The following is a 57,671-nucleotide window of genomic DNA, read 5'->3' as shown; positions in this document are numbered from 1 at the left end:
GATCATCGCCCCGGTTGTATATAACGGAGGCTACTGGAAATTGCGCCAGGTATCATTAGGTTATGACCTCACCAGGCATATTCCTGCAAAATGGCCTATCAAAGGAATGAAGCTCGATTTTGTAGCCAACAATGTATTGATATTGAAAAAGTGGGTTGACAATATCGACCCTGAAACATTTGGCTTTGGTTCCGACAACCAGATCGGGCTTGAATCACCGGGGCTACCTACTACCCGCAGTCTGGGCGTGAATTTGAATATCAAACTTTAACTAATTCCGTTATGAAAAAGATCTTATTAGCTATCATTATATCGTGTTCGTTTGTTGCCTGTGATAAGGGTTTGAGTGACCTGAACGTCAACGGGACCAATTCTACCTCGCTCGACCCTGTATTGTTGCTTAACCAGGCAATTATTAATACTTCCTTCCCGGTAAAATCACTGGTATTCGATGTGGGCATTGTACAGCAGATGATATCGCCCAACGGTGGGGTAGTGGCCGGCGCAAATTTTAACCAGGATAGTCGTGATGTAACGACGCAACCCCTGTGGGCAGCTTACTACCAAAGCGTGATCAAAAACACTTATGATGCCCGTACACGAGCAAAGGATCTGCCCAACCGGAGCAACATATATAATATGGCACGTATCTACCAGTCATACGTCTTTATGATATTGACAGACGAATATGGAGACATCCCCTACCAGGAAGGGGGGGCTGGTTTGAGTACAGGCATGCTGTTCCCGAAATACGATCGCCAGCAGGATATCTACCCGGCGATTATACAGGAACTTACAGAAGCGGCAGCGGCACTCAGTACGACAGCCGTGATCGAAAGCGGGGACCTCTTATACGGTGGCAATGTTGCCAAATGGAAAAAATTCGCCTATTCTCTTCTACTGCGGGCGGGCATGCGATTGAGTAAAGTAGATCCGGCCCAGGCACAAAATACTGTGCAGGCAGCGGTAGCAGGTGGAGTGATTACTACGAATGCAGACAATGCATATATAAGACATGACGCCAACTATACCCAGCCTATTGGCGCCACTCTGAATGGCGGTGAGGCGGCTAATTTTTACCTCGCCAAACCATTTGCAGACCAGCTGAAAAATACCAGCGACCCGCGGTTATCAGCCATTGCTGTCAGGTATGTAGGCGCTACCAGCGGTGCCGGACAAACCGTCGCTGCCAGCACGACCGATCCCTCCAAACAGATTGGAATGCCAATTGGCCGCGACAATGGTACCATTGGCGCTGCCGCCGCCGCAGATGGCCTGGTTAGTTTTTATGAGTATAGCCAGGTGGATCGCCGCAGATTGCTCAAAACATTTGCCCCTGTTTTCCTGGTGACGGCTGCCCAGACCAACCTATTGCTTGCTGAAGCCCGTTTCAGGGGATGGATCACTACCGGCACCGTTGCCCAGTACTATGCAGATGGTATTGCGGCACACATGGATCAGATGGGCGTTTATGATCCTAATAGCGCGATTGCTGCCAGTGCGCGCGACACCTACATCGCCGCCAATCCCATTACTGCCGGCAATGAACTGAATCAGATCAACACCCAATACTGGATTGCTTCCTTCTTGAATGGCCCCGAAGCCTTTGCCAACTTCAGAAGAAGTGGATTTCCTGCGCTGACCCCTAATCCTTACGGTCAGCCAGGCAATCCCGATGTACCGCAGGGTACATTTATCAGGCGACTGACCTATCCAACCTCAGAGCTGAGTGTAAATAGTGAAAATGTAAACGAGGCAATCGCCAGGCAGGGCGCAGATAAGCTGAGCACCAGGATCTGGTGGGATAAGTAAACAATAAAAACGGCCATGAGTACACAGAAAAAGTTAAGAAGCGCTGACTGGTTCGGCAAACAGGATAAAATGAGTTTTGTACACCGGTCCTGGTTCCGCAATCAGGGGTATCCGGATGATTACTTCATGAACAGGCCCGTTATCGGAATTTGTAATACCTGGAGCGAACTTACTCCCTGCAACGGTCACCTTCGTGATATAGCTGAAGTCGTAAAACGCGGTGTGCTGGAAGCCGGCGGTGTTCCATTTGAGTTCCCGGTCACATCACTGGGAGAAACGGTTATGCGACCCACCACGATGTTGTTTCGAAACCTGGCCAGCATGGATGTAGAAGAGACCATCCGTGCAAATCCCATTGACGGTGTCGTGTTACTCACCGGTTGCGATAAAACAACGCCCAGTACAATAATGGGTGCCTGTAGTGTAGATCTCCCGACGATTGTCGTACCAGGTGGCGCAATGCTGAATGGACAGTTTCGTGGAGAATGTATCGGGAGCGGCACTTTCAACTGGATGATAAAGGAAAAACAAGGAGTGGAGCATTACACGATGCAGGACATCCTGGAGGTAGAAAAGGGGGTGGCCAGGAGCCAGGGGCATTGTATGACGATGGGTACGGCCAGTACGATGGCATGTATGTCGGAAGCCCTTGGACTGACACTTCCCGGGGCGGCCGCTATTCCTGCGGTAGATGCACGTAAGAAACTGCTGGCGCAGTTGAGTGGTCGTCGTATTGTAGAAATGGTAAGAGAAGATCTTACCCTTTCACGTATACTCACCCGGCATGCATTTGAGAATGCCATTGTAATAAATTCAGCGATTGGAGGCTCTTCTAATTTTATCATCCATCTATTAGCGATTGCCGGTCGTATCGGTGTGCCGCTTTCATTGGAGGACTTTGATGCAATTGGTAGCAGGGTGCCCCTGTTGGTGAACCTGAAGCCATCGGGGAAGTTCCTGATGGAAGATTTCTATTATGCAGGTGGGCTGCCGGTGGTGGTCCGGGAAATGCAATCCTATCTGAAGTCGGATGTCATGACGGTAAATGGGAGAGGACTTTGCGACAATTGTACGGTCTCTCCCTGTTACAACCCTGCGGTCATAGCCACGTTGGAGGCTCCTTTGCAACCGGCTGCCGGTATGGTGGTGCTGAAGGGTAATTTATGCGAGCAGGGAGCTGTTATAAAACCGGCAGCTGCATCTGCTCATTTACTGAGGCATCGTGGCCGGGCCGTTGTTTTTGAATCTATGGAAGACTATATCGCACGTATCGATGATCCGGACCTGGATATAGATGAAAACTGTGTGATCGTCCTGAAGGGTGCCGGCCCGGTGGGGTATCCGGGAATGCCGGAAGTGGGCAACGTGGATCTGCCGATGAAATTGCTGCAGAAAGGGGTGAAAGATATGGTGCGCATTTCAGATGGGCGCATGAGTGGAACGGCCGGAGGTACAGTGGTATTGCATATATCCCCCGAATCAGCGGTAGGGGGTACGCTGGCTGTAGTATATGATGGAGACATGATAGAACTGGATGTTGCTGCCAGGAAGTTGCATCTGGATATTACTGATGAGGAGCTGGCGGCCCGCAAAGCGAAGTGGCAGGCGCCTTCTCCCATGGCTGATCGTGGGTATGTGAAGTTTTATATAGATCATGTGCAGCAGGCGCATCTGGGTGCGGACCTGGATGTGTTACGTGGTGGTTCGGGCGCAGAAGTGCTGAGGGATCTTCATTGAGTGGTTGGTGTGTAATACGTAGCAGGCGCATTTAGGTACGGACCTGGATGTGGTATGTGGCGGTTCAGGCGCAGAAGTGTTGAGGCTTCATTGAGTGGTTGGTGTGTAATGCGTAGCAGGCGCATTTAGGTGCGGACCTGGTTTGTTACGCCGTGGCGCTGAACGTTCTTCATGAAGGCGGTCTCCCCGAGAAATTTATTATATGATGAATGTTTTTTTGTAAATTAATCCTGCGCAGAATGACACCGGCTATTGCAGATACTTTATAATCCCGGGATACGACCCATTATTGATGACACCACTGAAATTGTAGCGGATTTGATATCAATCCTTCAATAAAAACGAATGATACACGATGAAGACCCGGACGTGCGCCACATAACATTATTACTTTCCAAAACCACGTATATGAAGAACATTCAAACCAATAAGTTATTCTGGGCAAGCTGTCTTGCATTATTAGTGACCTCCCTTTCATTCGGCATCCGCGCAGGGATGATGAATCAATTAGGAATAGAATTTCAGTTAAATGCCACACAGCTGGGTACGATCACAGCTACAGCTTTCTGGGGTTTCCCGCTGGCAATGGTCATAGGCGGCTTTATCGTCGACATCATCGGCATGAAACGGCTGCTTGTTATCGCATTTCTTTTTCACCTGGCTGGGATAGCACTTACCATTTTTGCGCAGGGTTACTGGACATTGTTTTTCTCAACATTGCTGATTGGCATTGCTAATGGCACCGTAGAGGCAGCCTGTAATCCGCTGGTCGCAGCACTGTATCCAACGGAAAAGACAACCCGCCTGAATTATTTTCATCTTTGGTTTCCGGGAGGTATTGTGATCGGTACCCTGGTGGTGACTTTGTTTGTGAACCTGCACCTGGGGTGGCAGTTGCAGGTAGCGACGATGCTGATTCCTACCCTGATTTATGGTTTCTTATTTGCAAGGCTTGATTTCCCGCTTACAGAAAGGGTATCATCAGGTTATTCAAGTCGTGACATGTACGCTGCCGTATTTACACCACTGTTCATTTTCATGTTTATCTGCATGCTGATGACTGCTATCACTGAATTGTTCACCGGGCAGTGGATAGGGTTATTGCTAAAGAATGTGACAGACAATGCGCTATTGTTGCTGACACTGACCACGGGAGTGATGGTGGTGGGCCGCGCCTTCGCCAAACCCATTGTTAAAAAGCTGGAACCGCAGGGAGTGCTCTTGTTTTCGGCAATTTTTGCAGCCGCAGGGCTCTATATGCTCAGTACTTTTACAGGTAGTGCGGTGTTCTTTGCGGCACTGGTATTTGGTATTGGTGTATGTTATTTCTGGCCGACCATGATTGGTTTTGTAGCTGAGAATATCCCACAATCCGGCGCGCTTGGGTTGAACCTGCTGGGTGGTGCGGGCATGTTCGCCGTATCTATCTACACCATGTTCATGGGGGGATTTTATGATAGTTTGATCGTTAAGCATCTTCCTGCTGGCACTAACCTGGGCACGTACCTGACAGCAGCGGAAGGTACGGCTGAGGCGGTGACACTTAACGAGGCGAAGCGGCTTGCGGGCCCTGAAGTATTGCAGATTACACTGGTGTTGCCGATTGTATTGATTGTCGCATTTACGGGGCTGGTTTTATATATGAGGTCGCGAAAGGTTGCGGCACCCAAAGCTGGTTTTAATTAATTGAATAGTAGAAAGAATTATAAATAAAACGCTTCAGTTTTTCCGAAACTGAAGCGTTTTTGTTTGCTGGAACCACGTGTATAAAAACTCAAACCTGTCCTTCTTTGATCTCAGAATTGGCTGAAGTAAGCTGATCTGATGACACTTGTATTACTACGTCAATTGCAGTAAAGGATGCTCCTTCCTGTTGAGATCGCCCTTTCGGTTACATTTGATTATTCGGCCGCTGCTGCGATCTCTGGCATAGTTATGACCCTCGGTCCTACAAATTATCCACCAACACATTTGACTACCTAAACATTTGTGCTGGAAGAAATGATTAAAGATCAGTACCATGTCCTTGCCCGAAGTAAAAGAATTGGTCAGATGTAGCTGCTGAGATGTGTCATGGCTGCACTATATGTAAAGAAATATGTCCATAAACAGTGAATGAACATTTGTGCGCTAAATTTAGCGATTATTGCCATTGTTCCATTTTGAATTAGACTTTCTTTACTTCTCCAACAAAATAACCACGAAATGAAAAAACAAAACTCACCTACAAGAGTAACCAGGAAGGTGACTCTTGGTACTGCAGCAATCATTGTACTTGCAGGCACTACAATTTTAACAAGCTGTACAAAAGAGGCAAAGCCCCAGCCTGAGCTAATTGCTAATGAGCGTCTTGCCAAAACTGAAGTCACCACCCAATCCTACCAATCCGGTACAAATAACGGCTTCTTCTGGTCTCTTTGGAAAAGTGATGGTGCTACCGGTACCGTTAATTATGCAAATGGTGCTGCCGGAAATTACACAGTTAACTGGACCGGTTTTAATGGCAATTTCACCTGTGGTAAAGGCTATTCAGCAGGTAGTACATCCTATAAAATAGGATATAATCTGGGCGCTTATTCAAATTCGGGTGGCGGTACTTTCGGCTGGTATGGCTGGAGCAGAAATCCTTATTACGAGTATTATGTAAATGAAACATGGGGGGCAGTATCTCCTCATACGGGCACTTATTTAGGAACTTTTGAAAGCGATGGTGCAGGTTATAACGTATGGACCCGTTGGATGACAGGTAAGAATATCGATGGAGGAGATGGCTTCAGGCAGATTTATAGCTCCAGAGTTACAAAAGTTACGACCGGGCAAAATCGCGTCATTACTTTTGCGAACCACTATAATAAGTGGAGTAGTTTAGGCTATACGCTTGGGCAGTTAAATATTCCGGCTATTATGGTTTCAGAGACCTGGGGCACTAATACTAATGGAAATATTAACTGTACGATCTGGATGCAATAAACCCCCGTTTAAATTAAAACCATACAAATACTGCCTGGCTTATACCGGGCAGTATTTGGTGTGTGTATTTCCTATTACTTACCCAATATTATTTAACGACAGGTTATGATGAGATCAATACCTTATTTTCTTACATTTTTCATCTTTGCACTTGCTGCCTGCGATTCACCGGATCGTAAGAACATGGAAGGAAATAAAAACTTTCTGATCGGAAAATGGCATCGGTTTTCAATAGAAAATGGATATAGCGAATTTGATATCGATTCGCAATACATTGTTTTTTACAATCAGAAAGCTGGCCGGTTCGGGCTTCCTTACAAAATAGAAAATGACTCTTTGAAATACCTGACCAATCATTACGCGGCTAAGATTACCGACTATGGTGACTCAGTACTTCTCAAAGGCAACGATAGTACGGAAGCTACCTTATATAGATTTAAAGAATCGAATATTCCTTTTAAGGAAATTCCGGAAGAAAAAGATTCTTTGTCATTTGCATCATACATTGCAGGTTTCGATCAGCGATTAATCCGGGAATTTGAGAAAGCCGGAATAAAAATTTCTGATGGTACGGAAAGGCGGGAGGAACCAGGGTATGAAGAACTGCTCAGAAAGGCAGCAATAAATAAAAACGACGGGAGTGCAAATTGACGAATAGCAATTCAACCTGATACATAGCAAGTAGTGTGAATTTCTCTATCATAAAAGCAGAGAAGCCGCTTAAATCATGAGATTTAAGCGGCTTCAATTTTCTTTGATAATCTTTTGTGATCCCGTTGGGACTCGAACCCAAGACCCATACATTAAAAGTGTATTGCTCTACCAACTGAGCTACGGAATCATACCCCGTTTGTGATTTGGAGTGCAAAGATAGTAATTATTTAATATCTCCCAACTTTTTGACAACTTTTTTTAAAACATACGCACAATTTTACTCATCCCTTCCAAACAAATTCTAATATTATCCAATATCCCGCCTATTTTTGTGCCTGCAAAAAAATGTTCATGCAACAACCTTTCGACAACAAAGTAGCCGTTATTACCGGTGGCACCTCCGGTATCGGCAAAGCCATCGCTATAGATCTGCTCCGCTCCGGCGCCAAAGTAGCCGTATGCGGCCGCAAGCAGGACGCTCTCCAGGCCCTGAGCGACGAGCTGAATACAAATGCCCTGTTCACCTATGTGGCTGACGTCAGTAAAGAGGATGATTGTAAAGCTTTTATCGGACAAACAATTGCGCACTTCGGTAAAATAGATATCCTAATCAATAATGCCGGGATCTCTATGCGCGCCCTATTCAATGGTGTCAATTTGTCTGTTTTAAAACAACTGATGGATATCAATTTCTGGGGAACGGTATATTGTACTAATTATGCATTACCTTCCATCCTTGAAAACAAAGGAACGGTGGTAGGGGTGTCTTCTATTGCCGGTTATCGTGGTCTGCCCGGCAGAACCGGTTACTCTGCCAGCAAGTTTGCCATGCAGGGTTTCCTGGAATCTCTCCGCACTGAACTCCTGCATACAGGCGTAAACGTAATGTGGGTATGCCCCGGTTTCACCGCTTCGAATATCCGCAACACCGCGCTGAATGAAAAAGGAAATGTACAGGGTGAAACACCACTCGATGAAGGTAAACTCATGACCGCCGAAGCAGTGGCAAGGGCTATCAATAAATCGATTGCTAAACGTAAACGTACCCTGGTATTGACAGGACAGGGCAAACTGACCGTTTTACTGAGTAAACTACTGCCCGGATTCCTTGACGGAATGGTGTACAACCACTTCAGAAAAGAACCTAATTCTCCTTTAAAATAATTGACTTCCAATCCGGAACTGCCGTTCACGCAGTTCCGGATCATATGCTTACTGCCCCCCAAACCCTTACCAATTACACATCACAGAGTTATGCACATCTGAACAAGTATTTTTGTTTTGGCACTCTTCCGCATCTAAATATTATCTTACTTTGCAGTAAAATCAACGCCAGTCTTCAATGGCATTAAATTTGAAGATAAAGCGGAATCTAATAATCACGAATGTCCATTATAACACTAACATCAGATATCGGTTTACAGGATTACCTCGTCGGTGCCATCAAAGGGCAGCTGTCGCAGGACTGTCCCGGTGCTCAGTTAGTGGACGTTACTCACCAGATTTCTCCGTTCAACCTGCCGCAGGCTACGTATATCTGTAAAGGTGCTTTCGCGCATTTTGCAGCAGGTACATTTCATATAGTACTCATTAACCTGTTCGATAGAAAAGCAGACCATGTGTTGCTTGCTCAACACAATGGTCAGTATATTGCATGTGCAGATAACGGGCTGATTACCATGATTGCAGAGGGGTTACCTGGAGTAGTTGTCAAACTTCCGCTCGACAAAGATCAACCTAAAGATACCTTTGGCATACTAAAACGTTTTGCACTGGCCTTCAACGATCTTAAAAGTGGCAGGAAATTAACTGACCTGGGAGAACAGGCAAACGAATACGTCATTAAGAATAATTTACAGCCCATGACCGGGCAGGATTATATCGATGGTCAGATTATCCATATCGATAATTTCGAAAACGTAGTGGTGAATATCACCCGCAAACAATTTGAAGAGCAACGCCAGGAGCGAAACTTTTCTATTTTCTTCCGCAGGGATGAAGTCATCACCTCCCTTAGCGACAATTATTCTGACGTACCCGAAGGCCATAAACTGGCCATGTTCAATGCAGCCGGGTACCTGGAGATCGCTATTAATAAAGGGAACGCAGCGGGCCTGTTTGGCTTACAGGGCTTCCGCAGAGATCAGCTGACGAGCCAGCAGAACACCGGGTACCAGAAACTGTCGTTCTACCAGACGGTCAGGGTGATCTTTAATTAAAAGACGTATCTATCTCAAATAATTATATGCCGGCTCCAGGGCCGGCATAATTGTTTTATAAACAATTCCAATGACCAAATGCTAACTCCTATTAAAATAGTATTAAAAAATTCCATGTTCAACCCCATAAATCACTGGAAATCTTCATTTTTTTTCACTTATTAAAGAAAAAGTTAAAACTGTTATCGCTAATTATCATAATTTGCCACTTTTTATATTTTTGTCGGACCTAAAACATCTCTATGAATTTTAAAAGGACCAACAACATTGTGGGTTGGGTTATTTGTATCATTGCCTGCACTGTCTACATTATGACTATGGAGGCGACCGGCAGCTTATGGGACTGCGGCGAGTTTATTAGCACCGCCGCTAAGGTGCAGATACCTCACCCCCCTGGTGCGCCACTTTTTGTGCTGTTGGGTAGGCTCTTTATTATTTTCTTCGGCCAAAAGCATGCCGCCATTGGTGTTAACACGATGTCAGCCCTCGCAAGTGGTTTCACTATCCTGTTCCTCTTTTGGACCATTACCCACTTCGCACGCCGCCTGATGGTAAAACCAGGCGAATCGATCTCCGGCGAAAAAATGATTGCTATCATGGGCGCTGGTATCGTAGGTGCTCTTGCCTATACTTTCTCCGACTCATTCTGGTTCTCTGCTGTGGAAGGTGAAGTGTACGCTATGTCGTCTTTCTTTACTGCCATCGTATTCTGGGCCATCCTGAAATGGGAACATGAATCAGAAGAGGCTTATGCCGATCGCTGGATCGTGTTTATCGCATTCATGATGGGTCTCTCCATCGGTGTCCACCTGCTGAACCTCCTCACCATCCCTGCTATTGTGATGGTATATTACTTTAAACGTTACAAAGTGACCCCAATGGGTACCTTCTGGGCGTTTATTATCGGTTGTGCTATCACCGGCCTTATTCAGAAATTCATTATCCAGGATACAATCAAGGCTTCCGGTTACATGGACGTATTCTTCGTGAACTCCCTGAACCTACCTTTCTTCTCTGGTTTCGCCTTCTATTTCATCGCTATTATTGCAGCACTGGTTTATGGCCTCCGCAAACCGAAATTCGGTATCTACGGTCCATTGATCCTGATCGCTTCTGTAATCATCATCCCTTCTTTTGTAGATGCTGATGGCGGTGGAATGATATTCATGAAGATCCTCGTGGCTGCTGCAGTTCTTGCTATCCCATACCTGGTAAAACAGTTTGGTGGCAACCTGCTGTCTGCGCCTGCTGTACACGCTACCAAACTGACTATCTACTGTACCCTGTTCCTGTTACTGGGTTACTCCACTTATATTACCACCATGGTAAGATCTACTGCCAATCCTGCAGTGGATATGTATAACGTAGATAACCCGATCTCCCTGGTAGGTTACCTCGGTCGTGAACAGTACGGTGATTTCCCGCTGATCTATGGTCAGGTATTTACCGCCCGCCCTACCGAATACAAAGAAACCAGCAATATCTATGCACGTGGTTTCGACGAGAATGGTAAAGCTAAATATGTAGTTGCCGGCAAAAGACAGGAACCTGTTTATGCTGCAGAAGATAAGATGCTGTTCCCACGTGTTTGGGACGCTTCTAACGATCAGGGGCATGCCGATTACTATCGCAGCTTCCTGAATTTAGACCAGGGACAGAAGCCAACCTTTGGCGACAACGTAAAGTTCTTCCTGGGCTACCAGGTTAACTTCATGTACTTCCGCTACTTCATGTGGAACTTTGCCGGTAAACAGAACGATACACAGGGTTATGGCAACGTGAGAGATGGTAACTGGATCTCCGGTATCCCATTCCTCGACAATTTCCTGTATGGTGATCAATCTGCTATGCCAGATTCTCTGAAGAACAACAAGGGCCACAATACCCTGTTCCTCCTGCCTTTCCTCTTAGGTATCTTCGGTCTGCTGTATCATTATAAATACCACCGCCGCGATACCCTGGTAGTAGGTCTGCTGTTCTTCTTCACTGGTTTCGCTATCGTATTATACCTGAACCAGGCTGGTAACCAGCCTCGTGAGCGTGATTACGCTTATGTAGGTTCCTTCTATGCATACGCCGTATGGATCGGTCTGGGCGTACTCGCCGTATATCAGTTCCTGAAAGACAAAGCCAAACTGGCTGTTGCTGCCCCGGTGGCGACCGTTGTATGTCTCCTGGCGGTACCTGTACTGATGGGTGCGCAGGAGTGGGATGACCACGACCGTTCTACCAAAACCATCGCTAAAGACGTTGCTGCTGACTACCTTGAGTCCTGCGCACCGAATGCGATCCTCTTTACCGTAGGTGATAACGATACTTACCCACTGTGGTTCGCACAGGAAGTAGAAGGTATCCGTACCGATGTACGCGTGATCAACCTGAGCTTACTTGGTGTTGACTGGTATATCGATCAGGCCCGCCAGGCTGTCAACCAGAGTCCTGCCATTCAAATGACATGGACTGCCGACAAGTACCGTGGCGAAAACCACAACTACGTTCAGTTCTATGATGGAGGTAACTTCCCGCAGGATAAGTTCTATAACCTGAAAGAAGTACTGACATTCATGGGCTCTACTGATCCCCGTGCGATGGTAACCACCCAGTCTAATGACCAGATGAACTACCTGCCTGTGAAAAGACTGTTCATCCCGGTTGATAAGGCTGAAGTGTTGGCTTCCAATACGGTAAGTCCATTAGACAGCAGCCGTATCCTGCCACAGCTGCCATTCCAGATCAACAAGAGTTATCTGCTGAAGAATGACCTCGCTGCGCTGGATATCATCGCGACCAATGCCTGGAAACGTCCGATCTACTTCACCAGCCCAACCGACCTGGGTCTGAACGACTATCTCCGTATGGATGGTCTGACTTACCGCCTGGTTCCGCTGAAAAAAGAAGAAAGCGAAGATCCGATGGGCGCTGAAAAGAATGTAAACATTCCGGTGATGTACGATGTAATGATGAATAAATTCACCTTTGGTGGTGCAAATATTCCAACCACTTACTTCGATGAGCCTAACCGTAAACTGCTCCAGTATATCAGGAATGCTTACACCCGCCTGGGTACTGCACTCGCGCTGGACAATAAAAAGGAACAGGCATTGCTGGCACTGAATAAAGCTGACAGCAACCTGCTGCAGAGCACTTTCCCTTACGCAATGACTACTCCGGGCCAGATGCATAACTACAGCTCTATGCAGACTGTATATGCTTACTACCTGGCTGGTGACAAGAAGAAAGCGGAAGAGATCGCGAGCATGATCAAGAAGGATTGTAACCAGCAGATACAATATTATCGCAGTCTGCCTTCCAGCAGAATGACCAGTGACCTGCAGCGTGACGGCCAGATGGCACAACAGTTCATTTCATTGCTGGATCGTATGAAATCTGACTTTAGTGATTCTACTCACCGTCCGCAGCTGGATGTACCAGGTGGAAATTCACTGAATACAGAAGATACTTCTAACCAGTAAACGCATATTATTAATAGTAAGTACAATCCCCGGCTCGTAGTTGAGCCGGGGATTTTTTATTAAAGTAATGCCCTATCTTAGCGACCTATTAAACCCCTGAACATGCCCGCGCAAACTATTGACGAAGTGATCCTCCGCCTGGAGCAGATCATTTCAGATGCAATCACCACAGAAAACAGAGCCGGCTATTTCGCCGCCTTATACCACAAAGTCACCTGCCGTGTAAAAGAAGGAATCGCCACAGGTGAATTCCAGGATGGCCCCCGTATGGAAAGACTCGATGTTGTCTTTGCGAATCGATACATCGCTGCCTACGACGAGTGGACCGCAAAGAACAAAGCAGGCGTATCCCTGTCATGGCAAATGGCATTCACTCAATTACAAAAGCGATCCGTACTGGTTTTGCAACACCTGCTCTTAGGGATGAATGCCCATATCAACCTCGACCTGGGCATTGCAGTGGTAGAAATAGCCCGGGAATTCAATACTCCGTTGCAACAGCTTCACCATGATTTTAATAGCATCAATACGATCCTTGCGGCACTGAGTTATGAAGTGATCAGTGACCTGAACCGCATTTCTCCATTATTGTCACTGTTGGGCATGCATGCAGGTAACAGTTCCCTGTTAATTCAATTTGCACTCACCAACGCCCGTGATGGCGCCTGGTGTTTTGCAGAAGACTTATATATAAATGGTAACACCATTGCCTCCCGCGATCAGGATATTCATAAACTGGGAGGAAGTATCGTTACTGCCAAAGGATTTATCCGGCTCACGGTATTTATCATTCACCTGTTTGAAATGAAGCATCCGGCAAAGATCACCCGTATTTTAAGAGATTACCAGAAGACCTACATAAAAGTGCATTAGGCAGCAGCCCATGCTGTCACCCTGTCGCATTTTACCTGTTATTTGTCTTTTTCACCCCCTGTGAACTGTTTCCAATGATCGTATGTTTACTGTATGGAAACAACCACCTTACAAAACGATCTACTTGTTCACTGCATTACCGCCACCTCATTTCCAGAAGGCGTAAAGCAGGCCCATGAGCAGTTGCATGGGCTTGTACCGTTTGATGAAAACAGGAAGTATTTCGGCCTGTCCTGGCCGGCAGAGGATGGTCGTATTATTTATAAGGCGGCTGCAGCAGAACTGCATCCCGGCGAGTTTTCAACCCACCATCTGGAAACAAAAATAATCTCGAAAGGAGACTACCTGTTGATCGATGTCCATGATTTTATGAAGGACATTCCCGCCATCGGGAACGCATTTCAGCAGTTGATCTACGACAGCAGGATCGACCCGCAGGGATTTTGTATTGAATGGTATATGAGAACAGACCTCTGCCGCTGCATGATAAAGATGAAAACGCATTAAACAAAACGATATCTTAACTCGCACATCGACTATCAGAACGACCTAAACTATATTATCATGAACAATTCCATCTATCCTTGCCTCACCATCAGGGGCAAAATTGCGGAGGCGGCTGACTTTTATTTAGACACTTTCGGTGACGGACAAATCAATTCCTCCAACCCAATTGTTATCACAATCTCCCTGAGCGGCCAGCTATTCATGTTACTCGGCGATGGGCCGACTTCTACCCCAAACCCCTCCATCTCATTCATGGTATTGAGTGAAGATGAAAAAGATACTGAAGCCTACTATAAGAGATTGTCTGAAGGTGGCAGTACGCTCATGCCCCTGGATAAATACCCCTGGAGCCCGAAGTACGCCTGGGTACAGGATAAATTCGGTGTTTCCTGGCAACTCTATACGGGTGCCAAAAACGACGCCAACCAGAAATTCTGCCCTACATTAATGTTCACCGGCGATAAAGCCGGCAAAGCAGCTGAGGCGGTACATTTCTATACTGACCTGTTCCATGATTCCGAACAACAAGGCATCCTGAAATACAGCGAGGGAGAAGACAATACCAACTATGTAAAGCATGCCCAGTTCAAAATCAAGCAGTTCGTCACCATGGCCATGGATAGCAGTGCGGACCACGGATTTGGCTTTGTTGATGCCATCTCATTGGTCGTGAATTGCAAAGACCAGGCAGAAATAGATAGATACTGGGAGGGGCTGATTGCTGGCGGTGGCCACGAGGTAGCCTGCGGCTGGCTGGTGGATAAATACGGTGTGAGCTGGCAGATCGTGCCTGACAAATTGGGCCGTTGGATGTCCGATCCTGAAAAATTTCAACGGGTGCTGCATGCATTGATGAAAATGAAAAAGCTCATTTACAGTGAGTTAGAAAATGCCTGACACAAAATAACATCGACGGGGATAGTGGCAGACGATAGGATAGCTATAAGCTGGCTATAGCATTATCATATCATCAAAGCATCACTAAAAGGGCACTAAGAGTACACCTGTATATCCCTTGGATATTGAAGTGCCCTTTTAGTGCCCTTATAGTGAACCTTTAGTGTAGTATTCGTATACTATTTTCACTATTACCAGGTTAAATCAGAATGCATACTTCCGCCTGATAAATCCCATAACCCCGCGAAACTTCGCGGGGTTTTCCTATAAAATTGTTTGTTAATATTTATGAGTTATTTGTTTGTTTTTCCCGGCTGTAATAGATTGTGCTCCGATGAGTATTTCAATTCTACACAAAACATTCATATTATTTATTTTGTTAATTGCACTGCGATCGCTCACCTACGCGCAGGTAGTGCAGATCCGGGGTACCGTATACGAACGTACCGAAAGGTATGGAATGGCCGGTGTGAGCGTCATGAGTACTTCAGGAGGAGGCGCTGTAACTGATTCCATGGGGCATTATGCCATTCGCCTTAATGTAAAGGACTCTCTGAGTTTCTCATACCAGGGAAAGGCCACTATGAAATTCCCGGTGAGCGAGATCAATGTGAACCGCCCCTTTGACATCGGACTGCATGTAGATATCAAAGTCCTGCCCACTGTAGAAGTACAACAGAAAAGCTATAAGCAGGATTCGATCGAATTCAGGCAGGAGTACAGGAAGGTGTTTGATTACTCCCAGGATTATATCGCCACCGGTATGGGAGGGGTAGGAGTAAACCTGGACCTGCTGCTGAGTATGCGGAAGGCAAAGCGAATGGAACACTTCCGTCAACAGCTCGTTGGCATAGAGCAGGACAGGTACGTCACCCACCGGTTCAATATGCCGCTGGTAAAGAAATTGACAGGTTTGCAATCACCCGCACTGGATAGTTTTATGGTCGAATACAGACCTTCTTATGATATGCTGATGGATTTTGAAAATGAATACCAATTCTATGAGTATATTAAAAGCTGGGGAAAATACTTTGCCAATAAATGGCAGAACGAACACCCACAGCAATAACCGGGGCTTCAGATATTTACGTCCGGGACCGAACATGTGCATATGACCGGCTATATCACATGCGTATTCTCAAAATCAAATGAAACAACCTGCAACTCAACCTGAAATAAAACGAAATTCCTGCAACTACTATCACTCTATAGACTGACGACGAACACTATTTCCCCACTTCCCGCAGGCTAACTTTGTATCATTATCTAGAGAATAAATAAAATTCAAGGATATGATAAAAGATGTGACCGCTGTTCCTTTCAAATCAGGTGATTGGAATACTACAATGAACGTATATGATTTCGTTGTAAAAAACATCAGACCTTACCAGGGTGATGCTTCATTCCTGTCCGGCATTTCTGCAAAAACTAACCGCCTGTGGGATGTCGTTAAAAAAGAATTGCTCAAAGAAAGAGCGAACAATGGCGTTCTGGCCATTGACACGGAAACCATCTCCAATATGACCGCTTTTGCGCCCGGTTATATTAAAAAGGACGATGAAGTGATTGTTGGCCTGCAGACAGATCAACTGTTAAAACGTGCGATGAAACCTTTCGGAGGTATCAAACTGGTTGAATCTGCTGTGAAAGAAAAAGGACTGTCCGTTTCCGACAGGGTAATTGACATTTTCAATTATGCTAAAAATCATAATGAAGGTGTATTCAATGCTTACGACAGCGAAATCAGGGCTTTCCGCTCTAAACATGTACTGACTGGTTTACCTGATAACTATGCGCGTGGCCGTATCATTGGTGACTTCCGCCGCCTGGCCCTGTATGGTGCTGACCAGCTGATCAGGTTTAAAAAAGCGGACCTGAATCGTGTGAACGGTGAAATGACCGAACACAAAGTACGCCTGCGTGAAGAGATCAATGCCCAGATCAGTGCACTGAAAGACATGATTACCATGGCCGCCGGTTATGGTTGTGATGTAGCCCGCCCTGCTGAAAATGCACGGGAAGCAGTACAGTGGGTATACTTTGCTTACCTGGCTGCTGTGAAAGAACAGGATGGCGCTGCTATGTCACTGGGTAATGTATCTTCCTTCCTGGATATCTTTATTGAGAGAGATCTGCAGGCTGGACTGATCACTGAAGAAGAAGCACAGGAAATCATCGACCAGTTTGTTATGAAACTGAGACTGGTTCGTCACCTGCGCCCAGGCAGTTACGACGAGATCTTTGGTGGCGACCCTACCTGGGTAACAGAAGCCATCGGTGGTACCCTGCATGATGGCCGTACCAAAGTGACCAAGACCTCCTTCCGCTTCCTGCAAACCCTGTACAACCTGGGTTCTTCACCAGAGCCAAATCTGACTGTGCTGTGGGCCGACGGTTTACCTGAAGGGTTCAAACGCTTCTGTGCACAGGTGTCTATCGATACTTCTTCTATCCAGTACGAAAACGATGACCTGATGAGAGGTACCCGTGGTTCTGACGACTATGGTATTGCCTGCTGCGTATCCTACCAGGAAATTGGTAAGTCTATCCAGCACTTCGGTGCCAGGGCTAACCTGCCTAAGGCATTGCTGATTGCCCTGAATGGTGGTAAAGAAGAGATTGACGGGGTAGAAGTGATCAAAAATATTCCTGTGCTGCCAGAGGGCCCACTGGAATACAGCCAGGTAATGGGTGTGTTCAAACAAACTTTGAGTGAACTCGCGAGAGTATATGCCAAAGCCATGTTCATCATCCACTACATGCACGACAAATATTATTATGAAAGAGCCCAGATGGCACTGGTTGATACAGATCCACGTATCGATATTGCTTATGGGGCTGCCGGTATCTCTATTATTGCAGACTCCCTCTCTGCTATTAAATACGCCCGGGTAACACCTGTGAGAGATGAACGTGGCCTGACAGTAGACTATAAGATCGAAGGTGAATTCCCTAAATACGGCAATGATGATGACAGGGTAGATAGTATTGCTAAGGAAATCACGCATTTCTTCATCACAGAACTCCGCAAGCATAACACCTACAAGGGGTCTAAACCAACCCTGTCATTGCTCACCATTACTTCGAATGTGATGTATGGTAGTAACACAGGTGCGACTCCAGATGGCCGTAAAAAAGGCGAAGCTTTTGCTCCCGGTGCCAATCCAATGCACGGCAGAGACTGTAGCGGTGCGATCGCCTCTCTCAACTCTGTTTGTAAACTGGACTACAGGGATGCACAGGATGGTATCTCCAACACTTTCTCTATGATCCCTAAATCACTGGGCGATACGAGAGAAGAACAGATTAATAATCTGGTGACTACCATGAATGGCTACTTTAACAAAATGGCGCATCACCTGAACGTAAATGTGCTGAACCGCGAAACACTGATGGATGCCTACGAGCACCCTGAGAATTACCCTCAGCTCACCATTCGTGTATCCGGCTATGCTGTAAACTTCGTGCGCTTATCCAGGGCGCATCAGCTTGAAGTGATAACACGTACTTTTCACGAGAGTATGTGATCAATTGGGACTAAGTAAGACAACAGCGGATCGCTTCTGCGGTCCGCTGTTATGTCTCTTTTTTTATTGTTGTACACGACTTCGGGGCTCCGCGCTACACCCCGATGATCCGGACCACCTTCGCAGTTAAGATTATGTTGTACTTTCCTTTACAGGACCTGGAGGCCGCCGCGCTTAACCTCGACGATCCTGAACACCTTCGCATTCATTCCCTTGAGACATTTGGCACACACGACGGACCAGGTGTCCGGATGGTCGTTTTCGTACAGGGCTGCCAGTTCCGCTGCGTTTATTGTCAGAACCCCGATACCCTCGATGTAAAAGGAGGAATGCTGGTCGGTATTGACGAATTGGTAAAAAGAGCTGACCGGCAACGCAGCTACTTTGGAAAAGACGGCGGGGTAACAGTTTCCGGCGGCGAGCCACTGTTGCAACGTAATAAACTGACTTCCTTTTTTAAATCCCTGCACGCAATAGGTATCAATACCTGCCTGGATTCCAATGGCCGTGTAAACGATGCCGCTACCCACGAACTACTGGAACATACGGACCTGTTATTGCTGGACGTAAAGCATATCAATGATGAGTGGCACCACCAACTCACAGGGCTGACTAATAAAAATACCCTGGACCTGGCGGCTTACCGGGAATCTACCGGCAAGCGGATGTGGTTAAGGTACGTATTGGTGCCCGGATGGACTGACCAGATAGTATACCTGGAAGAATGGGCCAGGCATTTTACAAAGTATAAAACTGTAGACAGGGTTGAGATCATACCATTTCATCAGTTAGGCAGTCATAAATGGGAGTTACTGAATATGACTTATCCTTTGAAGAACCTGGAATCACCTACGCTGGAAGTTAAGAAGACCGCCCTCCATATATTTAATAAGTACTTTAACAATGTAGTGCTGAAATGATTGTTTTGCATGCTGTTAAAATGAGCAATTGCATCAAGGGACACGAATTATTTTCTGTTGCTGCTGAATGGATCCCGGTACATCGTTGAGCCATCATCTCCCTGTAAGCCATCAGTCACTGGGTTAAAAAGCAACAATTGGATCAGATTGTAAAGCACCCCTTGATTGGATGCCAGGGTACTGCATCTGTTATCATCTGTAAGTTAAAATATTCAATCCATCCACTGAAACCCATTTTCCGTCCAATATATTACGCGATCGTCAGATTTATTATCACTTTTACAGCGCTTAACAGACAAACTTATATGCGTAAACTCCTGTATCTGGTCAGCATGCTCCTGCTGACGCTGGGCCTTCAGGCTGCAACCCCTGTAGATGATTCGACTGTCATGGATGAAAAACAATACCTTAATTATGTTGACTCCATTAAGAGCGCTGAAAAGTATGAAACCGGTCTTATTCACCTTCCCGGTGGTAAGATTGAAATGAATGTACCGGCAGGATTCAAGTTCCTGAATGCTGAACAAAGTAAATATGTGCTGACTACCCTCTGGGGCAACCCCGCCTCGGCGTCCGACGACATCCTGGGTATGCTCTTTCCTGCTCACAGCGATCCGTTTGATTCTTCCAGTTATGCATTCATCATCCGTTTTGACTCCATCGGTTATGTAAAGGATTATGATGCAGCCAAGATCGATTATAATGAACTGCTGAAGAATATGCAAAAAGATGAAGACGAGGAAAATCCGGAAAGGATAAAAAATGGTTACCAGCCTATTCACATGATCGGCTGGGCACAAACCCCATTTTATGATAAAGAGAATAAAGTACTGCACTGGGCGAAAGAACTCAAATTCGGAGAAGCCACCCCACATACCCTGAACTATGAAATCCGTGTATTAGGACGCTATGGAGTGCTTGATATGAATGCAGTATGTACCATGAATGAACTGCCACTGGTGGAAGCTGACATCAATAAAGTACTGGCAATGGCCAGGTTCACAAAAGGGAACAGCTACGCTGACTTCGATCCAAAGATCGATAAGATCGCCGCCTGGACAATTGGTGGTCTGGTGGCTGGCAAGGTACTGGCGAAAGTAGGCTTCTTTGCTATCCTGGCTAAATACGCGGCTGCATGCTGGAAGTTTATCATTTTAGGTTTTGCCGCATTAGCTGGGTTCTTCCGCAAACTGTTTACAGGGAAAAAAGAGAAGGAAGCGGTGTATGAACCAGCCATTAACAGAGAGCAGGAAAAGCAGGAAGAAGAACAGCACCGCGAAGAGCAGAAAGAAGACTAACGTGTGCTACATCACAACCAGGGTCCCAATCAATACAAATACCAAAAAAGTGCTGGCCGAAAGGCCGGCATTTTTATTAGAGTACTAGTACTCTCTTTATAAAAAATAACCCAATCCCCTCAAATAAAAAAAACGAAAACCCTTTAAAATTTCGTAATCTGCTGCATTAATCCGATAGATGAGTAATAATCCCCTGCAGCCCCTGATTCAGTGTTGAAAACCTTATAGCAGGAAGCACCGCATTCTTTAACAACCAAAATTATAAAGAACGACTGTATTACGGTAACCACTCAAAATTTCCACTCATAAACTAAACCCTTCAAGCTATGCATTTGCAAAAATTCAGCTTGCTGCTACTGTTTTGCCTATTCAGTACTTATGCATTAATCGCGCAGCAAATTGTGACCGGACAAATAAGAGATGCGAAAACCGGGCAGGCAGTGCCCGGGGTGACCGTCAGAGTTCCCAACACCAGCAGGGGAACCTTATCCGACGCCAGCGGTAAATATTCCATCACCGTTCCCGCCGGCACCTCCACGTTAGTGATCAGCTATACCGGGTACAGAACCCAAACGATCCGGCTGACCGGTGATCAGACTGTTCTCAATCTTACCCTGGAAGAAGACCTTGCTCATCTTGATGAAGTCGTCATCACAGGTGCTGCTACCAGTGTTAAAAGAAGTAACCTGGCCAATGCCGTTGCCACCATCTCTGCCAACCAGCTGAGTGGTGTGGCCCCGGCCCAGACATTCGATGCCGCATTAAGCGGCAAGGTTCCGGGGGCATTGGTGTCTGCCAATTCCGGCGCACCCGGTGGTGGTTTTACCGTGAAGCTGAGAGGTATTACATCGGTGTTCGGTAACTCACAGCCACTATATGTGGTAGATGGTGTCTTTTTCAATAACAGCAGTATCCCTGCGGGCCTCAATGACGTTACCGGTGCTGCCACCGCCGGCAATCCCAATAACCAGGACAACCCATCCAGCCGTATCGCAGACCTCAATCCGTCCGATATTGAAAATATCGAAATCCTGAAAGGCGCCTCTGCTGCTGCCATGTATGGCGCCAAAGCAGCCGCGGGTGTCGTGATCATTACTACCAAAAAGGGGAAGACCGGCAAGACAAAGGTGAGCCTGAACCAGGAGCTGGGCTTCGTGAAGGTACGTCACCTGATGGGCGTAAGGCAGTTTACAGCCGAAACGGCGGCTGATCTCGCGGGCAGTGCAGATAACACCGATCCGGCTGTTATCGCGAAAAGAGAGGCTTATAAGACCCAATTTACCACTGCCCGGAGTGCAGGTAAGATCTTCGACTACGAAAAGGAAATGTTCGGACAGACAGGCCAGGTGCTGAATACCAACCTGGCAATCAGTGGTGGTGGAGACAAGACCACATTTTACCTCTCCGGCAACCGCCGCCAGGAAGAAGGTATCGTGAAGGGCACCGGCTATTTCAACAATTCCGTCCGCCTCAATATCGACCATAAAATCAGTGACCGCGTATCGTTCGGTGTTACGACGAACTATATTTACTCTTCTTCCGACAGGGGACTGACGAATAATGACAATAACGGGGTGAGCTACGGGGTGGCCCTTTCCTCAACGCCCGATTTCGTAGACCTTCACCCCAATGCATTAGGCGAATATCCCCGCAACCCATTTGCCGCTTCCAATCCTTTGGAGACCCGCGATAAAATGACCAACAATGAAACCACCAACCGCTTTGTAGGCGGTGGTAACGTGGAAGTGCACCTGCAGCAGAGCGAGCATTCCCATACCCGTTTCATTGGCCGCGGTGGTGTGGACTTCTATAACTATAAAACAATGGCCCTCTTTCCCCGTGATCTTCAGTTTGAAGAAAACGCGAACAAAGGTCATTCCATCCAGGGCAATACCAATAACATCAATACCAACCTGGGTGGATTTTTAGCCAATACCTTTACCCCCACGCCTGCAGTCAGCCTGACAAGTACAGTAGGTGCCACCCTGGAGACCGGGTATTTTGACAACATTGTGACCGTAGCTACCAATATCGTAGCCGGTCAGAGTAATGTAGATGCCAGTGCCAATACCACCACCCGGCAGTTCCGCTCCAAATTCAGGGACAACGGTATCTTCATTCAGGAAGATCTTTCCCTCATTGATGCGGTCACCCTGAGCGGCGGTGTCCGTTTTGACCGCTCTACCAACAATGGTGATTACAAGAAATATTATGTGTTCCCCAAAGGAGCTTTCTCTTTCAATTTCGCGAAGTTAAAAGGATGGTCTGTCGATGCAATTGACAACCTCAAGATCAGGGCCGCTTACGGACAGTCGGGCAACGTGCCGCCATACAGCAGTAAGTTCACCGGCATGCTGGGAAGTAACATAGGAGGTCTGCCCGGTATACTGGTCGATAACCTGCAGGGTAACCCGGACATCAAACCTGAAACACAGGAAGAATTTGAGACAGGGCTCGACATCAGTGTGCTGAACGGAAGGATTAGCCTGGAAGCTACTTATTATAACAAAAGAATCCAGGATGTATTATTACGCCACTCTCTCCCGGCATCTTCCGGTTACAGTGCTGAATGGAAGAACAGTGGTGACCTGAAAAACCAGGGAGTGGAATTAGGTCTGAACCTGGTACCGATCAATAAAAATAATATCAAATGGACATCTTCGATCAACTGGTGGTTCAATCGCAGTAAGGTAACCCGGTTAGTGATCCCTCCTTATGCCATTGGTGCATTCGGTAACTCACTCGGTACGTTCTACCTGGAAGAGGGTCAGCCCGCTACACAAATAAAGGGCACGGTGGGTAGCGATCTGCGACTGATCGGGAACGCTGAACCAAAGTTCCAGATGAGCTTCTTCAACGAAGTGACTGTTTATAAGAACTGGTCCCTGCGATTCCTCGTACACTGGAAGAAAGGCGGAGATAATATCAACCTTTCGCAATTGCTTACCGACGCCGGTGCTACGTCATTTGATTTTGATGATATGATCAACGGACAGAAAGCGGGGGTATACCGCCTGGGGGCCGGTGATGCCAGTATCTATGTGCAGGATGCAAGTTATGTGCGTGTCAGGGAAATCGGGTTGTATTACAACATTCCATTGAAGAACACCAGGACTATTTCCGGCGTCCGGCTGGGGGTATCTGCGAATAACTTCTTTACCTGGACACATTATGTAGGATACGATCCGGAAGTATCCAATTTTGGAAGTAATACTATCAGTACTTCTACCAGCCGTGGCAGCAATGGTTTGTCTACCGGTGTAGATGTAATGCCTTTCCCTGCTTCAAAGAGAGCCAGCTTCCATGTTGGTGTAGATTTCTGATCCTTTTTTAAAAACAATGACACATGAAACACATCATAAAAGCCCTTTGTTTGCTGGTATTGCTGAATGCCTGTCAGAAGGGGGAAATAAACAGTCTGAATACGCCGGTTGTAACGGGTATTACCGGCAATCCAACACGTAGTGACTTATTTAACCTGGCTACCGGTGCAGAATCTGGTATGCGGAACAGTATTGGTTTTTACCTGGATGGTACTGGTATTATCAGCCGGGAGATCTACCGTTTTTCCAGTTCTGAACCCCGTTATACCACGGACCTGTTAGGCGGTGGTACAAAGGTGCTGGACAACAATACCTTCTATCTTACCAATCCGTGGGCAGCCCGCTACCAGGTCATGCGGCAGTGCTTTATATTGCTGGAAGCCCTGGCCCATACCAGTGCGGCGGTGGCCAATGACGCGCAGAAAAAAGGTTTCTCCGGCTACGCAAAGACGCTGATCGGGTACCAGTTGCTACTCAATATAAATATGACAGATTCCAATGGTGCCCGCATTCCGGTCGCGAACGGCGTGGCGCAGGGCCCGGTAATTACCAATCCGGGTATTGTATTGGATTCAGTCCTGAAATTCCTGGACGACGGAAAGGCTGATCTCACAGGTGCAGATGTCATTTTCCCTTTGTCAGACGGTTTTGCCGGATTTAAAGATGCAACGGGGCTCTTAAAATTCAACAGGGCGTTGGCAGCAAGGGTACATATATATCGTAAGGAATGGACAGCTGCACTGACGGCTTTGAATGAATCTTTCTTTGATCTGAATGGAGATCTTAACAATGGGGTCTGGCATTATTTCTCTACCAGCGGGGGAGACCTGGCGAACAACTCGTTCATCGCACCGAATAGTAACGGGGAAGTGCGGATTGCGCATCCTTCGTATGCTACGGACATTATTCCCGGAGACGATCGTATCAATAAAACACAGGTACGTCAATCATCTGCAAGTCAGAGTGGGTTGACAGGTAACAGGGATGTGGTCATCTGGACATCGCTGAATGCACCGATCAGCATTATCCGCAATGAGGAACTGGTTTTAATTTATGCGGAAGCGAATATTCAAAGTGGAAATTTCCCCAATGCAATTGTGGCGCTGAACCGGATCCGTACTGCACATAACCTGCCTGCGTATACCGGTGCTGTGACTACTGCGGCATTGACCACAGAGTTATTGTACAACCGGCGGTATTCCCTCTTTATGGAAGGACATCGCTGGATAGATGTACGCCGTTATGGATTGCTGGGTACACTGCCCATAGACAGGCCAGATGATAATGTATGGAGTCGTTATCCATTACCACAGAGCGAAAGCAATCAATAAGATGATATGAAACGCTTTTGTCCCTTATGGCAAAAGCGTTTCATATTTATAATATTTCCACCTGAACAGGCCGATGGCAGTTAAGGTCAGCACGATATACAAGGCAGGCAGCCCGACCGTCAGCAGGAAGATATATTGTACACAGAGTACGAGCGATAGTATTTTGTAAAACTGAGACTTTGTAAATTGTCTGTAGAATGTGATGCCTGTCATCAGCAACATGCTGCTATAGCCACACAGGCAAAAAGTGACTGCGTCGGAGAGCGGCATATGTTTCGGTACAAACAGGATGAGCAATAGTATCTCGGGGATGATCAATATGAAATCCAGTAACGCATATTCCAGGAAACGCAGGCTGGTGCGTACCGGCATTGTTCTGTAAAAACTCATATACAGCTCTTCAAATTCCCTGCATCGGTATACCAGTACGCCATTGCCCAGGATACCTAAGCTTACGACGATAAAAATTGTCTGCCCGTCATAATACCGCATGGGATTATTGACAGCTATCAGGAATAGTAACCCGCAGGTAAAGATCTTTAACCCTGTCCAAGTCGCCAGTTGTTTAGTGGCCACGTAGCGTAGGAGTGTACCGGTAAAAGATGTAAACCCGACAGATCGTAGTACAGGGGTTTTACCGGCTGAAATATTCTGCAGGCGGCGTTCCAGCCAGAGGGCTGACAGGAAACAGAGTAACAGCAGGTAACCGATCACCAGACATACACCTCCTGTGTAGCCGTATTGCACACCTGTGATGACGATAAAGACAACATATGCCCATACGGGTATCATCAATAGCAGGGTTGCCAGGAAGAGTAAGCCTGTTTTTCTGATCCTGCTGAGATAATTGAACACATGCAGGAACATATTTTCAGGTTTATAAATTTCAGTAACGACGAACGAAGTGAATTTTCTTGTGTATAACAGCCACAGGAAAAATACGGTGGCCATCATACCAGCATGTCGGAAAGCACCCAGTACGAGGAATAGATGATACTCGTATACACCTGCACCAGACTGGGAGCTAACAATTGCCACCGTCATTGTGTAAATAAAAATTATCAACCCGCCATTCTCTCTGAAGAAGGGCGAAACCAGTGAACGGAGTAGATATTTTGTCATTTATTGTACGATGCTTTGATTAATAACAGTCAGTGCCCGTTGTGCATGTAGTAAACTCGTATCCAGCTCCTGGTGAGAGCTCATCAGGAAAGAGGTACCTTTCTCCTGCCAGGTTTCGAGAATGAAGTCGGAGATGAGTGTAAACGAATTGGCGTCGAGGGTAGTGAGGGGTTCATCGAGTATGATCAAAGAAGGATTGCCCATGAAAGCCAGGAGCAATGATAGTCTTTTCGTCATCCCCGCAGAATAGGCAGCAGCCTGCCCTTGCAGGAAGTTACTTACATTGAAGCGTTCTATCAGTTGACTGGTTTCTCTTTGTGATACTTTGCGGATGCGCTGGTATAAATGCACGAGATCCATACCAGTCATAAATGGCGGGTACAGTGGTTCAGCGGCTGCCCAGCCAACATTTTGCCGGTAGGCGAGGGGGGCATGCCTGAGACTGCTGCCTTTGAGAGTAATATCTCCCTGGAAGGGCACCATGCCTGCAATGATTTTTAATAATGTGGATTTCCCGGATCCATTAGCGCCCTGTATCCAATAGATGCCGGCGTCTAACAGCAGGGAAGGAATGTCAAGCACCACTTTTCCCTGGTAGGCTTTGCGAAGATGGGTGAGTTGAAGCATAGATAGTAATATAGAGATATTTTTTATGTGTGATGGAACCGCCGGTGTTTTTTAACATTCTTTTTAGACCGTTTCCTATAGCTTAGCATGCACTGGCTGTCAGCAATTTTTTTAATGAATGCCTGCTGCCGGATGTATGATCCATATGTTCGAAATAAATTATTTTCGTATATTCGACTTGATTTTTTAACCCTTAACCATGTCTTTACATACCCAAACTTCATTCTCCATTGATGGGAACCTGTTTTCCTCATTTCATTCACTCAATCTGTATCAGCAAATCAGAGGACATCATTCATTTGAAATTCTTATCAGTTACGATTGGCTGAACAAATTGGGGAAAGGACTGTTTAACGCCAGCAAGAACTTTCTTGGCAAAGAAATTAAGATCACTATCAAACCGGCAGACCCATTGAGCTCATCTCAACCCCTTGTTTTTGATGGCATCGTAACCGGTATTAATGCCGGTAAGGAAAACGATGGTACAAATGGCTTTTGTGTGATCAGAGGTTTCAGCCCCGATATTTTGCTGGAAAATGACCCTCACATTGCGACTTTTGAGCGCCGGCCGCTCAGTGACATTGTTGACTATGTACTGAAATCAGGTGGCCCGCTTATGCCGCCGTTATTGATCAAACCCAATAACACAGATTCACTGAAGTACATTGTTCAGTACAAGGAAACTGCTTACGCATTTGTGTCCCGCCTGGCGGCCCGCTATGGTGAATGGTTCTTTTATGATGGGCAACAACTTGTGTTTGGCCAGTATAAAACCCGGCAAACAGCGTTGGTCCACCAGGTGAACCTGCTTGAATTTGACCTGGCACTCGATGTAAAGCCCAACAACCAGCAATTGAGTGGGTACGATTACCGGCAGGAAGTGGTCGTAGACAATACGACCCAGGCCCAGGCTGGTAGCGGCACCAATCAATACAGCACTCATATGCAGGAGGTGAGCAAACAGCTTTATAATAAACCCTCGCTGTATAAGATGAACTATGGTTTTAGCAGTGGCGCACAGCAACAGGTAGACAATCTGACAGCCCTGCAATACAAAGGCAAAGCTGCCAGTATGGTATTGATAAAAGGGCGTAGTAATGAAACTTCTTTACGAATAGGAGACATCATTACTGTGAAAGAAAATTTTCTTTCTACCGAAGATCATGGACAGTTCCTTATTACAGCTTTGAAGCATTCCTGTACGGACAATGGCCTCTATGTAAATAGTTTTGAAGCCATTCCTGCAGATACAGCCATGCCTTTTATCGATCTGCATACTATTCCTTATTGTGAACCGCAGAGTGCCACCGTTATCGAAAATCACGATCCCAAAGGCCTTGGTCGTGTACAGGTACGTTTCCGCTGGCAGGACACAGGGACCACCCCCTGGATCCGTGTACTGAACGCGCATAGCGGTCAGGATAAAGGCATCTATTTTATACCAGAGAAAGGAGAGGAAGTATGGGTCGATTTCGAAGGCGGTAACCCCGAAGCCCCTTATGTAACAGGGACTACTTACAATGGTGCTGCCAAAACCGGCTTCGGCGATGCACAGAATAATCTGAAGGTAATCAAAACACGCAGTGGGCATGTGATCCGGCTGGATGATACGGATGGCAGTGAAAGCATTACCATCACTGATAAAAACGCCAATGTCATTTTTCTGAATACCAGCACCTCCAGTATTGAAATTACGGCGCCCGAAAACATGACCCTGAATGCCCGTAACATGAACATCAATGTAGGCGAGCAGATGGAGATGAATGTAGGAGGGCAGCTGTACATGAATATCATGCAGGCCATGGCGGTCAATACACCGTTGATGACACAGATGATTGCTGACTTCCTGCATATGCAGGCAGGTAAAGCGCTGTTCAATTCAAAAGATGAAATCAAGATAGAAGCCCAGCAACTTTATGCTGCGGGCCAGAGCAAAATTATGCTGCACAGTGATGAGCAGATCCTGGCCAACAGTAAAGGCGAATTGCACATGAAAGGTGAGCAGGGCAATAAACACTATAATAAAGCAGATACGTACGAAACGGCCAAAGCAGAGATTCCGGCTAAGGTGATCGTGGGCTTCCGCCCGCATGCCGGCTGGACGGGTGAGTATGGGTTTGACTGGTTACGTATCAGGGATACCAGCCTGGTAGGTGATGTAGAATACAAGAATATTGTAGGTAGCTATGGCAGTGTGTACGCAACCAGTCCTGGCGCAGTGTTCACGCAAAGCGATGCCAAATTTAATACGCTGAAGTCTACCCGTTATAGTCCGGCCATCATTCCCTGGAAAACGGAAGCTGATGGTAAGACCAGGAGCGAATACTACCAGTCATGGCTGTGCTTATTCCCAGGTGGAAAAAGTTATAACAATACCAAAGCGAAAATCCAGTTACTCATAGAAGTAGATGAAGAACCGGAAAAACTGGAACTGGAATACAAAACTGATTTTATCAAATGCGATAAAAAGGAACTCACGCCTAAGAGTAAAGGCAGTCATAAGGTGGACCTGACGGTAGAATGTCTGAAAGAGTCGGAGACAGATCAGGAAATAAAGGTCATGGCTTATACCAAAAAAGCAGACGGTACACTGGATAAACCTAAGCTGGCCGGAAAATTGATCGTAGTAAAGAACAAGCAGCGCTATAAAGCAAATGTTGTTTTTGTAAAAGTGAAGTCAGACCTGGGCACGGGCGTAAATATCGGGAAGACTGCCGGTGAAAAGGCCTTCCTGGAAAAATATATGAACCAGGCATTGATCCTGTTGAACCTGGTAGAAGTGGAACTGGATACAACCAAAATGACTGCCATCAAGACAAATGCGCTCACTGCCAATACCGGGAATGCGGCTGTCAATGCCTATCCGGGCGGCAAGCAGATCCATGACTCGCTGGAAGTTGCTTTTAATGCAAAACATCCGGCCTACAAAAACTACTACAAAGTCTTCTTCTTTGATGAAGAAGGCGGATATATGGATGGAGGCAATTACCAGGGCCTGAATGGTGGCGCGAAAGACATTGTGGCGAAGAGCGTCGTACTCTTTAAAACGCATAATACAGCTACCACCACCCATGAACTGCTGCATGCAATGGGACTGTATCACACCTTTGACAATAGTGCCAGTCATGTGTTCAAAATCGGTGAAACGGAGAATATTATGGACTATTCGCATCAATATGGCAAGACGCGTATCAGTACCTGGAAGTGGCAGTGGGAGAAGGTGAGAGCAAATGTTGGAAAAGAGTAAATCAATTAATATGCATAAAAAGTTATGGCTGGCCGTAGTGATCATCATGCATGCATTTGCGGCTTGTGCACAAACCAAACAAACAAATATGAACAAGCGATTCGATATAGCAACGTATAATAAAAATAAACAGGCAGGTGAATATACCTTTGAGCATGATGGGCTGCAGGTGAGGCAGACGGATTTTGAGGATGGATATGCGGAGAAGACAACGAAACCTGATACCTATATTGATCACTACCGTGAGTATTATAAAAACGGCGTTCTCAAAGAAGAAGGAGACCTGTTCAATAAAGGCACTTTTCGCATCGGTACCTGGCATTTTTACAATGAACAGGGAGTAGAGCAGAAGTCTGTCGATTATGACAAACCTTACGCTTTTACACTTGACAAAGTGCTGGAGTTCCTGAAACGTAATAACCTTTCACTGGCGGATCGCTGGACGAGCATCAACCGTAAGTCGGATACAATTGGCGACCGCTGGATTATTACCCATGAAGACGGGCATGCCGGTGGCGCCGATATTATGCTCAAACACGTCAACCTGGATGCGGTAACAGGAAAGGTCATTACAATTAAATCTTCCACACATCACGATAACTAGTATGCCTACGATTATTACAGATACTGCGCAGATGATGTGCAACAAAGGTGCGGCGCCGGCTGTGCTGAAAGTGACGAGTCAGTCGTATGTGTATATAGAAGATAAGTTGGTGGCGACAGAGCAGGATAAGGCAGCGAATACCAATATACCCCCGTTTGGTGTGTGCGCGGTAACGCAAAAGCCTTGTATGCCAAAGCCCACAGCCTGGCAGGATACGACCGTGTTAGATGCGATCGGGTCGGATAAGGAGCTGACTGATGAATCGTATTGTATGTGTGGGGTGGGAGGAAAGATATCGTTTGTATCGACGGGGCAGAATGGGTTTGCGACAAATGAAAAATAAAAACCGACCGGCCGCTCATGCGGCCGGTCGGCTTTTTAAAAGTATTACCATTTTTATTTTTTGGGAAAATTTGTAGAGATGTGATACTTATCCTCCATATCCCATAATCTCGCTCCGCCTTTAATTCCCTCTTTATTCGTAAAGAGAATCACATTCTTGTCCAGTTTAAAACTGATTTTATCTGCATTTCCTCCGCCCAGGTATAACCGGTCGTAGTTAAATACCACCTTCAGTATATCCATCACCCGCTCCATCCGCTTATTCCACTTTTCCAACCCCTCATTCTCTAATGCTTTGTTCCCTATATAATCGTCATAATCGTGTTCCTTGGTGACCGGGTGATGGGCAAGTTCCAGATGCGGCAGCAAATATCCGTCGATCAGTACAGCAGTTCCAAAACCAGTACCCAGCGTCACGGCCAGTTCATATCCTTTCCCACTTACAACACCCAGCCCCAGCTGGTCCGCATCATTAACCAGCCTGACCGGCTTATCCAGCATGTCAGCAATCTTTTGCCCCAGCTCAATGTTCTTCCAGTTAGGATTACCCAGGTTGGGAGCAGTATATACCACGCCATTCCTGACGTAGCCGGGAAAGCCTACCGAGATCTTATCATAGGCCGGCATACCGTCTACCAGGCCCTGAATTGTACGCAGCACGTTCTCAGGTGTTGGTGCTTCGGGTGTCTTTACCCGCTTGTATTCCATCTGCCATTCCCCCTTTTCATTGAGGATCGTACATTTGATATGCGATCCCCCTACGTCAATCGCTAAAATATGTCCAGTCTCTGCCATGTTATTAAAAATTTATGCAAATCAATACAAAAGTTACACCGTTTTTGTTGATAATAACTTAACACTGACTTAAATCTGACTTCCTAATTTTGTGTGTCAATTTATACGATGCGATCCAAGTCTGAAAATAATGCTGCTATATTCGATCGGTTATTTAAAGAAACCTGGTCGGGCACTGTAGCATATCTGATAAAAATAAGCAATAATAAAGAACTCGCCGAAGACCTGGCCCAGGAAGCCTACCTAAAAGCCTGGCAAAAATTCCACCTGCTTCCTGAAGAAGAAACTGAAGTCGCCCGTTATATTCTCGTCATCGCCCGCAACTGTTTTCTTGATCACCTGAAAGTGGCGCTCCGTGAGCGCAGGCAGCACGACGCCTATACTATCAGTTTCCCGGACGCCGGACATTTTTCTCCTGCTATGAGTGCAGTAGAAATGAAGGAACAACAGCAGATCGTCAACCATACGATTAATAACCACGAAGAAGCCGTTCGCCGCTATTACCTCCTTAACCGCGAGTATGGGCTTACCTACAAGGAGATCGCCCTGCAGGAAGGGGTATCTGAAAAAACCGTAGAACGGTACATTGGCCGCGTACTTCGTTCTCTCCGTTCCCGCCTTGCCACCTTCTTTTTCATCTGGTAACAATTCCTTAACCTACGTACCTGTCGGTGCCGGATTTAATCTGTCGTTATACTACAAAACGACGTCACCTAAATGAACCTCTCCGACATCAGGAAACGACTTGAAGATTATCAGGCAGGCAGATTGGATGCTGCCGGCAAACAACAATTGCAGCAAGCCTTAGACAGCCTGTCTGAAGAGGAACTGTCGGAGCTGTTTCCCGTAGACGCGTTTATAAATAACGAAGCGCACCAGTTGCCCGAAGCAGCAATAGATGCGGCACTGGAACGCCACCGCACAAATCGTACGCCGGCAGTGCGGTTCATGTCATTGAAACACCTGAGCCGTTATGCCGCTATCCTGATATTATTGTTAGGCAGCACTTTCCTGTTCAGAAAAGGCGTATTAAACTGGGAGCGAAAAACAGACCGGCGTTTTCGCACAATGCGGATAGCTGACGGTCACCATGGCGCCATCACTTTGTCTGACGGTAGCCGGGTTACCATCAATGGCGGTTCTACGCTTTATTTCCCGGAGCAATTCGACGACAGCGCACGCATAGTATATATAGAAGAAGGGGAAGCTTATTTCGAAGTGGCCAAAGAAGCGAAACGACCTTTCTATGTCCGCTCCCGCGAGCTAAACGTAAAGGTACTTGGCACATCATTTACCGTCAGGGATTATAAAGATGAATCAACGGCATCAGTAAACGTAAACAGCGGTAAAATCGGCTTAAAAGGGCTTGTTTTAAGTGCCGGTATGGGATTGACCGCAGATAAAAATAACGGGACATTTACAAGAGAGGAAATAGATACCGCAAATACAACAGCCTGGATCAGGGGAGAGTTAATATTCCAGGATGCGGGGCTTCAACAGGTCTTACAGGTATTGCAACACAAATATGCTGTTCGTTTTGATGTGAAGGACAGCACATTATTAAAAAGGAAATACACTGCCACCTTCAGGAATAATACAATCGAAAACATCATGCAGCAGTTAAAATTGATGAGCAGTTTCCAGTACACAATTACAGACAGTCAAATAGTTATCAGGTAAAAAAAGCACCCTGCGGTAACAGGGTGCCAAAATTCAGTACAAGCTAAATTTTAAAATGAATGGACAAATGTACAAAAAAGCGGGGATGCCCGTTCGGGATTTCCTACCCCAAACTTAGCGTATGGGTTTTATTCTTCTTTGTAGCATGGCTGCCCAACATCAATGCACAGACAATTGAAAAGAAGCTGGACCTTACGGTGAACAACCAGCCACTGAAAGATGTGTTTCAGTACATCCAGAAAAACAGTCGTTTTCTTGTCAACTATAGTCCGAACGATGTCGATGCCAATATACGCGTAAGCATTAAGGTATACGACGCCACCGCACACGAGGTATTGCATGCGGCGCTGGCTGGCACCGGCTATATCTTTACGCAGAATGGCAATACTTTCATCGTCACCCGTAAGCCGGAAGACATCCTGATCCGGGGCCGTATTACCGACGAGAAAGGCGAACCACTCGTGGGGGTGAACGTGCGTATTAAAAGCGGCAATATCGGCACCATTTCAGGTCCTGAAGGTAATTACTTCCTGAAGGTACCAGGCAATAATCCAACGATCGTATTTTCTTTCATCGGTTACGTTACCCGTCAGATCTCCGTCAATGCCACACAAAAGCTGGATGTTTCCATGGCACCCGATGCCAAGGCGCTGAATGAATTTGTGGTCACAACAGCATTAGGAATAAAAAGAGAAGAGAAAGGGCTGGGATATGCCACCACTGTTGTAAAAGGTGAGCAGCTGACCAATGCTATGTCTAATAACTGGACAGACGCTCTTTCAGGAAAAGTCGCAGGCCTGAACCTGGTACGTTCCAATGCCGGTCCTACCGGTTCCAACAAAATCATTCTCCGTGGTGAAAATAACCTGACTGGTGACAATGAAGCGCTCATTGTAGTAGATGGTGTGGTGATCAATAACGGGAGCGGGCGCCGTACGGGTATCGATGGGGAAACCCCCTATGGAACGGGTTCTGACAACATGCCGGCTGACTACGGTACAGGTTTGAATGACCTGAACCCGGAAGACATTGAGTCGGTTACTGTGCTGAAAGGCCCGGGTGCTGCAGCACTGTATGGTCAACGCGGTGCAAATGGCGCCGTGATCATTACAAACAAAGCCGGCACTCCCCGCAAAAGAGGTTTAGGCGTTACATTTAATACCAATGAAGCACTGGAGCAGGTGAACCGCTGGCCGGAATTACAATATGAATATGGCCAGGGCCTGGATGGTGCCGCTTACTATTCTTACGGTAACTCTGCAGATGGTGCAAGTACAAGCGGTACCAGTTCTGCGTACGGCCCCAAGTTCGACGGCCAGCTATTCTTTCAGTACGACCCGGTCACACAAAAGGTGGGTACTGAGAGAACGCTCTGGCGACCTTATACGAATCAACTGCAGAAGTTTTTCCAGACAGGTAAGACCTTCACCAACAGCATTAGTTTAGATGGTGGTACAGACAAAACGACTGCACGCTTTTCTTTCACGAACGTGAATAACGACTGGATTATACCCAACACAGGATACAAACGTAACTCCGTAGCAATGTCAGTGAATTCGAAAATCAATGATAAACTGACGATTTCTTCGAAAGTTAACTATACAAATAAGTGGAGTGACAACCTCCCCGGTTCAGGTTATGGTAACCAGTCGCTGATGTACTGGTACATCTTCTGGCAGCCAAATGCCAACATTGACTGGCTGCGCGATTATTGGGTAAAAGGACAGGAAGGACGTGCCATCAAGTATCCTTTCAGCTCTTATCCTGAAAACCCGTTTGCCGTATCTAATGAGTTTATCAACAAGACAAACCGTAACGGTATTACAGGCAATGTGCAGGCGACTTACAACCTTACCAAAGAGCTTAGCCTGTTGGTAAGAACATCCATTGACTTTGCTTATGACCAGCGCCAGCAGGAGCGTCCATATGATGCGGGTGCAAAAATGCCAAAGGGTAGCTACCGTACACAGAATATTTTCTCTATGGAAGCCAGCAGCGACTTCATGCTGAGATACAATAAACGTATCAATGAAGATTTTGAGATCTCTGCCACTGCTGGTGGAAGCACCCTCACAAATAATTACAATAAGGATGAAACCCGTGCAGACTCCCTGACCTTTCCGGGTATCTTTTCTTTCTCTAACGCAGCAGGTCCGCTCGTGACCCTGCCTTATAGAACCAAATATGCTATTAATAGCTTTTACGGTGTATTGACAGGTAGCTTCAGAGATTATTTGTTCCTGGACCTGACGGGCAGAAAGGACTGGACCAGTACACTGGCCACTCCATATCGAACTACCAATTCCGGTTTCTTTTATCCGGCTGCTAACCTGAGCTTCGTGGCCTCTGATGTATGGCACATGCCAAAGATGATCAACTTCGCGAAGTTCCGTTTTTCTGCCTCCAGTGTAGGTAGCGGCGGTACAACTGCTTATCTCACCTCCTATAACTATGTATCTGCAGGCTCTTTGTACAACGGTGGTTTATCCGCGCCAGACCTTTTGACAAATCCTAACCTGAAACCGCTCCGTACCATCACCTACGAAGTAGGTGCCAACGTGCAGTTTTATAATAACAGGCTGGGTATTGACGTAGCGGTGTACAGAGGAAATACAAAAGACCAGCACTTAAAGCGTATAATAGACCGTGCATCCGGATTTACCCAGGTACTGATCAATGCCGGTGAGGTAAGAAATGAAGGGATAGAGATCGCGCTGAATGGGACACCGGTGAGTGTGAAGAATGGTTTCCGCTGGAGTTCTAACGTTGTATTCTCTGCGAACCGCAACCGCATCATGGCACTGGCAGATAGTTCCGTGGTACTGAGAACGGGGCCTGTAGGTGGTGGACAGATTGTGGCGAAAGTAGGTGGTAGTATGGGAGACCTGTATGGCCGCGGTTATCAGCGCGCGCCCGATGGACAGATTATGTATGACGCTACTACCGGTGTGGCACTGCTGACAGAAGAAGTAAAATACCTCGGCAACATTCTGCCAAAAGCAAAACTCGGCTGGACAAACGATTTCTATTACAAAGGGTTTAATCTGCATTTACTGTTTGACGCGCAATATGGTGGCGTAGCACACTCTCTCACGCACTATAAACTGGCAGAACAGGGCAAGCTGAAGGAGACGCTGCCCGGCCGTTACAATGGTATTATCGGGAATGGGGTGATTGCGACAACAGATGGGAAATATCGTAAGAATGATGTGATCGCCACGGATATCGACGAGTATTACCGTTCTCACTACGGTGTAGACAATGCAGAAGGCAGTGTATTCCGTACAGACTATATTAAGTTCAGGGAAGCCCGTATTGATTATACATTCAGCAAAGGACTGATAAAGCGATTAGGTTTCCAGCGCGCTACTGTAGGTGTGTATGGCCGTGATCTGTTCATCTGGTCGCCATGGCCGATGTTTGATCCTGAATTCGGTACGCTCTATGGTTCGGACATCCTGCAGGGCTTTGAGATCGGTCAGTTCCCATCTACACGTACCGTTGGTTTTAATCTGGTAATTGGACTTTAATATTCGAAATAATGAAGCAGCTTACATACATTTTATTACTGGGTATATTTTTGAGCGCCTGTACGAAAAACTTCCAGGACATCAATACATCTCCGAACGGTACGCCCACAGCGCTGCCACAGCAATTGCTGGCACCGGCACTGGTGAGTACGCTTACCTTCAACATGCTCCGTAACCGCAACTTCAACAATGAACTGATGCAGGTGACGGTGAATATGAGTGATGCAGAAGGACAGGTATTCCGGTACGATTTTCGGTCTACCTGGGCGGACTATTTATACAATGGCCTCTACTCCGAACTGACCAACTATAAAGATATCTATACTATTGCCAGCCAGGAGTTGAACTACAACAAATCTTATATGGGGATCTCGCTGATCTGTCAGTCGTGGGTGTACTCCATCCTGACCGATACATATGGAGATATTCCTTACTTCCAGTCGAATGCTGCCAAAGATAGCGGTATTTATGAACCCCGCTTCGATGCGCAGAAAGACATCTACCTGGACATCTTCCGTAAACTGGATTCTGCCAATACCTTGCTGAGTGCGGGTACAGCTATTACCGGTGCAAGCGATCCTGTATATGGCGGGGATGTATCCAAGTGGAGAAAATTCGGTAACTCATTATTCCTGCGTTTGCTGCTGCGTGTTTCTGCGAAGTCTGATTCTGCTGTGGCGAAGATTAAGGACATTGTTGATACCAGGAAGTCTTCTTATCCTATCATGACGAGTAACAGCGAATCTGCTATCCTGCGCTGGACAGCGGTAGGCCCTTATTCTTCTCCTTACCTGTCTGTGCGTGAACAGGACTTCAGGTCACCGGGAATAGCCAGTTTCTTTATTGATAACCTGGCTCAATGGAATGACCCGCGTATAGACATCCCGACATATGGTAACGGTACTTTTAACAGGTGGGGGATTGCACCTTACTCCGGTGCTTACCAGGGAGTACCAAGTGGCTATTCTCCGGGCGATAATCCTGTAAAAAAATGTTACTTCTATTCCAATACATCGGCGGTATCACTGATGACAGAGCCTATGACGGGGATGATGATGAACTACGCAGAATTGCAGTTTATACTGGCAGAAGCGGCGGCAAAGGGCTGGATCAGCGGATCGGCAGAGACGTATTATAACACCGGTGCTTTGAATAGCATCACGCAATGGATCCCTACCTGGCCGGTACCCATCACGACCTGGCTGGCAGCAGCAGATATTGAATGGCTGAATGATGATACATTGGAGCAGAAGATGGAGAAGATTCATAAGCAAAAATATTACGCGCTTTTCCTGACAGACCTGCAGCAGTGGTTTGAGTACCGTCGTACCGGCCATCCTTATTTACCAAAAGGTGCCGGTTTGAGGAATAACGGTGTGATGCCAGCGAGAATGACTTACCCTGTGTACGTGCAGTCTACTAACCCGACCAACTATAAACTGGCCATTGCCAGTCAGGGACCGGACGAAATCAGTACACAGGTGTGGTGGCAGAAACCATAACAATAAAATCATTTTACAATGAAGAAATTCTTAGTATACTTACCTCTCATATTACTCATCTGGGGTTGTGAAAAAGGTGATAATTATCCAGGAGGTACCATTAGCCCGTATATTTCGATATATGATATCAGAAATCTGTATAAATCACAACCGGTAACGCTCAATACAGGAAACATGCTGGGCTCTACAAGTATAGCAGCCATGGTGGTATCAGATCACAGCGGAGGTAACCTGCCTGCCGGCCTGCTCCTGGTGCAGGATGCACGTCGTTTATCAAAGCTGAGAGGTCTTGCTATCAACATCGGTGAGGCGGCAAACAATTATGTACCGGGTGATTCTGTGATTATCGATGTGCAGGGAGCGGTGCTGGAAAAGAATAATGGTACACTGGAACTTAAAGGTGTATCGGTTGCTAACATTACAAAAGTATCTTCCGGCAATAAGATCCCGGTTAACCGTGTTACGACAGCTGCAATACTGGCGAATCCGGGTGATTATGAAAGTACACTGGCCATTGTGGTGAAGGGGGGCTTCGATCCGTTGCCTGCAAAAGGAGAACTATTATCTGGTGATAAGCTATTGAATGACGGTTTCGGCAACCTTCACCTGCGTACTGAAGACACCAGTGTGCTGGCTAAACTGGCAGCGCCGGTGAGTGCGAATTTTTACGGGGTGGTATTCGTAGATGCCAATAATGCACCGCTGTTAAGAATGCGGACAGATGCTGATGTAACCGTGTTGAGTTCTGAGATTAATATTGCACCGGCCATCATTACCGGTTTTATGTCCGATGCTAGTGGTTCAGATGGTAACTATGAATATGTGCAGTTGATGGCGACCCGTGATATTGATTTTGCAGCGACTCCCTTTGCTGTGGTCATTACAAATAACGCGAATGCCAGCACACCTACCGGTTACCCGGCCAAAGGATGGGCTACGGGAGATAAGCGTTCGTATAAATTTAATCTTTACACAGGGAAAGCTGCGAAGGGTTCCTTCTTCTATGTAGGTGGCATTGGTAAAAAGATCAATGGCTCTAAATCGACTGATATAAGTAGTGCCAACTGGGTGCGTACGTTTGACTACACTACAACCGGCGGAGACGGCTTTGGTACCGCGACAACCGGCCTGATGGCAAACAGTGGTAATGCCTTTGGTATAGCGGTGTTCCAGGATTCAGTAGTGACTGCAGATACCAAACCCGTCGATGTGATCTGGATATCTACCGGTGGTAGCTTGTTTACAGCAGGTCCTCCGGCAAAGGGATATCGCATCGCAAACAATGACTTTTACGATATCATTAACCCTATTACGCTGGAGCAGCAGCCTTATTACCGGCAGGGATCCAATACGCTGGCGTTCTCTTACAACACAGCGGATCTGGGTATTTTCAATATGCTGGGCGGCGTGTACAATGTATCGTTGGGTAAATGGGTACAGGCACGTGCACAAAATAACAGACAACTGACCACTACATCAGCAATCACCGATATAGAAGGTGAAGGCGCTACAACACTTAAATAAAACGTATGCTTAACAGGAGGAATTTTTTAAAGAACGTAGGTGTAACCGGTTCATTGCTGGCACTGCCGGCAGCAATTGTGAATGCAAGGCCGTTGCTGAGAGAGAATAATATCGATCTTTCGGTGGTGTCGCTGAAGGGAAAGGTATTGTGTGAAGGGAAAGGTATACCGGGTGTGCCTGTAACGGATGGCATCAATATCACACTGACAGATAAGAATGGCGCATATGAGCTGCAATCCAATGGTACAGCGGAGTTTGTATACATTACTGTGCCGAGGGGGTATGCATTTCCGGCAGAAAGAAGTATTGCTTCGTTTTACCGGGCGATACCCAAAAATAAGCCTTCCTTTAGTGCGGATTTCAAGCTGGAGAAGCTACAACAGGATGATACAAAGCACACTTTTGTAGTGTGGGCTGATCCGCAGATGAAGTCGCAGAAAGATGTGGACCAGCTGCTGAAGGAATCAGTGCCTGACCTGCAGGAATTAATCAGGTCTTATCCGAAAGAGACGCTGATACATGGTATTGGTTGTGGAGACCTGGTGTGGGACCAGTTTGAATTGTATCACGGATACCGCCGGGCGGTAGAGTTATGTGGCATTCCTTTCTTTAATGTGATCGGGAACCATGATATGGACAATGAGGCGCGTACGGATGACGGATCGGCGAATACGTTTAAGTCGCATTTCGGACCTACTTATTATTCCTTCAACAGGGGAGAGGTGCATTATGTCGTGCTGGACGATGTTTTCTTTTTAGGAGAGGCGAAGAATTACATTGGCTACCTGACGGAAAATCAGTTGCAATGGCTGGACCAGGACCTGGCGCAGGTAAAGCCGGGGAGTATGATCGTGTTAAGCACACATATACCTACTTATACGGGGCAGTCCCGGAGAGAAGGGAAGAAGGATGAGCCGGGAGGCGGAACGGTGGCGAACAGGAAGAAGCTGTACAAGATGCTGGCCCCGTTCAAAGTGCACATCATGAGCGGGCATACACATTTTAATGATAACTGGGAGGAGGAAAATATCATGGAGCACAATCATGGAACGGTATGTGGTGCCTGGTGGACCGGCCCGATCTGCGGGGATGGAACGCCTGCCGGATATGGTGTGTATGATGTGGATGGTACGGAGATAAAATGGGTGTATAAGGGTACAGGATTACCGAAAGAGAAGCAGCTGCGGATCTATGAAAAGGGGCGTGTACAGGCAGCGCCAGATGAAATAGCGGCGAATGTGTGGAACTGGGATAAGAAGTGGAAGGTGGAGTGGCTGGAAGACGGGGTGAGTAAGGGCGAGATGGAGCGGAGAGTGGCCTTTGATCCCTGGGCGGTAGAATTGTACCTGGGCCCTGAGTTACCAAAGAAGCATAAGTTCGTGGAGCCAACGCTGACAGATCATTTGTTTTTTGCCAGGCCATCGCCGTCAGCGAAAAAAATAACGGTGAGGGCAACGGATAGGTTTGGAAATGTGTATGAGGAGTCGATATAAGTTGATGTGAATTATTATCCGGGCGGGCTTTGGGCCCGCCTTTTTTTGTCCCAAAATAAACCTGTTTCATCACTATTAAGAAAATATGACCTTTATTTAAAGCAGCTTTGGAGAAAATTCCATTCATGAAACGGCTTGTTTTTTTCTTTTTGTTGTTATTGTTTGTTCCAACATTTACCCAGGCCCAGCTTGTTTCTTTTGGTAAGCAGGATAGTGTTTATTCATCCATCCTGCACGAAAACCGTCCGCTCTGGATCTATACCCCTTCAACAATTGACGATACTGCTTACTTTCAGCGTTGCGCTTATCCTGTTATCTATTTATTAGATGGCGATTCCCAGTTTGCAACGTTGCAAACCATGATACAGGCATTGGCAGTCAATGAGATGAATACAGTATTGCCACAGATGATCATAGTCGGTGTGTTGAACACGCCAGGTAACAGGAACCGGAATTTAGGAAAGGAACCAGAAGACCTGACCCGTTTCTTCGAAAAGGAGCTCTTCCCGTACATTGAAAAAAAATACCCCACGGCACCCTATCGTGTTTTGATAGGACATTCGTTAGGTGGTCTGTATACTACGCATACATTACTGCATCATAAGGAGCTTTTCAACGCTTATATAGCATCTGATCCAAGTTTCTGGATTGACAGTGCGGCTATTATAAAATTGGCTCCGGCATTGCTCAGGCAGGATTTTTCAAAGAGGAACTATTTCCTCGCGATGGCGCATACAATAAATCCGGCGTTGGATACGGCGCAGGTGCGTACAGATACGTCACTTGGCGGCAGGCATACGACGGCCATAATGGATATGGTAGCAATGCTTAAAAATAGTAACCATTTGCGATGGGATTATCAATACTATCCGGACGATGATCATCACTCCATTCCTTTCATCGCTATTTACGATGGTTTGCGGTTTACTTTCCCGCATTACAGGTTTCCTACCTATCTCTATACCGATGATAGTTCCGCAGATTCTTTAAAAACACTGATAACAGATCATTATAAACAGTTATCAAAAGAGATGGGTTACAACGTCCGGCCTCCGGAATGGTTCCTGAACAAGATGGGGTACTGGAACCTGATGGATAAGCGATATGCGAAATCAGCGGTTTGTTTTCAGCTGAATATCGGGTATTATCCGGATAGCTACAATGTATATGATAGCATGGGGGATTATTACAAAGAAACCGGGGATCTCCGGAATGCGATTTTAAGCTTCAAAAAGGCCTTGTCTCTCCGCGAGAAGGCGGAGGTGAGGGCAAAGCTGGAAAAGGCGATCCTGGAAGCCGGAAACGGGCAGACAGTGGGAACGCATTGAGTGCTATAGATATGTGGCCTGAACGAGTCTGTGCGAAAGACCAGTTCAGGTATAAACTTTACACTGGATACCGGGCCGGGTGAACCTGTGAATGACGGTGGGGTTACATGGAACGCTTCACCACAGGATCAGGCGAGCCCGGTACCGGTTTTTACTGATTGTTTTTCACTTCCGGAACGGGTAATCCCGGTACGGGTTTCAAATCTTCTTTATGAATAAACAGGGAGATGGAGTGTCCTGGTATCTTCACTTTTCCACTCGCCTGGTACACTTCCTTATCCTCTGATTTCCATTTACTGGTATCCAGTATCCGTTCCCATCCTTTCGCATATTTTTCTGCCGGTAGTGTGTATTCGATGGTTTCATGGTGCGCATTGAAGATAACATAGAAACTGTCATCTACCATTTTTTCGCCCCTTTCATTCACGCATCTTAGTCCTTTTCCATTCAGAAAAATGCCAATTGTTTTTGCATAGTATTCCTTCCAGTGATCTTCCTGCATTTCCGTCGCATCCGGCTGGAACCATCCAATATCTTCGACCCCTTTGATCGCCTGTCCCTGGAACCAGCCAGGTCTGGCAAAAGAGGTATGCGATTGGCGGATCCTGATCATCTCCCGGGTAAACTCCTGCAGTTCCTTATCCTGTTTAGACCAGTCCAGCCAACTTATTTCGTTATCCTGGCAATACGCATTGTTATTTCCATGCTGGGTATTTCCAATCTCATCGCCGGCTACCAGCATTGGTACGCCCTGAGAGAGGAACAGGGTGGCCAGGAAATTCCGTTTTATTTGTGCACGGAGCGTATTGATGCCTTCATCCGCCGTTTCACCTTCGACGCCCCAGTTGCAGGAATTGTTATCATTGGCGCCGTCGTTATTATTTTCTCCATTGGCCTCGTTGTGTTTGTGATTGTAAGAAACGAGGTCGTGGAGCGTAAAGCCATCGTGTGCGGTAATGAAATTGATACTGGCCGTCGGCAGGCGGTAATCGGCCTGGTAGAGATCCGGGCTACCGGTAAACCTGAGGGCAAATTCTGCCAGCATACTATCGTCGCCTTTCCAGTATCCGCGGATACAATCTCTGTAAATACCGTTCCATTCAGCCCATCCGGGCGGGAATTTACCTACCTGGTATCCGCCTTCACCTACATCCCAGGGTTCAGCAATCAGTTTCACCTGGCTGATCACGGGGTCCTGGTAAATGATTTCAAAGAAGGCACTAAGGCTATTCACTTCGTGTAGTTCCCTTGCCAGTGCGGAAGCGAGGTCAAAACGGAATCCATCGATATGCATTTGTTCTACCCAATAGCGGAGGCTATCCATAATGAGCCGGAGTACGTTAGGTAGTCGTGCATTCAGGGTGTTGCCCGTGCCTGTGTAATCCATATAGTAGCGCTTGTCTTCCGTCAACCTGTAGTATGAGCAGTTGTCGACTCCTCTGAAGCTCAGCGTCGGGCCCATATGGTTGCCTTCGGCAGTATGGTTATACACCACGTCGAGGATTACTTCAATACCTGCTTTATGCAGTGCTTTTACCATTTCCTTGAATTCGTGTACCTGCTGCCCCTGTACACCTGAAGAGGAATACCTGGCATCAGGTGCAAAGTAGCCAATGGTATTGTATCCCCAGTAATTGCTCAGCCCTTTTTCCGCCAGGTGTCTGTCAGACACGAAGTGATGAACAGGCATGAGCTCGACCGCAGTAATACCCAGCTTTTTCAGATAATCGATTGTCACCGGGTGCCCGATAGCTGCGTAGGTACCCCTGATCTCTTCAGGAATATCAGGATGCATTTTAGTAAATCCTTTGACGTGCATTTCGTAAATGATCGTAGCGTTGTAAGGAATTTTCGGACACTTGTCGTCTTCCCAGTCGAAAGTATCTTCTACTACTACCGATTTCGGAATATATGGGGCACTGTCGGCATCACTGAAGCTAAGGTCTTCATCCGGATGTCCTATCTGGTATCCAAACAGGGAGTCATGCCAGTTGATGGTACCGGAAATGGCTTTGGCGTATGGATCTAACAACAATTTATTGGAATTGAACCGGCTGCCCTCATACGGGTTGTAAGGCCCACTTACGCGATAGCCGTAGAGTTGGCCGGGTTGAAGACCGGCAACATGCACATGCCATACCTGGTGAAAGCGCTCTGTCATTTTAATGCGTTGCGATTCTTTTGTGTCTGTAAGGCTATTGAAGAGGCAAAGTTCAACGCCTTCGGCATAATCAGCGTAGATGGCGAAGTTTACACCTCTTTCGTCTGGAGTTGCGCCTAATGGATATGGACTACCAGGGGTTATATGAGCTGGTAAATCGAGGGTCTTTGGACTGTTATTCATTTATTCTACAGCGATTAGTTCTAGCCATAAGGCGGTAAAATTCATGCCATTGCAAATGTTATTCATATAAGGTCTGGCAATTATTGCAGAAAAATGATCTCCTCTGAGTGGTACCCAAATATTCTTTGATCAACGGTATATGACAGCGGGGGCAGGTTTTGCGGGTATGTGCGAGCCAATGTTTTTTCAGTACAAATGCCTTTTTCCACGCCAGGAAATCGAAACTGTATTGCCGGGCTTCCTGTATGAGTTCTTTCTTCTTTTTAAGGGTTAATTTCCCCACTTTGCTGAGAGGATGAATGCGGGTCCGGAATAATACTTCATTTTTAATGATGTTGCCTGAGCCTGCAAAGATGTCCTGGTCGAGCAGGGCATCGCATACAAGCATATCAGGTACTTTCTTCAGGAGTTGCATGACCTTGTCTGCATTCCATTGTTTACTGAGCAGGTCTATTTCCCAGTCGTAGACATCGTCGAGCGGTTCATCTATAACTTTGACGGCACAGGTGTAGAAGTTCAGTTCTTCTTTTTCGAAAGAGAGCCGGAGGGTGGGATTGGATGGCTTTCGTTCATTGATGCGATAGGTACCGAACAGGAGGAGGTGAATGCGGATGGTAAAGCCACGGAAACAGATAAGGAGGTGTTTGCCCCAGCTTTTAATTGCGATGATCTTTTTGTTTTTTAACCGGGAGAGATCAATTTTTGAATAGCCTGTGGCTTCAATGACCTTTTGGCCTTTGAAGTGTGCGAGTTCTTCTTTGAGTATAACAATGGAAGGGCCTTCGGGCATTCGTCAGATGAATTTAGTTTTATGGTATGCAATGAATGATTTAGCCGGTGTTAAATGAACTTTTGTAGTTGCTTAAGCACCTGCTGCATGTTTATTCCTTTACCTAACAGGCCTTTGAGCAGGTCGCCTGCCAGGGCTATTCTATCTGGCATATTGAAGATGTCAAATTGCCGGATGGAAAGTCCCTTTTTTACCTCTTCCCATCTGAGTGGAGCAGATACGGTAGCGCCGGGTTTAGGTCGTAAAGAATAGGCAACAGCCATGGTTTGAATCTGCCTGTTTTGCAGGAAGTCCAGGTAGATCCTACCTTTTCTTTTAGCGGGTGAACGTTCAATGCTGGTGATATCAGGCAGTCGTTTATTGATAATTTGTACGATCAGCTCCGCCAGCATGCGGGACTGATCAAAGGTATATTTAGCGCCCAGTGGAATGAGGATATGCATACCGGTGGAACCGGAAGTTTTGACGAAAGAGTCGGCTCCTACATCATCTAGTAGTGATTTGATTTCGAGGGCGGTCCGGATGACTTCGTCAAAATCATTCGTATCCGGATCCAGGTCAATGAGACAGTAATCGGGATTGTCCGGTTTATTGATACGGCTATGCCAGGGATTGAGTTCAATGCAGCCAAGGTTGGCCATATAGAGCAGCGCAGCTTTGTCTTTGCACACGAGGAATTCTTTTGTTTCCCCATCAGATTCACTTACATAAGGGAAAGTTTCAATCCAGTCGGCAACTTTGTCTTCTACGTTTTTTTGATAGAAGTGGAAGCCTTTGATCCCGTCCGGGAACCTGTTTAGCGATTGTGGACGGTCTTTGAGATAGGGAAGAATGGTATCGGAGATGGCTGCGTAGTAGTTAAGCATATCTCGTTTGGTGATACCTTCATCGGGCCAGTATATCTTATCGAGGTTGGTGAATTTTAATAGCTTACCATCGATCTTTAATTCGACTTCTTTTTCATCAGCAGGGAGGAGGGTGTTAGAAGAAGATTTGTTGCCTGCTTTTTTAGATGCGGCTTTTTGCTTTTCTTTTGGGCCTGACATTTTTGAGGCTTTTGTTTGTTGAGTGGTTGATTTTACAGGCACAGCCATTTTTGCAACGGCTTTCTTTGCGGTTGCCTTTTCGTTAGCTGCTTTTTTAGCCGTCGTTTTTTTATCTGAGGCAGGTGCTTTCACTACCTTTTCCTTCTTCTCATTCCTGGCTTGCTTATCTTCTCTCAGTCCCAAAAATATGGGTTGCCTCAAAATGCCATCTCTGGTTTCTTCTGCAAATTTCACCTCGCATACCAGTGCTGGTTTCAGCCATGTCGCCGGCATGTTAGTTTTAGGTTTTACTTTAAAAGGCGAATTGTTTGTTATCAATGGCTGAAACTTTTCATACAATTCTTTCAATGATTTTGTGTCGAAACCTCCGCCGGTATGCCCGATATAATGTAATATGCCATTTTTGTATTTGCCCAGAATCACTGCACCAAAATGTTTCCGGCTATTTCTTCCTGCTGTATATCCACAGATAATTGCCTCTGTCCGGAGGTTGTTCTTTACTTTCAGCCAACTGTCAGACCGTTTCCCTATACCATATGTACTGTCTGCATCCTTCGCCATGATACCTTCCAATCCTTTTTTTAGCGCCGCCTGGTAGAAGGCCGTTCCCTGGCCATCTTCGCCGGTAATGTGTTCACTGAACCTGATAAGTTCATTGTCCGGGGGTAATATTTGTTGTAAAATTTCCTTCCTTTCGATCAGTGGCAATTGCATAATGTCTTTGCCATCATACCATAGCAGATCAAAAACGTAGTATGCCAGGTGAACAGACTTGCCTGTTTTCAGATAATTCTGCAACGCCTGGAAATCAGGATTCCCCTCATCATTCAGGGCGACTATTTCCCCGTCGATAACGGCTTTTGTATTCCATTCCTGCAAGGCTGCTACAATTACGTCAAATTTTTCATTGAAAGAAAGCTGATTCCTGGAAAGCATGGTGACTTTCCCCTTATTTAAATAACTGACTGCTCTGTAGCCATCCCATTTGATTTCATAGAGCCAGTCTTTCTTATCAAATGGTTTTTCGGTAAGGGTTGCCAGCATGGGCTTGATTTCCCTGGGCATAGCAGCTTTCCTGCCTTTTGAGAGAAGGGTGGAGAAGTCTTTTTCAGGATGAGCAACGACATCTGCCTTTGTTTTTTTTGTAGCGGTATTTTTACCTTTAGCGGTGGTTTTGGCATTGGACTTATCCGCTTTTTCTTCCCGGTTACTCTTCCAGACCTTATCGGGCGCTTTTTCCACCTGGGCCAGCGTTCTTCCGGATAACACTGACTTCTCTTTTTTGGTTATATCTGCAGTGGCCGCATATTTATCTTTTATCTTCATCAGCAACCATGTATTTTCCCCTCTGCCATGGGTTTTCACCAATGCAAATTCCCCTTTCAGTTTCTCTCCTTCCAGTATAAAATGCAGCTTCCCTTTTTCGATAGAAGATAATAATTCCTTTTCCCATCCTTTTTTCCCGGGTTCGCTGATCTGCGGCACATAGGTTCCTTCATCCCAGACAATCACGGTTCCTGCCCCATAATTCCCCGAAGGAATCACCCCTTCGAAATTCTTATAATCATAAGGATGATCTTCTACCATCATGGCCAGTCTTTTTACAGATGGATCCATAGAAGGCCCCTTTGGAACAGCCCAGCTTTTAAGTACACCTTTCATTTCCAGTCTGAAATCATAATGTAGGTGAGATGCATCATGCTTCTGTACTACAAAATGCAATTCCTTGCTATCATTTTTACCTCCTGTAGGTTCAGGGGTTTTTGAGAAAGTTCTTTTCTGCCGGTACTTAGCTAAGCTCATAACGAAAAAATTTTAACTGGTCATAGCCGTACCTCCGTTCGGATGTAATATTTCGCCGGAGATAAAGGCCGCATCTTCCGATGCCAGGAAAATATAACAGGGCGCGATATCTGCAGGATGGGCCGCATATCCCATGAGTGCATCTTTCCCAAAATCGGCTACTTCCTGTATTGTCATTCCAGTATCTTCTTTCATAGCCTGATTCCAGATCGCACCGGGAGCGACTGCATTGACCCTGATTCCTTTTTTAATTAAGAGAGAAGACAGCGCCTTCGTAAAGTCGATGATTGCCTCTTCGGTAGAAGTATTGATAATACTGCTCCCTGCTGCCAGGTGGGGAATGGCGTGATTGACAAGGTAGTACTGCGGTACGATGTTCTCCAGTGCTGCATTATTTACAAGAATGTCGATCTTACCGAACTTACTAATCGTCTTATCGACTGACTGTTTGCAACCATCTTCCCTGGTGACATCGCAGTACAGGAGTAATGCCTGTTTACCATACCCACTGATCATGTTCGCGGTTTCTCTCGCTTCAATGCCATCATCATTGAAAAGGATAGCAACTTCCGCGCCTTCCCTGGCAAACTGAACCGCAACCGCTCTGCCCAGACCTTTGCCTCCGCCCTCTATCAGCGCGACTTTGCCCTCAAGACGGTGACATCCGTCTTTTATCTTGTCGTAGAGAATAGATGGAAAGAAAATGGTTTCGGGCTCACCTTCTGTTTCACTATCTCCACAAGGCATTTCATGGAGATATCTATACCGGGTAGTTTGAGTGCTTGCTTCCATAACTCTGTTGTTTAGTTTTTTTCAATAAAGCATCTAAGTTTTGTCACAAAAGATCTGGTGTGCTTTTATCAGAAAGGTACGTGTTCTAAAAAGCGGTTGTGACTGGTAAGCATTTTTGCATTTGTCTCACTAACTTCCAGAATTATGCCATAGTGAGGAATGCCCTTGTTTGGGACCTTTTAAAAATGTTAAATTCGCCTTTAATATGCCGGTAGATTATATATTAGAAATGATAGAGGAACTGGGACGCGCTATGAGAGCAATTATAGCGAGAAAAAAGGACCAGCCTGCCAAGGCCCTGGATGAAATCCGTATGGCTTTCAATGGAACTAAGTTTGGAAACAAAGCATTTTTTGATGGTTTGAGTCCGGAAGAGTTAGCAGTTTTTGTAAGGGAGCAAAAGGTGGACTATCGGGCTGCAGATTATATAGTTGACATATTATTGGAGGAGGCGGATATAAACAGGGACCTGGAGTTGGAAAGACTGGCAATGGGAGGAGCGGAGCAGCAGCCGGATCCGTCACATTTACTATTATTATCAAAGATTCAGGTCCTCATCGATTACACAGCAGCAGTAGAGACTTCATTAAAAATATTCTCACTGAAAAGAAATCAGCAACGCGAACGATTGAGAAGTTTTTAACCCATTATCAGCTCAATTTTCTAAACAGACTGCGAGCAAAATGAGTTGTACCTTTAAGTGCTGAGCGCTCATAGTAGCATATTAATGAGGCTGCGGTAAGGCGTAGGGTGCTAAATTCCTCATTCCCGGGGGATCATCCTATGGCACTATCATTGCCGTGATATATGCTAAAAATCAACTTATGAGTAAGATTATAGGCATTATTGCAGGGAGTCTGCGCAAAGAATCATTTTCTAAGAAAATTGCCAATGGGCTGCTTCAAATGGCTCCGGAAGGATTTGAATTCAGGATCATTCCTATTGATGAGCTGCCCATATACAACCAGGACTTTGATGACCATCAGAACGTTCCTGCTACTTACGTCACTTTCAGAAATAATATACAAGCAGTAGACGGGCTCATTTTTGTCACACCGGAATACAACAGATCCATACCCTCCGTTTTGAAAAATGCCCTTGACGTCGGTTCAAGGCCTTATGGGGAAAGTGTGTGGGATAGGAAACCTGGTGCTGTATTTAGTAACTCTCCGGGGAATATCGGTGGTTTTGGCGCCAATCATCACTTGCGGCAATGCCTGACATTTCTTAATATTCCTGTCATGCAACAGCCTGAAGTGTATCTTCAAAAATCCAACGAATTATTCGATGAAAAAGGTGATTTGAAGGAGGGAGATACAAAGGAATTTATTGCAAAAGCGGTGAACGCTTATATTGAGTGGTTTGGGAAGAATGCATAGTCGCTATAATGAAGTTCATATAGAAGTTCCGTCCCCTGCCTGTAGCCGTTTCGCACAGGTAAGGGACGGAATGCATTACTTTTTAGTTTATAAGTTCATTTCTTTAGCTTATCTGCTGCCGGTACGAACCGGGCCCGCAGATCCGGATCCTTCATATCCTTGTCCAAAGGGAACATCGGATGTGAGATATGCTTATAACCCAATCGTTCCAGGTTTTGATCCACTCCACCCGGCGTTAATGCCAGCAACCAGTCTGCGCGCATGTTATATAATTCCGGTTCCAAATAACCAATTTTTACCACGACGATAGCTGCCTTTCGTGGATTCAATCCCAACCGGGTAAAATCTTTTTCCTTATGATAAGGCTTCCGCTTCTGTGTTACTATTACATGCACACTACCCACCTTCACCACTACTTCTACTACCGCATCCTTATCGCCATACTCAATCGACTCTATCGTTCCTGCCAGCTTCACAGGTCCGGCAAACCTCGCGTCGACCTTTGCACCTGCTTCTGCCTCTATATGCCTGCCAACGCCCAACTCAATCGCCTTCTTTACAAATTCAGGTCCTGGGATACTTGCATAAATCAACTCAGGTCCATTCTCTGATTTAAATGCCGGATGCGCCAGGATCTGTGTTAGCGTCCACGTTACATCACCTGCGCCACCTGCGGTTGGATTATCTCCCGAATCACTGATAAAAAAGGGATGCTTATCACTCTTAACGGCTGCCTCCAGCGCATCCTGTAAGGACGCAGTCGGTGCTACAAATTCAAACTGTTCTCTCACATCCCAGAAGCGCTTTGCCAGTTTCCCGGCTTCTGATGTCACTGTTGCCTTATCATCTCCTGTTACCATCACTACCGCATGATTTCTTGGCTCATCTGCCCATGCATATCCAATCCAGATAGCAGCGTCTATTATGCCCGGTTTAGCCGCCGCGGGGGCTACCTGAGCATACAGACTTTTACCCGGCTCAATACGTGTAGATGTTTTTTCGCCCGGTAGTAAGATTGGTACAGGTATCCATACCTTATACGCTGGTTTGCCCTTACCGCTTTTCAATCTTTCTATCAGGTTGCGTACTGCTCTTTCCTTGGTGTCCAGCGCATCTTCATGTGGCGCCATCCGGTAACACGTGATCAGATCTGTATGCTCAGCCAGCCGCCAGCTTACATTACCATGCAGGTCCATGGATGTACTGATCAGCGTTTTCGTGCCTACCACCTTGCGTATACGAACAATAAAATCACCCTCCGGATCTTCCATGCCTACTACACTCATTGCCCCATGAATATCGAAATACAAGCCATCATAAGGTAAATGTTTCTTTAAGGAATCGAGTGTTTTCCTGACGAGCGACTCATAGGCTTCTTTCGTTACAGCACCACCGGGCAATGCATGTCCCGTTATGGTCGGGAACCACACCGCTGCCTTGCGCAGTGGAGAATCCTCCGACATAAACGGATACGTTTTAAATACATCATTGCCATACTGTGCCTTAAAAGCCACTTCATCTGAAGTAGCAGGAGAGAAGGTGCTGGACTCAATTGCAAGACCGGCAATTGCAATTCTTGGCTGCTTTTGCTGCGATACAGCAATGCCACCCATCAGGCAATAAACTGCTATTAGTAAGATCGCACGTTTCATAGATTTTCACTTTTAGCATAGATACCCTGAAAAATAATGAAAAGGTGATAGTATTTTATGAAATATTGACTGATTTAGATAGCCAGGTCATTTATGTCAGCATATCTTTTTACCAATGATTTAATGTACCTTTTCAGGTATACCTCATTTAAAAAGATATTTGAGTAATCTTCAAACCGCTGGCACTGTACGCCGAGGTAAAAGAAGTACATACTTATCCCCAGCGCCGGCAGCAAGGCTTTTTCTTCTTCAGATAACTGCGTTACAGCCGCATATCCGGACAGAAAAGCCGCTACCTTTTCTTTACAATCGTCCAGGTTCTCCCGTTCTGTACTATAGATCTGCAGGATGTAATAAGCCAGGTCATAAACCAGCATCCCATTCCCACAAAAATCAAAATCAAAGATGTTGATCTCTCCGTTATGGATATTCAGGTTATCAAACCATATGTCCATATGTACGGCGCCATGTCTCACTTTCGTGTGATCGATCGTTGCAAATACATTCAACAGGTAATCCTGTGCCTGTTGCATCCATTGCATCTCTTCTGTTTCTACAGGCAGATAACCTTTTAATCTTTCAAATGGCTCTACCACCAAAGATGACGGCGTATACTCCACCCTGTCCAGTTTGAAATTCTCTGTTACCTGATGAATGCGTGCCATTGTAACACCCGCTTTGTAATGCAGCGTAGCCGGAAACTGTAATACTTTTTCACCCTGCGCAAAGGAAAACATTACACCGAACCGCAATCCCTCGGGGGCATGCATTAGCTGTAAATACTCGTTGTCAAAATCAGCAATGGGGAATGATACAGGCAACTCATGTGCATGCAGTAAATTTAACAAACGAACCTCTTCCAGGATATCTTTTTTACTACGCCAGTTGAGGCAATAGATCCTGAAGATGTACTTCTGTATGCCATCTGTTACAAGATATGTGTGATTTATACCTGCTTTCAACAACCTGCAGGTGGTATCACGACTGAAATTATACTTTACCTGAAATATAGGGACCAGGTATTGGGCCGACAAAATGGAACTAACTACCGGAAAATGTGTCATGGTATAAATGGGTTTAAATGGGGTCGACAAAAGTATACAAAAAACATGTATTTTAGCGGCTTACTCAAAAACATAACATGACTTCCAAAATACCGGTAACCATCATTACGGGGTTCTTAGGCTCCGGGAAAACCACGCTTATCCGCAACCTCATTCAGCATGCGAACGGCCGTCGCCTGGCAGTGATTGTAAATGAATTCGGTGAAATGGGCATTGACGGAGAATTAATTAAATCCTGCTGCTCAAACGAAGAAGACGTGCTGGAACTCAACAATGGTTGCCTGTGTTGCACTGTGCAGGAAGAATTTCTGCCAGTGATGCTGCAGCTGATGGAAAGAAAAGATACCATCGATCATATTATCATTGAAACTTCCGGCCTCGCATTGCCTAAACCATTGCTGCATGCTTTCAACTGGCCGGATCTGAAATCTCAGATCACCGTAGATGCGGTGGTGACTGTCGTTGACCTGGTAGGTCAGGCAACCGGCGAGATCTGCGACCGTGAGCGTGTTCAGGCACAGCGACTGGCCGACGATTCACTCGATCATGAAACGCCGATTGAAGAGCTCTTTGAAGATCAGCTTTCCTGTGCTGACCTCGTAGTGCTGACCAAAAAAGACCTGCTGGAGGGATTACAGTTTGAAGAAGTAACTGGTATCATCAGCAGCAAGCTCCGTCCAAATGTGAAGATGGTAACCGCAGCCAATGGCGAACTCCCTGCAGATGTTTTGCTGGGGGTAAAGGCCGCTGCTGAAGATGACCTGGAAAGCCGACACTCTCACCATGAAGAAGACCATGCCAATGGTCTCGATCACCACCACGATGACGATATCGACTCTATCGTTGTAACCGTTACGGCACCGCATACACCGGAATCACTGGTAACCGCCCTGAAAGAAATGGTAGCAGAACATGAGATCTACCGTATCAAAGGCTTTATCGATATTCCTAACAAACCTATGCGCATGGTGCTGCAGGGCGTGTCTCACCGTTTTGATCATTACTTCGACCGTAAATGGAAAGAGAATGAAACCCGCAAAACCAGTCTTGTATTCATCGGTGATGAACTGAAGGAAAAAGACCTGTCTGCACTGTTACACGAAAAGTTAAACTAATATGCACCTGATCCCAACAATCCCCGGTGGGTGGAACCCCAACGGGGATGGGGTCTTCCACATACAGCAATCTACAGGAGACGTCGTATTCCTCTCTGCTGCCGATACGGAGATCCATTCACTGAACAATGCTTACCGGGAATTACACCAAACATACCCTCAGCTCCCGTCCCTGCGAATAGCTAATCTGGTATACCTGAAGCAGGAACTGACCATCGATAAATATGTGGAAGAAGTGATCTGCCATGCAAAACTGGTAGTTTGCCGCCTGTTAGGTGGCCGCAATTACTATCCCTATTTATTCGAAGCGGTCAGCATTGCGTGTGAAGAGAACAGGATTCCCGTACTCTTCCTGCCGGGTTATGATGCCCCTGATGTAGAACTGCTGGATAGCTCCACGGTTGATGTGACCATCGCTGATACCCTCTGGAAATATTGTTGTGCAGGCGGTAAGCATAATCTGAAAAATGGATTGGCTTACTTATTTCACCATTTGTTTGGTATAAACATACCATACGCGGCTCCTCATAAAATTGCAGACCTCTTTCTATTTCATCCGGAAAAGGGTATGATCCCCCCGGATGACTATACCGCAGATGTAGCTATACTCGTATACCAGACACACTACCTGGCCGATAACCTGGCGCCGGTATATTATCTTGTCAATACACTACAAAAGCTGCATTTACGCCCCGTTATTGCTTTCGTGAGTAATCTTCGTGATCAGCACAGCCTGCATGAACTGGAGGCGTTGCTAAAAGGAAAAGTAAAGGTGCTGATTAATACCACCAGCTTTTCAATCAAGTCGATGGACAAGGACGAAAGTTTCCTTTTTGATAATCTCGATATACCTGTTATTCAGGGAATCTTTGCTGCCTGTACAAAAGAAGTATGGGAGCAGAACCTCTTTGGCCTTACCCCGGTAGATGTGGCCATGAACATCGCTTTACCCGAGATTGATGGCCGGATCATTACAACGGCGATTTCTTTCAAGTCTGCCGTAGGTAAGGATGCACTAACGGATTCGGATATCCTGCAATACAGCACTCATGAAGAAGGATGTGATTTTGTAGCAGACTTTGCCAATAGCTGGATCAGACTTTCTCAAAAGCGACAGGCTGATAAACGTATTGCCCTTATTATGCCTAATTATCCCAACAAGGATAGCCGGTTGGCAAACGGAGTAGGGCTCGATACGCCGGCCAGCATCGTACAGATCCTGCAGGCATTACGATCAGCCGGTTATTATACAGGGAATTACATCCCGGCTAACAGCGAAGAGCTCATCACGCTTATTACACATTACGTGACGAATGATACGGATACTACTTTTTACCGTCCTTATCAGATCAGTATAGAAAAGGATCAATTCGAACAATATTTCGAAGCCCTCGCGCCAGCCTTGAAAGATAAGGTCCGTGAGCAATGGGGCCCGGTACGGGAAGAGGATTTGATTATCCCAGGGTGCCTGCTGGGCAATATTTTCGTCAGTATACAGCCTGCCCGTGGATACAATCAGGATGAAAAGGCCATTTATCACTCACCCGATCTGCCACCCACCTACCGTTACCTGGCCTATTACTGCTGGGTAAATGAAGTGTTCATGGCAGATGCTCTCATTCATTGCGGTAAACATGGCAATCTGGAATGGTTACCTGGTAAGAGCGTTGCGCTGGGTAAAGAAAGTTGTTTCCCCGCTGTCATTTTAAAGCCTATCCCGCATTTTTATCCGTTCATTGTAAACGATCCGGGCGAAGGTACACAGGCCAAGCGTCGTACACACGCTATCATCATCGATCACCTGATTCCTCCTATGACCAGGGCGGAAAATTATGGTACGCTCACCAGGCTGGAGCATCTGATCGATGAATATTATGAGGCTTATAGTATCGACCCGAAGCGTACTGCGGTTATCCGCGCTCAGATTACCCAACTCGTAAAAGAGGCGAACCTGGAAACTGACCTGCAGACGAATGTCTCCGACATCGACACCTTACTTCTCAAGCTGGATGGTTATCTCTGTGAACTCAAAGAAGCGCAGATCCGCGATGGCCTGCACATTCTGGGTAAAGCGCCGGAACAGGAACAGCTCACGGACCTGCTCATTGCTTTACACCGCGTACCTGTTGCCGGACAGAAAGGGATCACGCAGGTGCCTGCTGAAGAGCTGAACCTGCCGTTCGATCCGTTAGCCTGTGATTACGAAACACCTTTTAGCAGCGAACTTCCCCTGTTCAGTCAATGTCGTAATAACGGGGATGCAGTAGCCGTACTGGAGGATCTTGTCAAAGACATCCTGAATGGAGCGGAAATGGACCTGCCGGTCACATATGCCTATTGTCAGGATATTC

Annotated in this window: 41 protein-coding genes and 1 tRNA gene (2 of these 42 cut by a window edge); 32 read left to right on the top strand and 10 right to left on the bottom strand. The window is 46.3% G+C overall.

The features are described from left to right. From ABDW33_RS16020 to ABDW33_RS15995, 6 genes are all read left to right on the top strand, one after another. A protein-coding gene (locus ABDW33_RS16020; RefSeq protein WP_343691087.1) for a SusC/RagA family TonB-linked outer membrane protein crosses the window boundary here: on the top strand, positions 1-271 show its final stretch. Its footprint begins 2,900 nt before the window's first position; 271 of the gene's 3,171 nt are visible here — the last part of the coding sequence; the start codon falls outside the window, past its left edge; the stop codon is at positions 269-271. An 11-nt stretch (positions 272-282) separates the two neighbouring features. Further along, positions 283-1,812: a SusD/RagB family nutrient-binding outer membrane lipoprotein gene (locus tag ABDW33_RS16015; protein WP_343691086.1), complete on the top strand. Its 1,530-nt coding sequence runs from the start codon at positions 283-285 to the stop codon at positions 1,810-1,812. Positions 1,813-1,827: 15 nt separating this feature from the next. Then, positions 1,828-3,549, top strand: a complete 1,722-nt coding sequence (locus ABDW33_RS16010) for an IlvD/Edd family dehydratase (protein ID WP_343691085.1) — start codon at positions 1,828-1,830, stop codon at positions 3,547-3,549. Between the two features lie 408 nt (positions 3,550-3,957). After that, complete coding sequence (locus ABDW33_RS16005) at positions 3,958-5,235, top strand: MFS transporter (RefSeq protein ID WP_343691084.1); 1,278 nt, start codon at positions 3,958-3,960, stop codon at positions 5,233-5,235. Positions 5,236-5,754: 519 nt separating this feature from the next. After that, positions 5,755-6,519, top strand: a complete 765-nt coding sequence (locus ABDW33_RS16000; protein ID WP_343691083.1) for a glycoside hydrolase family 11 protein — start codon at positions 5,755-5,757, stop codon at positions 6,517-6,519. A 105-nt stretch (positions 6,520-6,624) separates the two neighbouring features. Beyond that, a complete protein-coding gene (locus tag ABDW33_RS15995) occupies positions 6,625-7,170 on the top strand; it encodes a hypothetical protein (RefSeq protein WP_343691082.1) in 546 nt (181 codons plus the stop codon). Between the two features lie 117 nt (positions 7,171-7,287). On the opposite strand, the gene ABDW33_RS15990 is transcribed toward ABDW33_RS15995, so the two are convergent. After that, positions 7,288-7,360: transfer RNA gene (locus ABDW33_RS15990), tRNA-Lys, on the bottom strand. A gap of 164 nt (positions 7,361-7,524) precedes the next feature. Here ABDW33_RS15990 and ABDW33_RS15985 point away from each other — a divergent pair. The 12 genes from ABDW33_RS15985 to ABDW33_RS15930 all read left to right on the top strand — a co-directional run bounded on the left by ABDW33_RS15985 (position 7,525) and on the right by ABDW33_RS15930 (position 25,541). Beyond that, positions 7,525-8,337 (top strand): SDR family oxidoreductase, encoded by an 813-nt coding sequence (locus tag ABDW33_RS15985; RefSeq protein WP_343691081.1) that lies wholly within the window; start codon positions 7,525-7,527, stop codon positions 8,335-8,337. Positions 8,338-8,558: 221 nt separating this feature from the next. After that, positions 8,559-9,392, top strand: a complete 834-nt coding sequence (locus ABDW33_RS15980) for an SAM-dependent chlorinase/fluorinase (protein WP_343691080.1) — start codon at positions 8,559-8,561, stop codon at positions 9,390-9,392. Between the two features lie 242 nt (positions 9,393-9,634). Beyond that, positions 9,635-12,865, top strand: a complete 3,231-nt coding sequence (locus ABDW33_RS15975) for a DUF2723 domain-containing protein (RefSeq protein ID WP_343691079.1) — start codon at positions 9,635-9,637, stop codon at positions 12,863-12,865. Positions 12,866-12,967: 102 nt separating this feature from the next. Next, positions 12,968-13,738: a DUF5995 family protein gene (locus ABDW33_RS15970; protein ID WP_343691078.1), complete on the top strand. Its 771-nt coding sequence runs from the start codon at positions 12,968-12,970 to the stop codon at positions 13,736-13,738. Positions 13,739-13,831: 93 nt separating this feature from the next. Next, positions 13,832-14,245, top strand: coding sequence for a hypothetical protein (locus tag ABDW33_RS15965; protein WP_343691077.1), 414 nt, complete (start codon positions 13,832-13,834; stop codon positions 14,243-14,245). Between the two features lie 57 nt (positions 14,246-14,302). Next, complete coding sequence (locus ABDW33_RS15960) at positions 14,303-15,142, top strand: VOC family protein (RefSeq protein WP_343691076.1); 840 nt, start codon at positions 14,303-14,305, stop codon at positions 15,140-15,142. 376 nt (positions 15,143-15,518) lie between these two features. After that, the gene (locus ABDW33_RS15955) at positions 15,519-16,211 is read left to right on the top strand and encodes a hypothetical protein (RefSeq protein ID WP_343691075.1); all 693 of its coding nucleotides are present in this window, start codon (positions 15,519-15,521) and stop codon (positions 16,209-16,211) included. A gap of 223 nt (positions 16,212-16,434) precedes the next feature. Beyond that, positions 16,435-18,669, top strand: a complete 2,235-nt coding sequence (pflB, locus tag ABDW33_RS15950; protein ID WP_343691074.1) for a formate C-acetyltransferase — start codon at positions 16,435-16,437, stop codon at positions 18,667-18,669. Positions 18,670-18,803: 134 nt separating this feature from the next. Next, a complete protein-coding gene (pflA, locus tag ABDW33_RS15945) occupies positions 18,804-19,589 on the top strand; it encodes a pyruvate formate-lyase-activating protein (RefSeq protein ID WP_343691073.1) in 786 nt (261 codons plus the stop codon). Between the two features lie 305 nt (positions 19,590-19,894). Beyond that, positions 19,895-20,887: a DUF2167 domain-containing protein gene (locus tag ABDW33_RS15940; RefSeq protein WP_343691072.1), complete on the top strand. Its 993-nt coding sequence runs from the start codon at positions 19,895-19,897 to the stop codon at positions 20,885-20,887. A 326-nt stretch (positions 20,888-21,213) separates the two neighbouring features. Further along, on the top strand, positions 21,214-24,210 hold the full coding sequence (locus tag ABDW33_RS15935; protein ID WP_343691071.1) for a SusC/RagA family TonB-linked outer membrane protein: 2,997 nt from the start codon (positions 21,214-21,216) through the stop codon (positions 24,208-24,210). Positions 24,211-24,233: 23 nt separating this feature from the next. Then, on the top strand, positions 24,234-25,541 hold the full coding sequence (locus tag ABDW33_RS15930; RefSeq protein WP_343691070.1) for a RagB/SusD family nutrient uptake outer membrane protein: 1,308 nt from the start codon (positions 24,234-24,236) through the stop codon (positions 25,539-25,541). Between the two features lie 24 nt (positions 25,542-25,565). Here ABDW33_RS15930 and ABDW33_RS15925 read toward each other — a convergent pair whose 3' ends face one another. Next, a complete protein-coding gene (locus ABDW33_RS15925) occupies positions 25,566-26,663 on the bottom strand; it encodes a hypothetical protein (RefSeq protein WP_343691069.1) in 1,098 nt (365 codons plus the stop codon). Next, positions 26,664-27,290, bottom strand: coding sequence for an ABC transporter ATP-binding protein (locus tag ABDW33_RS15920; protein WP_343691068.1), 627 nt, complete (start codon positions 27,288-27,290; stop codon positions 26,664-26,666). A gap of 199 nt (positions 27,291-27,489) precedes the next feature. On the opposite strand from ABDW33_RS15920, the gene ABDW33_RS15915 reads away from it, so the two are divergent. The 3 genes from ABDW33_RS15915 to ABDW33_RS15905 are packed head-to-tail and all read left to right on the top strand — an operon-like array spanning position 27,490 to position 31,484. Further along, complete coding sequence (locus ABDW33_RS15915) at positions 27,490-30,537, top strand: contractile injection system protein, VgrG/Pvc8 family (RefSeq protein ID WP_343691067.1); 3,048 nt, start codon at positions 27,490-27,492, stop codon at positions 30,535-30,537. A gap of 10 nt (positions 30,538-30,547) precedes the next feature. Then, the gene (locus ABDW33_RS15910; RefSeq protein ID WP_343691066.1) at positions 30,548-31,141 is read left to right on the top strand and encodes a hypothetical protein; all 594 of its coding nucleotides are present in this window, start codon (positions 30,548-30,550) and stop codon (positions 31,139-31,141) included. Position 31,142: 1 nt separating this feature from the next. Then, positions 31,143-31,484, top strand: a complete 342-nt coding sequence (locus tag ABDW33_RS15905) for a DUF4280 domain-containing protein (protein ID WP_343691065.1) — start codon at positions 31,143-31,145, stop codon at positions 31,482-31,484. 53 nt (positions 31,485-31,537) lie between these two features. Here ABDW33_RS15905 and ABDW33_RS15900 read toward each other — a convergent pair whose 3' ends face one another. Beyond that, positions 31,538-32,278, bottom strand: a complete 741-nt coding sequence (locus ABDW33_RS15900; protein ID WP_343691064.1) for an ROK family protein — start codon at positions 32,276-32,278, stop codon at positions 31,538-31,540. 108 nt (positions 32,279-32,386) lie between these two features. On the opposite strand from ABDW33_RS15900, the gene ABDW33_RS15895 reads away from it, so the two are divergent. From ABDW33_RS15895 to ABDW33_RS15865, 7 genes are all read left to right on the top strand, one after another. After that, positions 32,387-32,923 (top strand): sigma-70 family RNA polymerase sigma factor, encoded by a 537-nt coding sequence (locus ABDW33_RS15895; protein WP_343691063.1) that lies wholly within the window; start codon positions 32,387-32,389, stop codon positions 32,921-32,923. A 72-nt stretch (positions 32,924-32,995) separates the two neighbouring features. Beyond that, positions 32,996-33,958, top strand: coding sequence for a FecR domain-containing protein (locus tag ABDW33_RS15890; protein WP_343691062.1), 963 nt, complete (start codon positions 32,996-32,998; stop codon positions 33,956-33,958). 59 nt (positions 33,959-34,017) lie between these two features. Further along, on the top strand, positions 34,018-37,488 hold the full coding sequence (locus tag ABDW33_RS15885) for a SusC/RagA family TonB-linked outer membrane protein (protein ID WP_343691061.1): 3,471 nt from the start codon (positions 34,018-34,020) through the stop codon (positions 37,486-37,488). A gap of 11 nt (positions 37,489-37,499) precedes the next feature. Further along, complete coding sequence (locus ABDW33_RS15880) at positions 37,500-38,990, top strand: SusD/RagB family nutrient-binding outer membrane lipoprotein (RefSeq protein WP_343691060.1); 1,491 nt, start codon at positions 37,500-37,502, stop codon at positions 38,988-38,990. Positions 38,991-39,008: 18 nt separating this feature from the next. Next, positions 39,009-40,514, top strand: a complete 1,506-nt coding sequence (locus ABDW33_RS15875) for a DUF5689 domain-containing protein (RefSeq protein WP_343691059.1) — start codon at positions 39,009-39,011, stop codon at positions 40,512-40,514. Positions 40,515-40,519: 5 nt separating this feature from the next. After that, positions 40,520-42,007, top strand: coding sequence for a calcineurin-like phosphoesterase family protein (locus tag ABDW33_RS15870; RefSeq protein WP_343691058.1), 1,488 nt, complete (start codon positions 40,520-40,522; stop codon positions 42,005-42,007). Between the two features lie 125 nt (positions 42,008-42,132). Then, positions 42,133-43,335 (top strand): alpha/beta hydrolase-fold protein, encoded by a 1,203-nt coding sequence (locus tag ABDW33_RS15865; protein ID WP_343691057.1) that lies wholly within the window; start codon positions 42,133-42,135, stop codon positions 43,333-43,335. A gap of 151 nt (positions 43,336-43,486) precedes the next feature. Here the strand turns inward: ABDW33_RS15865 and glgX are convergent, their stop codons facing one another. From glgX to ABDW33_RS15845, 4 genes are read right to left on the bottom strand one after another with little or no spacing between them, the layout of a single operon-like run. Next, positions 43,487-45,679, bottom strand: coding sequence for a glycogen debranching protein GlgX (gene glgX / locus ABDW33_RS15860; RefSeq protein WP_343691056.1), 2,193 nt, complete (start codon positions 45,677-45,679; stop codon positions 43,487-43,489). Between the two features lie 58 nt (positions 45,680-45,737). After that, positions 45,738-46,469 (bottom strand): DNA-formamidopyrimidine glycosylase family protein, encoded by a 732-nt coding sequence (locus ABDW33_RS15855; RefSeq protein WP_343691055.1) that lies wholly within the window; start codon positions 46,467-46,469, stop codon positions 45,738-45,740. A gap of 50 nt (positions 46,470-46,519) precedes the next feature. Continuing rightward, a complete protein-coding gene (gene ligD / locus ABDW33_RS15850) occupies positions 46,520-49,318 on the bottom strand; it encodes a DNA ligase D (RefSeq protein ID WP_343691054.1) in 2,799 nt (932 codons plus the stop codon). Positions 49,319-49,330: 12 nt separating this feature from the next. Then, positions 49,331-50,110 carry an SDR family oxidoreductase gene (locus tag ABDW33_RS15845; RefSeq protein ID WP_343691053.1) on the bottom strand — a complete coding sequence of 260 codons (780 nt, stop codon included), beginning with the start codon at positions 50,108-50,110 and terminating at the stop codon, positions 49,331-49,333. A 205-nt stretch (positions 50,111-50,315) separates the two neighbouring features. On the opposite strand from ABDW33_RS15845, the gene ABDW33_RS15840 reads away from it, so the two are divergent. Beyond that, positions 50,316-50,753 (top strand): hypothetical protein, encoded by a 438-nt coding sequence (locus tag ABDW33_RS15840; RefSeq protein WP_343691052.1) that lies wholly within the window; start codon positions 50,316-50,318, stop codon positions 50,751-50,753. Positions 50,754-50,934: 181 nt separating this feature from the next. Further along, positions 50,935-51,489, top strand: coding sequence for an NAD(P)H-dependent oxidoreductase (locus ABDW33_RS15835; protein ID WP_343691051.1), 555 nt, complete (start codon positions 50,935-50,937; stop codon positions 51,487-51,489). Between the two features lie 95 nt (positions 51,490-51,584). Here ABDW33_RS15835 and ABDW33_RS15830 read toward each other — a convergent pair whose 3' ends face one another. Further along, positions 51,585-53,141, bottom strand: a complete 1,557-nt coding sequence (locus ABDW33_RS15830) for a M81 family metallopeptidase (protein ID WP_343691050.1) — start codon at positions 53,139-53,141, stop codon at positions 51,585-51,587. 74 nt (positions 53,142-53,215) lie between these two features. Further along, complete coding sequence (locus ABDW33_RS15825) at positions 53,216-54,205, bottom strand: phosphotransferase (RefSeq protein WP_343691049.1); 990 nt, start codon at positions 54,203-54,205, stop codon at positions 53,216-53,218. Between the two features lie 77 nt (positions 54,206-54,282). Here ABDW33_RS15825 and cobW point away from each other — a divergent pair, with 77 nt between their 5' ends. Then, positions 54,283-55,320, top strand: a complete 1,038-nt coding sequence (gene cobW / locus ABDW33_RS15820) for a cobalamin biosynthesis protein CobW (protein WP_343691048.1) — start codon at positions 54,283-54,285, stop codon at positions 55,318-55,320. Position 55,321: 1 nt separating this feature from the next. Next, positions 55,322-57,671: the 5' portion of a cobaltochelatase subunit CobN gene (gene cobN / locus ABDW33_RS15815; protein WP_343691047.1), read on the top strand. The gene runs 1,322 nt beyond the window's last position; 2,350 of the gene's 3,672 nt are visible here — the first part of the coding sequence; it begins with the start codon at positions 55,322-55,324; the stop codon falls past the right edge of the window.

The organism is Chitinophaga sp., from assembly GCF_039596155.1.
Taxonomy (GTDB): Bacteria; Bacteroidota; Bacteroidia; order Chitinophagales; family Chitinophagaceae; genus Chitinophaga.
Note: the sequence above shows the minus strand (reverse complement) of the source record. Positions and strands in the feature narration are given on the sequence as shown.

What these genes read in the sequence shown, in the direction of transcription:
- ABDW33_RS16015 (WP_343691086.1), top strand. Translation starts at nt 283, where the DNA reads ATGAAAAAGATCTTATTAGCTATCATTATATCGTGTTCGTTTGTTGCC.
- ABDW33_RS16010 (WP_343691085.1), top strand. Translation starts at nt 1,828, where the DNA reads ATGAGTACACAGAAAAAGTTAAGAAGCGCTGACTGGTTCGGCAAACAG.
- ABDW33_RS16005 (WP_343691084.1), top strand. Translation starts at nt 3,958, where the DNA reads ATGAAGAACATTCAAACCAATAAGTTATTCTGGGCAAGCTGTCTTGCA.
- ABDW33_RS16000 (WP_343691083.1), top strand. Translation starts at nt 5,755, where the DNA reads ATGAAAAAACAAAACTCACCTACAAGAGTAACCAGGAAGGTGACTCTT.
- ABDW33_RS15995 (WP_343691082.1), top strand. Translation starts at nt 6,625, where the DNA reads ATGATGAGATCAATACCTTATTTTCTTACATTTTTCATCTTTGCACTT.
- ABDW33_RS15985 (WP_343691081.1), top strand. Translation starts at nt 7,525, where the DNA reads ATGCAACAACCTTTCGACAACAAAGTAGCCGTTATTACCGGTGGCACC.
- ABDW33_RS15980 (WP_343691080.1), top strand. Translation starts at nt 8,559, where the DNA reads ATGTCCATTATAACACTAACATCAGATATCGGTTTACAGGATTACCTC.
- ABDW33_RS15975 (WP_343691079.1), top strand. Translation starts at nt 9,635, where the DNA reads ATGAATTTTAAAAGGACCAACAACATTGTGGGTTGGGTTATTTGTATC.
- ABDW33_RS15970 (WP_343691078.1), top strand. Translation starts at nt 12,968, where the DNA reads ATGCCCGCGCAAACTATTGACGAAGTGATCCTCCGCCTGGAGCAGATC.
- ABDW33_RS15965 (WP_343691077.1), top strand. Translation starts at nt 13,832, where the DNA reads ATGGAAACAACCACCTTACAAAACGATCTACTTGTTCACTGCATTACC.
- ABDW33_RS15960 (WP_343691076.1), top strand. Translation starts at nt 14,303, where the DNA reads ATGAACAATTCCATCTATCCTTGCCTCACCATCAGGGGCAAAATTGCG.
- pflB (WP_343691074.1), top strand. Translation starts at nt 16,435, where the DNA reads ATGATAAAAGATGTGACCGCTGTTCCTTTCAAATCAGGTGATTGGAAT.
- pflA (WP_343691073.1), top strand. Translation starts at nt 18,804, where the DNA reads ATGTTGTACTTTCCTTTACAGGACCTGGAGGCCGCCGCGCTTAACCTC.
- ABDW33_RS15940 (WP_343691072.1), top strand. Translation starts at nt 19,895, where the DNA reads ATGCGTAAACTCCTGTATCTGGTCAGCATGCTCCTGCTGACGCTGGGC.
- ABDW33_RS15935 (WP_343691071.1), top strand. Translation starts at nt 21,214, where the DNA reads ATGCATTTGCAAAAATTCAGCTTGCTGCTACTGTTTTGCCTATTCAGT.
- ABDW33_RS15930 (WP_343691070.1), top strand. Translation starts at nt 24,234, where the DNA reads ATGAAACACATCATAAAAGCCCTTTGTTTGCTGGTATTGCTGAATGCC.
- ABDW33_RS15925 (WP_343691069.1), bottom strand. Translation starts at nt 26,663, where the DNA reads ATGACAAAATATCTACTCCGTTCACTGGTTTCGCCCTTCTTCAGAGAG.
- ABDW33_RS15920 (WP_343691068.1), bottom strand. Translation starts at nt 27,290, where the DNA reads ATGCTTCAACTCACCCATCTTCGCAAAGCCTACCAGGGAAAAGTGGTG.
- ABDW33_RS15915 (WP_343691067.1), top strand. Translation starts at nt 27,490, where the DNA reads ATGTCTTTACATACCCAAACTTCATTCTCCATTGATGGGAACCTGTTT.
- ABDW33_RS15910 (WP_343691066.1), top strand. Translation starts at nt 30,548, where the DNA reads ATGCATAAAAAGTTATGGCTGGCCGTAGTGATCATCATGCATGCATTT.
- ABDW33_RS15905 (WP_343691065.1), top strand. Translation starts at nt 31,143, where the DNA reads ATGCCTACGATTATTACAGATACTGCGCAGATGATGTGCAACAAAGGT.
- ABDW33_RS15900 (WP_343691064.1), bottom strand. Translation starts at nt 32,278, where the DNA reads ATGGCAGAGACTGGACATATTTTAGCGATTGACGTAGGGGGATCGCAT.
- ABDW33_RS15895 (WP_343691063.1), top strand. Translation starts at nt 32,387, where the DNA reads ATGCGATCCAAGTCTGAAAATAATGCTGCTATATTCGATCGGTTATTT.
- ABDW33_RS15890 (WP_343691062.1), top strand. Translation starts at nt 32,996, where the DNA reads ATGAACCTCTCCGACATCAGGAAACGACTTGAAGATTATCAGGCAGGC.
- ABDW33_RS15885 (WP_343691061.1), top strand. Translation starts at nt 34,018, where the DNA reads ATGGACAAATGTACAAAAAAGCGGGGATGCCCGTTCGGGATTTCCTAC.
- ABDW33_RS15880 (WP_343691060.1), top strand. Translation starts at nt 37,500, where the DNA reads ATGAAGCAGCTTACATACATTTTATTACTGGGTATATTTTTGAGCGCC.
- ABDW33_RS15875 (WP_343691059.1), top strand. Translation starts at nt 39,009, where the DNA reads ATGAAGAAATTCTTAGTATACTTACCTCTCATATTACTCATCTGGGGT.
- ABDW33_RS15870 (WP_343691058.1), top strand. Translation starts at nt 40,520, where the DNA reads ATGCTTAACAGGAGGAATTTTTTAAAGAACGTAGGTGTAACCGGTTCA.
- ABDW33_RS15865 (WP_343691057.1), top strand. Translation starts at nt 42,133, where the DNA reads ATGAAACGGCTTGTTTTTTTCTTTTTGTTGTTATTGTTTGTTCCAACA.
- glgX (WP_343691056.1), bottom strand. Translation starts at nt 45,679, where the DNA reads ATGAATAACAGTCCAAAGACCCTCGATTTACCAGCTCATATAACCCCT.
- ABDW33_RS15855 (WP_343691055.1), bottom strand. Translation starts at nt 46,469, where the DNA reads ATGCCCGAAGGCCCTTCCATTGTTATACTCAAAGAAGAACTCGCACAC.
- ligD (WP_343691054.1), bottom strand. Translation starts at nt 49,318, where the DNA reads ATGAGCTTAGCTAAGTACCGGCAGAAAAGAACTTTCTCAAAAACCCCT.
- ABDW33_RS15845 (WP_343691053.1), bottom strand. Translation starts at nt 50,110, where the DNA reads ATGGAAGCAAGCACTCAAACTACCCGGTATAGATATCTCCATGAAATG.
- ABDW33_RS15840 (WP_343691052.1), top strand. Translation starts at nt 50,316, where the DNA reads ATGCCGGTAGATTATATATTAGAAATGATAGAGGAACTGGGACGCGCT.
- ABDW33_RS15835 (WP_343691051.1), top strand. Translation starts at nt 50,935, where the DNA reads ATGAGTAAGATTATAGGCATTATTGCAGGGAGTCTGCGCAAAGAATCA.
- ABDW33_RS15830 (WP_343691050.1), bottom strand. Translation starts at nt 53,141, where the DNA reads ATGAAACGTGCGATCTTACTAATAGCAGTTTATTGCCTGATGGGTGGC.
- ABDW33_RS15825 (WP_343691049.1), bottom strand. Translation starts at nt 54,205, where the DNA reads ATGACACATTTTCCGGTAGTTAGTTCCATTTTGTCGGCCCAATACCTG.
- cobW (WP_343691048.1), top strand. Translation starts at nt 54,283, where the DNA reads ATGACTTCCAAAATACCGGTAACCATCATTACGGGGTTCTTAGGCTCC.